Source organism: Amycolatopsis oliviviridis, from assembly GCF_014654365.1.
Taxonomy (GTDB): domain Bacteria; phylum Actinomycetota; class Actinomycetes; order Mycobacteriales; family Pseudonocardiaceae; genus Amycolatopsis; species Amycolatopsis oliviviridis.
Map to the genome: position 1 here is coordinate 1,711,282 of NZ_BNAY01000001.1, position 46,567 is coordinate 1,757,848.

At 68.6% G+C, this 46,567-nt stretch carries 14 protein-coding genes (1 of these 14 cut by a window edge); 2 read left to right on the forward strand and 12 right to left on the reverse strand.

Annotated elements, in window-relative coordinates; genetic code table 11:
- Positions 1–1,459 carry the 3' portion of an ATP-binding protein gene (locus IE302_RS07435; RefSeq protein ID WP_191252958.1) on the forward strand. Its footprint begins 635 nt before the window's first position, so only the last 1,459 of its 2,094 coding nucleotides appear in the window; the start codon falls outside the window, past its left edge; its stop codon occupies positions 1,457–1,459.
- 214 nt (positions 1,460–1,673) lie between these two features.
- On the opposite strand, the gene IE302_RS07440 is transcribed toward IE302_RS07435, so the two are convergent.
- The 10 genes from IE302_RS07440 to eccD form a co-directional block, all read right to left on the reverse strand.
- The gene (locus IE302_RS07440) at positions 1,674–2,441 is read right to left on the reverse strand and encodes a type VII secretion system-associated protein (protein ID WP_229907639.1); all 768 of its coding nucleotides are present in this window, start codon (positions 2,439–2,441) and stop codon (positions 1,674–1,676) included.
- Positions 2,442–2,675: 234 nt separating this feature from the next.
- Positions 2,676–3,014 carry a WXG100 family type VII secretion target gene (locus IE302_RS07445; protein WP_093935474.1) on the reverse strand — a complete coding sequence of 113 codons (339 nt, stop codon included), beginning with the start codon at positions 3,012–3,014 and terminating at the stop codon, positions 2,676–2,678.
- Between the two features lie 2 nt (positions 3,015–3,016).
- Complete coding sequence (locus tag IE302_RS07450) at positions 3,017–3,430, reverse strand: YbaB/EbfC family nucleoid-associated protein (RefSeq protein ID WP_191252960.1); 414 nt, start codon at positions 3,428–3,430, stop codon at positions 3,017–3,019.
- Between the two features lie 56 nt (positions 3,431–3,486).
- Positions 3,487–5,097 carry a WXG100 family type VII secretion target gene (locus IE302_RS07455; RefSeq protein WP_191252962.1) on the reverse strand — a complete coding sequence of 537 codons (1,611 nt, stop codon included), beginning with the start codon at positions 5,095–5,097 and terminating at the stop codon, positions 3,487–3,489.
- A 3-nt stretch (positions 5,098–5,100) separates the two neighbouring features.
- The gene (locus IE302_RS07460; protein ID WP_191252964.1) at positions 5,101–7,452 is read right to left on the reverse strand and encodes a hypothetical protein; all 2,352 of its coding nucleotides are present in this window, start codon (positions 7,450–7,452) and stop codon (positions 5,101–5,103) included.
- A 63-nt stretch (positions 7,453–7,515) separates the two neighbouring features.
- On the reverse strand, positions 7,516–7,947 hold the full coding sequence (locus IE302_RS07465) for a hypothetical protein (protein ID WP_191252965.1): 432 nt from the start codon (positions 7,945–7,947) through the stop codon (positions 7,516–7,518).
- 88 nt (positions 7,948–8,035) lie between these two features.
- Positions 8,036–8,314, reverse strand: a complete 279-nt coding sequence (locus IE302_RS07470) for a WXG100 family type VII secretion target (RefSeq protein WP_125695329.1) — start codon at positions 8,312–8,314, stop codon at positions 8,036–8,038.
- 43 nt (positions 8,315–8,357) lie between these two features.
- Complete coding sequence (locus IE302_RS07475; RefSeq protein ID WP_191252967.1) at positions 8,358–8,687, reverse strand: hypothetical protein; 330 nt, start codon at positions 8,685–8,687, stop codon at positions 8,358–8,360.
- Positions 8,688–8,846: 159 nt separating this feature from the next.
- The gene (gene eccB, locus IE302_RS07480) at positions 8,847–10,253 is read right to left on the reverse strand and encodes a type VII secretion protein EccB (protein ID WP_191252969.1); all 1,407 of its coding nucleotides are present in this window, start codon (positions 10,251–10,253) and stop codon (positions 8,847–8,849) included.
- Complete coding sequence (gene eccD / locus IE302_RS07485) at positions 10,253–11,650, reverse strand: type VII secretion integral membrane protein EccD (RefSeq protein ID WP_191252971.1); 1,398 nt, start codon at positions 11,648–11,650, stop codon at positions 10,253–10,255. The genes eccB and eccD overlap by 1 nt, the downstream gene beginning before the upstream one ends.
- A 367-nt stretch (positions 11,651–12,017) precedes the next feature.
- Between eccD and IE302_RS07490 the strand changes: the two genes are divergently transcribed.
- A complete protein-coding gene (locus IE302_RS07490; protein ID WP_191252972.1) occupies positions 12,018–17,201 on the forward strand; it encodes a WXG100-like domain-containing protein in 5,184 nt (1,727 codons plus the stop codon).
- A 439-nt stretch (positions 17,202–17,640) separates the two neighbouring features.
- Here the strand turns inward: IE302_RS07490 and IE302_RS07495 are convergent, their stop codons facing one another.
- Together IE302_RS07495 and IE302_RS07500 are read right to left on the reverse strand one after the other, a co-directional pair.
- Positions 17,641–45,435, reverse strand: coding sequence for a WXG100-like domain-containing protein (locus IE302_RS07495; protein ID WP_191252980.1), 27,795 nt, complete (start codon positions 45,433–45,435; stop codon positions 17,641–17,643).
- A gap of 367 nt (positions 45,436–45,802) precedes the next feature.
- A partial coding sequence (locus tag IE302_RS07500; protein ID WP_191252983.1) for an NCS2 family permease occupies positions 45,803–46,567 on the reverse strand: 765 nt, incomplete at its 5' end.

Genomic DNA, 46,567 nt, shown 5'->3' on the forward strand with positions numbered 1-46,567 from the left:
CGGTGGCCGCACCAGCGAAGCCCTGGAGACCTTCCACCAGGCCCGCCACACCCTCCGTACGGAGCTCGGCGTGCACCCTGGGGACGAGTTGATGTGGGCTTACCACCACATCCTCGACGGTGAACCCGTCCATCTGGCCCGCGAGCAGGAACGACAGGCCCCGTCCCTGGTACGCGTGTGGCCGGAACCCACTGCGAGGACGACCCGCCTGCACGGACGTCGTGCCGAGATCGCCTCCCTGCACCGTCTGGTCGGCGTTCTGCGGGACGGCCACGGGGCGGCCGCCTGGCTGGAAGGCGAGGCCGGGATCGGCAAGACGGAACTGCTGTCCACCGGCCTGGACGAACTCGACGGGCTTCCCTGTCACCTGGCCTGGGCGAGTTTGGGCGAAGCCGGCGCCCCGCGACCGCTCCAGGCCGTCGCACGCGCGCTGGGGACCACTACGGAGGACCTGCCGCCGGAAGCCGCGGTGGAGCGTCTCCTGGACCGCGTCGATGAGCTGTGCGCCGAAGCGCGGCTCGTGGTGGTCCTCGACGACTTCCACCAGGCCGACGAAGCCACGTTGCGACTGTGGCACCGGCTGGCCGCGGCCAGCCGACGGCTGCCCCTGCTGACCTTCGCCGTCACCCGGCCCGCCCCACAGCGGGACGCGGTCGCCCGGCTGCGAGAGACGGTGGCGCACCGTATCGACGACGTGATCCGGGTGTCTGCACTGCCGGAAACCGAGGTGAACGACCTCGTCGGCGAGCTCGTCGGCGCACCGGCGGGCGCCTCACTGCGACGGCTCGCCGCCGGAGCGGCGGGCAACCCGCGCAGGCTTCGTGAACTGGCCGAAGCCCTGCTGGCGGGTCCGGCGCTGACCGTCGTCGACGGGGTCGCCGAGGTAGCACCGGGGACGACGCTCCCCGAACCGGCCGAACCCGATTCCACGGCGGTCGTCCGCCTGGTCCAAGGGCTCGCCGTCGAGACGCGGGAGCTGCTGCGCCAGGCCGCGATCGCCGGCCAGGAATTCGACTTCGGCTCGGTGGCCGCGGCGATGGGAAAGGCGGCGTCACACATCGTCCCGGCGCTCGCCGAGGCGATGGAAGCCGGTCTGCTCATCGAAGCGGGCACCAAGCTCGCGTTCTCGCGGCCGTCGGTGCGCTCGGCCGTGCTCGACGCGCTCGGGACCGAGATCCCCGTCCGGCGGCTCACTGGAAAGACGGCGGCCGATCAGTCCCGGTCGCGCGCCGGGCGTCAGTCGGCGGCGAGCAGGCGGCGCAAGCCGTGCCCCACCGCACCTCCCGGCCTTACGGCGCCTTCGCGGCTTCTCGGATTCGGGATTCCGGACGCGGCCTCACTCCAGACGGACTCCATGGTGCCTCTGGCCCTCCGCGCCACCCGTACCGCGCTGCGTGGCGGGCGCCCGGCGGATCCGAACGGCGAATTCACCACCGGTCTGCGCGCCTGTCAAAGCTGACGCTTCCACGGGGCAGGCCGAGTCTTATTGAGGTGAGGCAAACGTGGCGTATCGGGTCGAGGCGGGCTTCGTGATCCGGTCGGCCGTGTCCGTGGGTGGCGGTCTCGCGTGACGGAATGGACGACACTCGTGATCAGACGGACGACACGCGTGATCAGACGGACGGGACAGGTGTCGTCCCTCTGATCACGTGTGTCGTCCGTTCCGGCCCGGTCTACGCCCCTCGGCCACCGGTTTCGGCCGCGGTCCCGGGTTCCGCCACCGGTTCGGCTTCGGCCACCGGGGTCTCCGGGCCCGCCGAAGTCACGGTCACCGGAACGTCCTCGGTCTCGGACTCCGCCGCCGGTTCGGTCTCGGCCGGGGTCTCGGCATCGCTCGACACCACCTGCACCTGGGCCCGGTCCCGGAAGGCCTGCTGGATCTCCTCCAGCTCCTCCTCCGACAGCTCACCGGTCATCCGCAGGAAATCCCCGGTCAGCCGCACCGAGGCCGGCCCGCCCGAGTTGAACAGCACGTCGTACTGATCCTCCAGCAGCTCGATGAGCCCCGCCAGATCCGTCCGCAACCAGCTCGGCGACACGACCAGGTCCCGGTACGAGCCCGCCGTCGCCACCACCACGCACCGGACGTCGTCCGGCGACTTCATCACCAGCGGACGGCCGTCGCCGTTCATCGCCACGTCCATCAGGGTCCCGCACAACATCGCCTGCAGCTGCTCGGTCTCCGCCGATCCTTCGATCATCAGCCGCAACACCGCGTCCAAGGGATCCGCGGGCGAGTTCTCGTCCGTCGGCCGGTACTCCGGATTGCCCCGGAACTTCCCCACCCGGTTCTCCTCCAGTACCGGCCACATGCCCACCACCGCCTCGACCGGCGGCTCCTGCCCCTCCTCCGACGGGCTCCACGCCGGATCCAGCAACAGCAGCCACTGCTCCGACTCGGGCTCCACGGTCATCGTCTCCTCGCCCACGACCACCCTCACCACTTCCTTTCACCGAGATACCGAGACCGATTCACTCTCAGAGGACCATGTGCCGCCCACCGCCACCCGACCGCAGGGCACGCACTAGCCCGAATGGGGACTTTCCCCCGTGAACGGTCTCGGTGCCTGGGGGCCGGGCGCTCCCCCTCGGACCGCCCGGCCTCCGCGCACCGAGACCTGGAAGGGCCGCTCCGCCAACGGATCGGCGGAGCGGCCCGTACTCGCTTCGACGCGCTATTTGTTCTGGGAGAACTGCTCGCCCATGCTCTTGTCGAGCGCGCGGGCGTTCTCCTCGTCGAGGCCCACGAACTGCTTCGACGCGTCGCGCAGGCTCCCGCAGGTGCTCTCCACACCGTCGGCGGTCTGGTGGGCGCCCGAATTGGTCTCCTGCGCGGTCTGGACGTAGTTCTTCGCGAACGCCTTGCCCGCCTCGTCCTCGCCCCAGCAGCCGTAGTGCTCGGCGAGTTTGCCGCCCAGCTCGCGCAGGGCCTCCTTGAATCGCGCGGTGGCCGCGGCGAGGTCGCCGTTCACCCGCTCCAGTGCCTCCGGGTCGAGCCGGAATTGGTCAGCCATCGTCACTCCTCACGCCGCGGCGTTTCCCGCCGTCCGGGCATTTCGACACCGAATTCGTCCATTTTCTCGTACATCGGTCCCATCAGGGATTCCATGATCTTCTCGGCATCGAGCTCTCCCGTGGCGAATGCCGCGAGGTCGATACCGTCCTGCGAACCGCCGACGCCCATGATCTCGTTCATGCGTTCCAGGCTTTTCGCGCGCCCGTTTCGCAAGGTCTCGAGAATGACGCTGGCCAGCTGAGCCGGCGGCATCGCGCGGTACTTCGATTCGTTGAAGACGAGTTCCACCAGGTCGCCTCGACCGTCGAAGGTCATCGACAGCGACTGGTCCTTCGCCTTGATGGTCGTACGCTCTTCTTTCCACACGCGGCTCAGCTCGGTGAGTTTTTCGCGTTCGGCGTTCAGATCGGCCATCGCTTTTTCCAGCGCGCGTTCCGAATCGCCCAGTGAAGCCCAATCGCTCATGTCGTTCAGCTCTTTCGTCCATCGATGCGGCCGGAGGAAAGCCAGCCCGGCGTGAATTCGTTCGTACCCGCACCGTCATCCAGGGCGGGTGGGACCTCTTCCTTGGGACGACGTCCCAGCACCGCCGCTCCCGCACCGGAGTCCCAGACCTCGGGCGCGGCACCGACCGGGATGTCCGGATCCCGGGCCTCGGCCCCGGATTCGGCGCCCATCCCGCGGCCCATCATCCCCATCGGCATCATCGGCGCGCCGTGTCCGGTGGCCGCCGGGGCGGGTGTACCGGCGGGCGGGGGCACGGGTGTCACCGGCAGGGTCGCGTCGAGCCTGCTGACCGGGGGCACGGCCGGAGTTCCGCCGCCCGCGGGGGCGGTCGGGACCGACGAGATCGTCGAACTTCCGGAAGAAAGCGACAGAGGCGCGGCGGTCCCGCCGCTACCGGACGACCCCGGAACGGATGCGACCGCCGACGGCTGGGACGGTCCTGGGACCGGTGTGCCCGTCGAAGCCGTGCTGCCCGCCGACGCGGTCGCGACAGCGGGCGCGCTCGCCGGTGCGGGCGAGGCGGCGGTGGCCACCGCCGGAATCACGATTCCGGATTCCGACGGCGCCGATGACTTCGCGTCGACACCGTCGGGAACCGACGAAGTCGTGCTGACGCCCGCCGCCCGCTGCCGCGCGTCTTCGACCGTTCCCGCTGTCGCCGTCGCGTCTTCCTGCTGCACGGCGAACGTCTGCCGCTCCCGCTCGCGTTTCTTGTCCGGGCGGCCACGGCCCAGCGCGCCGACCAGACCGCCGCCCATCGGGCCCCGGGCGGTGTCGGCCCTGCCGACGGGCTGGTGTGCGGCCTGGGCCGCCATCGGCGCGGACCGGCCCAGCACCGGAGGTCCATGGCCGGTGTACCCGCCGACTCCTCCCCCGACGGCGCCCATCGTGGTACTGCTGCCGCCTCCAGGGACCGCCGAGCCCATCATCGCTCCGGCGACGCCGAAAGCGTGGCCGGCTCCGGCGGCCGCCCAGTCGCTTTGTCCGTGCCCGGCGGCGTCCGCGCTCGCGGCGGGGTCGGCCGTCGCGAGAACGGGCGACGCGCCACCCGCCGCGGCGCCGCCGCCCCGGACACCTTGCGCGTCCGCCGTGGCCCCGGGCAGGCGCCGCACGAACTCCGGCGGTAGCGGCATGGCCCCGCCGGCCTCCTGGTACGCGGCCGAAAGGTCGTGGACGATCTGCAGGGCGGGCCGGTTGTCCGCCTCGTGCCCGGGTTGTGCCCGCAGCTCCCGGAAACGCTGCTGCGCCACGGTGAGCGCGTCACCGGCACGACGTAACAGCACACCGTGACCGGGACTCTCCATGGTCTGGACCATCTTGTCGACGCCACCGGTCAGCTCGGCGGCGAAGGAGTCGAAGGCTTCGGCGATCTGGCCGTCCCACAGCTCGCTCACCTGCCTGCTCTCTCGCACGATCTCCGCGAAGATGTCGTGATACCGCATGAGCGCGCTGTCGAAGGCGGCCGCCTGCTGGTACAGCGCGTCCGGATTCTGTCCTTCGACGAGCTGGGCGAGCTGCTCGAAGTTGAGACCGGCCAGGGCCGGGTCGTCGACAGGAGGCGCGGGCTGGGTCATGGCTCAGTCCCTGCCCAGCACCGGACGGTGTCGCGGTCCGTCCTTGTCGCCATCGCCCCACGAGCCTTCTTCGGCCTGCAGCCAGATCTGCGGCTCGCGTTCCTTCTGCTCGCCGTTGGCCCCGGCGCCCATCCCGCCGCCCATCGGCGCACCGCCCATGGGCATTCCGCCCATCGGCATCCCGCCCTGGGCGAGGTTGGGGTCGAGGGCGGGCATTCCCGAGACCGTCGGCACCGCCGCGGCGGGCACCGCCGCTCCTCGCGCGGGTTGCGTGTCGAACTGGCCCAGCGCGGCGGAGCCGGCCGCTGTGGGAAGCGCGGCGGAACCCCCGGCGCTGCCGCCGGAACCACCGACACCGCCACCCGAGCCGCCCGAACCGCCGACGTCGAGGGCTCCTGCGTCGATACCACTGCCCAGCGGAGCCGGCGCCGAGGCCGCCTGGGCCGCCGCCTGGTCGCCACCGAGGAAGTCCGCCAGCGGATCGGAGCCGGAGAGACCGTCGATCGCCTTGTCCACGGCGGCCTTCGCGTCGGCGAACGCCTGCTTCTCCTCGGGCGTGGAGTCGGGCTGTTCGAGCCCGTCGATCGCCTGGTGCACCGCGTTCTTGGCGCTGTCCAAGGCTTCTTGACGCGGGGTGTCCGCGGCGGAGTCACCGTTGATGGCGTCCAGCGCGGCCTGCTTGGCGTTGGCGAGGGCTTCCTGCGTCGCGGGGTCCTGCGTCTGCTGCGCCATCTTGTCGATGGCGTCGCTCGCGCCCTGGCCCAGCGCCGCGGGATCGGTGACCCCCTGGCCGGTGAGGTCGTCGATGGCCTGCTGTGCGGCCTGTTTGGCCTGGTCGAGAGCCTGCTGCTGATCAGGCGAGCTGCTCGCGAGATCGTCGATCGCCTGTCCGGCCGCGTCCTTCGCCGCACTGGCCGGATCACCACCGGATCCGGCACCGCCACCGGCGGGTCCACCGGATTCGGTCGCGGGTTGCCCGGTGAGACCTTCGATGGCGTCGTTCGCGGCCTTCTTCGCGTCGTCCAGCGCCTGCTTCCGCTTGGCGTCGGCGGCCGATTGCGCTTGCTGTTGCGCCGAAGGCACTCCGACGCCTCCCGCCGGCACAACACCGCTGCCTTCGGAGCCCGGGGTGGCACCGCCACCAGTCCCGGCGCTGCCGTCGGTTCCGGCGCCGGCGGTGTCTCCGCCCGGCGGGGAGGTGAGGCCGTTGATGGCGTCGTTGGCTGCCTGCTTCGCGTCCTGGAGTGCCTGATCGGCCGCGGGATCGGTCGCGGGCTGAGCGGTGCTCGCCTCGCTGGGTGCGGCCGCCCCCTCTCCGGCCGCCGCGCCTTCTGTCGCGCCTTCTGTCGCGGGCACAGCCGCGTCGGTGAGCGCGCCGGCGGCATCCGCCGCCTGCTGCTTGGCCTGTTCCAGCGCGGGATCCGTCGCCGAACCCGCTCCGCCGGTCCCTGCCCCGCCCGCGGCCTGTTCGGCCGCCGCCTGGGCCTCTTCCGCTTGGGCGGGATCCGTCGCGACGGCACCTTCGGTGGCCGGTTTCAGCTCCGACAACGGGTCTTGGGTGCGGTCGACCTCTCCCCCGGCCGCCAGCTGATCCGTGCCCTTGGCAGGGGACAACGCCTCTTGTTGTTGCCGGGCCACGTCGGCCGCCGCGCCGGGGTCGGCGAGGCCGTTGACGATCTGGATCGGGGCGAGGTCGTTCCCGCGGTTGTTGTACTGGTTCGCCAGCGCGCCGACGGCTTCCTGCAGGCGCTTGAGACGTTCTTCGGCTGCTTGGTCGTACATGCTGTCGAGCTCTTTTTTCAGCCACGGCTGCACCGAGTCGACCTGCTGCTGCGTGGTGGCTTCCTGGATGTACCGCGAGGCCTCGTTCTCCAGGATCTCCTTGGCGGAGTTCTGTTCCTTGTCCATTTGGGACTGGATCTGCCACCAGCCCGCGGCGAAGGCCTGGATGGCGTGCCCGACGTTCCCGATCGCCGCGCCGTACTGGCCACCGTTGAGGGCGCTGTAGAGGTCTTCGCTCTGCTTGAGGATCGCCGTGCCGTAGGACTGGAGCGCGTCGCCCGCCTCACCGACGAGACTGTCCCGCAAGGCCTTCAGTTCGGTGGCCATCGCCTCGTTGATCTCACCGATGCGCTGCACCGCCGTGTTCACCGAGGTTTCCAGCTCATAGAACTGCTCGGCCGCCGACGAGTGGGACAGGTCGGCGTGCGCGTCGTCGGCGTTGTGCGTGAGATCGTGAACGGCCTTGGTGATCTCGGTGAGGTTGCCGTACTGCTTCGGGTCGAAAGCGGGAGCCGACTGAGTGAATTTCGCTCCGTCGAGCGCAGACGCGGGTGCGGCGGGTGCATCGGACATGGCTGGAATTCCTTCAGGCGGTGGCAGCTGACCGGTCGGAAGCGAGGCGGGCTGCGGCGAGGGTCACACGGATTGGCTTTGCGCCGGATCGTTGTAGCCGTCCCCGTCGTCGGGCGTGGCTTGTCCGGCGGTGTTCTGCTGTGCGGCTTCGGTCTGCTGGTCGAACTGGGCGATCTCGCCGGAGATCTTCGCCTCGAGGCCCTGAATGCTCTGCAGGATCGACTTGGCGTTGTCGTCGTCGGTGTTCTTGAAGCCGTCGGCGATGGAGATCAAGGTCGCTCGGAGGTCGTGCAGAACGGTCTGGAGGTGCTCGCCGTGGGCGACGATGCCGTTGCGGCGGTCGTCGATGATGTGTTCCAGCCAGACGGCGGTCTCGAACTTGCCGGCGTTCGGCCACTGCGCCTTGAGCGCCTGGAAAGCGCTCATGTCGTCCATGATCTTGCCGATCTTCTCGGCCGAGACCTTGATCGCCTCGGTGTCGAAGTTGGTGCTCATGATCAGCTCCTTTCAGGGAGAGGATGAGATCGGGCCTTCCGGTGGTGCGTCCGCTGGAGGACGCACCACCGGAACGGCCGCGCCGGCATCAGAGACCGCGCGCGCCTCGCGCGTCCTGGTCCCGCATTCCCTCCGCACCCGCCTGCAGCGCGACGCGAAGGGAGTCCAGCTGCTCTCGGCTGGTGATGAGGTTTCCCCTCAGCCCCTGGCACTTGGCGTCGTACGCGTCGGCCGTGGTTCCCTGCCAGCCCACCATGATGCGCTTGACGTCGTTTTCGAGATCGGTCGTCTGCCCCTCGATCTCGGTGGCCTTGTTCTTCATCATCGTCAGGCACTGGTCGATGACTTCGTAGTCGTAGGTAATCAATTTATTGCCCTTTCAGAGAAATGGAGAGTCGGTCGAGTACGGGTCAGGCGCCGAGGAAGCTGCTGGTCTCCATCGGGAGCCGCGCGATCTCCTGGCCGGCGGCCTGGTCCTGCGCGTCCTGTCCCTGCGACTCCTTGCGGATGTAGCCCGCCATTTCGGTGAGGTTGGCCAGGATGGTGCGCTTCAGCCCCTCGATCCAGTTGTCGCAGGTCGTGGACAGGGCCTTGGTGGCCGCGCTGTTGCTTCCGGCCAGCGTCGCGTCCACCTGCGACTTCAGCTGGTTGAGCTGCTGGATGATGTTGTCGGAAGTGGCCTCGTGCCGGGTGGCCTGTGCGTCGATTTCCGCCGGGTCGAGCTGTGTCGTTTTCGGCATTTGAGATTCCTCCTGCGGTCAGGTCTTGTCTTGGTCCGGCCGCCGATCGCGATCCTCGGCGTCGGCCATATTCGAAGATTAGGTCGGGGATTCCGCGTTGTCGGGAGAATTCGCTCCACCTTGGCCAGTCGGAGGAGGTCCCCTTACGAGCGGCCCCGGTCAGGACGCCGCGGTCGCCGACGCGGCCGACGTACTCAGCAGCGGTCCGGCCGGGAAAAGGTCCAAAAGCTCCTGCGGAACCGCCACGGGCGCCACGTTCTGATAGCCCAGCGCCGCGATTTCGTCTTGACCTGCCAGCGGATACCGCATTCCCAGCGGTGTCACCAGTGAAGGCGGACCAGGTGCCGCGCCGGGCACCGCCTTGGGGGCGACCAGCACTCCCCGGCCCGCCGGGACACCGACCCGGCCGGCGGCCGCGCCCACCTCGTGCGTGGCGGAGGGCGCCGACGCGGCGCGGACGCTCGCCGAAGGCAGCGATTCCGCCACCGGCGGGTCCGCGCTTCCGGTGCCGTAACGCATGCAGCGCTGGGTCTCCGGTGAATCACCGACCAGTTCGGGCGGTGCTTCCGGCAGTCCGGTGCCCAAGACCGTTCCCGACGCCGGGACGCCGGCCATCTCACCGACCCCGATCCGGATCGGTTCGACGGGTCCGTCGGGGTAGCTCTTCGCCGTCGAGGGCGCGGCCAGTAGCAGCGCTGCCACCGTACGGTTCACCGCGGCGGCGCCGTCGTCACGGACGACATAGAGCTGCTCGGTCCCGAGCGCGGTGTTGCGCACTTCGTAGACCTGGCCGATGAGGCTCTGCCTGCCCGCGATGACCGGGCCCCGCCCGCCGAGGCCGGGTACCGCCGGTACGGACAGATCCGGTCCCTGCGGGATCGGGTTCAGCCAGGCGGCGGACACCGGCGAGGGTTCGGCGTTGCCGTACCCGAGGGAGACCAGCACCGCGGGGTCGGTGATCCGCAGCCGGGAGCCGTTCCAGACGAGATAGACCGATCCGTTCGGCCCGGTCACCAGGAACCCTTGCCGGTCGGTGAGCCCACCCTCGGGGGGCCGTCCGATGAGGACGGTGACGACGCCGGGGGCATCACTGTCCACATCGGAGCCCGTGCAGACGGTCCAAGCGCCGGTGTCGAGTTCCGCCGACGTGGGCAGGGCGTCGGGTGCGCCCGAGATGCCGACCGGCTGGCCGACCGGCGTCCCCTTCAGCGAAGCCGGGGAGACGGCGACCATCTTCCCTTCGGCCTTCGGTGCCAGCAGGCGCGCGGACGAGTAGTTGAGCACCGGGCGCAACTGGCCGTCCAGATAGAGGTAACGGGCACCGCTGTCCTCGTCGAGGACGATGGTCCCCGCCTGCCGCCAGGAGTTGTCAGTACTCGGCACGAAAAGCCCGTAGATACCGAAGATCGCCGCCAGCAGCACCGCGATCATGATCCCGAAGATGGTGCCGGTGATCATGCGCCGCCCCGGTGCCTGGATGGCATCGGCGTCGCCGTGGGCGACCGCCGCGGTCAGCCTGCCGACGACGAAGAAGTACGCCTGAACCTGGTCCTTGCGTGACTTCATCAGCTCACCATGGTCCGTACGGCGGCGTAGACGTGCAGCACCTGCAACAGGATCGGGAGGATCGCGATCGCGGTGATCGTTTCGAAGATCTCCGCGGCCCTGCCCCAGTAAGGACGAAGCCGAAGGCCCGGCAGCCTCTCCGCGGCCACCAGGAGCAGGCCGGTTCCGAGCAGGACGAGCGGGACCACGAGCAGCAGGCGCCCGGTCGGCGAGAGTCCGGCGGCGACGTGCGTGACATCGGCACCGACGGCCACCGCCGCCGGGACCAGCATCGACCACCGCGCGATCGTCCCGCTGGGGTGGCGCGAACGCAGGGCGAGCAGGACGGCCGCGACCAGGGCGAGCACCATCGACCAGGTGTCGGCCTCGGCCACGAGCAGCAGCATCAGCACCACCTGCGCCAGGCCGAGGCCGGCGTGCAGCGCGGTCGAATAGCCGACGACCGCGGCGCCGCGATCCACCACCGTCTCGAACGGCACGGGATCGATGTCCTCGCTCAGCTCGTCCGCGCCGGTCGGCAGCATCGGCAGGCTCAAGCCCGACAAGCGGAACGCCGTCGGTCCGACGAACACCCCCATGACGAGCGAGACGGCGAGGCCGACTCCGGCGGCCTGCGCGGCACTGACCGAGACGATGGATCCGAACAGGCCGGCGATCGCCAGGGTGAGGCAAAAGATGATCCCGCCGGCGAACAGGAGCGCCGCGTCGGCGACAGCCACCAGTCCGACGGTCAGGGCGATCAACCCACCCGCTCCGGCGGCCGTGATCTGGACCATCAGCGGTGCCGTCGGCGCCAATACGCCGACGATCAGCCAAGCCGAAAGTACGGCGTAACAGACGCCGCCGCCCACCAGGATTATCGCCGCGCGGGAGCTGCCGGAACCGCGCGCGACCAACGCGGACACCAGAAGCAGAAGGATGGCGGAGCCACCGACGAACTGCGCCTGGACCGCGGGCGCCCCCGCGCCGGGCAAGAGATACAAGCCGGACAGCAGCAGCACCAGCGCGCCCGCTTCGAACATCCGCCGCACGCCAGTGGGCGTCAGCTTGCCGGGATGCTCCCGCACCCGGTCGCCGACGCCGTCGACGAGATCGTCGTAGTCGATCGCGGCGAGCTGGTCGGCGCGGGGCGCCAGATAGACGCTTTCGCCGTCCAGCAGGTTCAGCTGCCCCGGCGAGCGGTCCTCGTCGAGCGGCTCCTCCCCCAGCCGTTGCAGGACCCAGCCTTCGTGCTCCGCTCCCTCTTCGATCGTCTCCGCACCGAACTGAAGGAGGATCGCGGGCAGCAGATCGGCCAGCGGAACTTCGGCCGGCAACGCCAGTTCGGCCGTCCGCTGGCCGAGCACGAACCGCAGCCGGACCGAGCTGGTGGTGCGCTGCTGTGTCTGTTCCTCCATGAGGCGCCGGGTCCTTCCTGCCAGAGCCAGACCTTGGTCCGGAAGCTACTTCTTGAGCTGTGGGGGTCCCCGAATTCCGGGCACGGCACCGCCGAATAGGGGGAGTTCACTCACCAGCATGGGCCCTGGCCGGGTCACCGTCTGCGGTGGCGGGCTCACAGAGCCGGAATGCCGCCTTTCCGGCTAGCAGGGCTGCCCGTTATCCGCCATGGCACGGCGTCGCGATTGCCACCCACCGCCGAGAAGACGCGAAGGAGGCTTCCGTCGCACCTGCGCTGGCTGGTGAGGTGATTCCCTCTGGTTACCCTGCCGGGTTCCCTCCACAGGTGACTCCCGGTCTGAACCGGTTACATGATGGCTCAGCCGAATGAAAGTGCTGATCAGCGTGTCCTCAAGACGGTGGGAGGTGCCGCCTGTGGGTGAGGGTGGTGTGCACATTCCCCCCGATGTGCGGAAGTTCCTGGAGTTCACCCTCGGCTTGTCGTGGCCGGAGAGTGACGATCAGGGTCTGGTCGCGTTGTGGAAAGCGTGGGAAGCGTTCGAAGACGCCGCAGGTGTGTTCGAAGCCGCTGCCCGAGCGGCCGGGGTGGCGGTCCCGCAGGTCCTGGAAGGCGAGACCGGGGAGTTCTTCGCCCACTTCCTGAACACCACCATCCCCGACGGTGTCGCCGGACTGGGTGAGGCCGCCGGTGAGCTGGCGAAAATGGCGCAGAACGCCGCCGCCGACGTCTACAAAACCAAAGTCATGTTCGTCGTCTTCGCCGCCTTCACCCTCGCCTCCATCATCCACCTGATGGCCACCCTCATCGGAGCCCTGTTCACCGGGGTCGTCATCGCCGCCGCCAGAGTCGCGCTCACCGCGATCTGGCGAGCCCTGATCACCCGGCTCGGTCAACTCTCCCTCAGTGGTGGTCTGTCGCAAGCCACCAAAACCGCGTTGCTGAAGTTCGCGAAAGACCTCGCCATCAAAACCGGCGGCTTCGCCGCCTTCGGCGCCGCACTCATGGGCGGCACCGACTTCGGCGTCCAAGCCCGCCAAATCGCCGACGGCGACCGCCAAGGCTGGGACACCAAATCCTTGACCTCCTCTTTCGTCGGTGGCGCGTTGGGCGGCGCGTTCGCCGGCGTCTTCCACTCCGCCGCCGGAGGAATCCGCTCCACCGCCTTCAGCCTCCGCGACCGCCTCGCCATCGACCCCGCCCACCTCGACACACTCGTCAAACAGACCGCCGGGGTCACCGCCCAAGACATCATCACCACCATCAACAAACCCCTCGCCGCCCTCGGCGACGCCGCCTACGCCACCGGCCAAATGATCACCGTCATCGCCACCGCACCCCTGATCAACCTCGCCCTCGGCGCCCCCACCGGCAACCCCGCCCTCGGCGCCCTCGGCGCCCTCTCCCGCTACGGCGGCAGCCACACCAACGGAACCACCCCCAACGTCAACCTCGACACCATCCACCCACCCCACATCCCCGACCTCACCATCCCCACTGCGAAACCCGCCACCGGCAACAGCGAAGCCATTCTCGACACCCCCGAAACACTCGCCGCACCACCGCCCTACTCGGCGATCGCCGCCCAACCGGAACTCCGCGCCGAGAAAACACCCGCCCACACCACCAGTTCCCACGCCGTCGGCACCCTCTACACCCCTCCAGCCCCCGCCACCGCGACCACAGCACCGGCGAAAGCCACAGCTGCTGGAGATGTCGCCGCGTCACCTCTGACGACGGGCAACGACAAACCTTCCGGCGCGATCAGCACCGGTCCAAAGACCGGTATCGCGGCGACGACCCGCGACACAGCGAAGCCGGCATCCAACGCCGCGTCTCAGGCACCCGGCTCGGTGTCCTCTGCCGAGCGTTCGTCGGGGAGTTCGAAGGAACCGGCGACGGATCCGGTGTCACGCGTCAGCCACACAGGTTCTTCGACCACAGCCAGCCAGGCCGTGGCTCGCGGGGCAGACGCCGGGTTCGCTCGCTCGGCCGCCGCACCGTCCACCATGCCTGCCGTCCTGTCTCCGCCACAGGCGCAGGTCATCGCGGGGACGCCGTTCCCTGCTCCGGCAGCTCCCTCCGAGACAACGAGCAACCCCACCGTCGGCGGCGCTGTGTCACAGGAAGCTCAGGTCACCCTGGCGGCGACCTTCACCACTTCCGCGATGGATCAGGTTGTTCCCCGCCCTACCCATGACGGACTCACGGCCTCGACGACCACGCCGGGCAGTACCGTCTACTCGCCGGTCGAGCCGGTCCGAGCGGTCCCGCTCGCCGACGGTGGCGGAGTCGCTTTCGTCACCGAGGCTTACACCGGTAACGTCCTCAACGCTTTCCCCGAGCCCCGGCCGGGTGTCTTCCGCGTCGTCGCCCACCACGACAACGGGACAATCGGGCTCGCCGACGAGCCAGGCCGGCGCCTCGTCCCCCACACCCTCGCCCAGTTCCTCGACGTCCTCACCCACCTCCCGCCGCATGTCGCCGCCTGGAACACCTACACCGACGTCGAACTCTGGGCTTGCGACCTCACCGCCACCCAGCACTCCCAGCTCGCCGTCGCCGCTCGCGCCGCGTTCGGTACCGGCCTGACCTTGCCCCACCCCGGGCGGCTCGTCCACATCGCGCCCGACGGCGACATCCGCACCACCACCACAGTGCCCGGCGACCTGCCCGCGGGCACCCTCACCCTCGGTCCCAAACGCAAGGCCGCGGCTCCCTCCGGCGAAAGCAGCAGAAAGCGCACGGAGCACGCCATCGACGCCGACGATCCCGACCAACTCGCCGCGGTCGCGCTCAAGGTGCTTCAGGAGCACGGCGACATGGACATCAGGTCGTTGTTGGTCTACATGACCGGCGAAGGCGTGCCGAGCAGCAAGAAGGGATCTCTCAGAACCATACTGAACAACGCCCGCGAAACCCTTCGAGAGACCGATGGCCTGTGGCGTCCTACCTATCGGGGGAAGGAGATCGGCAACGGGACCTTCGACGCGGCGAACCCCGATGATCTCACCGTATGGCTATGGCGACGAGCGGTTGCCCGGCCGAACGAGGACGCCACGGCGATCGCCCGCGCCGCTGAAGAAGCAGGCTTCAGCGGCAAGATGGACCAGCTGATCGCCAACGCGCGACTGGCGATCAGCACCGCCGAACTCGACGACCGTCGAGATCCGGTACTGCAGGTGCGCGAGCCGGAACACCGCCCCAGGATCGAATCTTTGATCGAGATCCTCATCGCCTCGCACGACAAACCCACGGCGAACTCCATTTTCGGCGAACTCCGGAAACGGAACGTGCAGGGTAGTCAGGCGGAACTTCTCAACCTGCTCAATGAAGCCTTCGCCACTCCACGAACGACCCGAAGCGCGCTTCAGGCCATCGGCGGCCACTTGTCCGGCCCGCAGGGCAAGACCTTTCTGGGTCGCGAACTGAACGCGGACAATCCTCACGATCACGACCTGATCGGCAAACTCGCCTACGCCGCGGCCTGGTCCGACAAAACCATCGGACCAGACCACATCGCCACCCGAATGGCCCACGAAGGCATCACCGGATCACAACACACCCTCACCGAACTGGTCACCCAAGCGACCCACGAAGCCACCCTCAACGGCGACCGGCTGGTGCGGCTGTCCGCCGACAACCCCGACCATCACGACGCCATCCAGGCCCGGCTCGGCGGAATCGTGATCTTCAAAGGCGAGCTCAGGGATGCCGACCGCCTGCCCGAACTGGTAAAAGCGATGCGAACCCGGCACATCACCGGCCCTCAGGAGGAGTTGCGGCAGCGCGCCCTCGACTTCCTGCACGCAAGTACAGCAAGACTACTCGTCGATCCCGACTTCGCCATCGACACGTCATTCGTCAACCTCGACCTCTCAGCTGAATCCACCACCGCTCCCGAAGAGACGACAACGACCCCGGCGCGCAAACTCAACCCCGAGGACCCCCGACATCAGACAGCGATCGCCGAACTCGCCCGGCAAGTCGTCGACGAACACGGAAACATCGGAAAAGAAGCCCTTCGATTCCACCTTTCCCAAAAGGGCGTTGATTCGACCAAAAAGGGAATACACCCGGCAATCACCAGAGCACGACAACAAGCTTCCGCCGACGGTTCGACCTGGCACCCTGTCTACCGCGCCAGCAAACGCGAGGAGGTGCTCGACCTCGACACACCCAACGACCTCACCGTCGCACTATGGCAACTCGCGATCGATCACCCCACCGAGAACGCGGCGACAATAGCCCGCCTCGCCGAACAGTCCGGCTTCGCCAGCAAGGGAAGCACGATGGTAAAAGCGGCCGAAGCAGCCATCGAAGTCGCGGAGAAACACCGGCGCCGCCATCCCGCCATGTCCATAAAAGACGCCGAAAACCTCGACCCGATCAACTCGCTCATCAACGCCATCCTCACCATCGAACCTCACCTCAAGACACCCGAGATAATCCGTCGCCTGCATCGATTCAACGTACGCGGGGACACCGGGAAACTCGAAAAGACGGTGAACGCCAGGCGACGCGAGCACCACCACGACCCCGGCGCGGAACCCGCCGCACGAGAACTCCTCACACTGCGACCCGAACCTCTTTTCCTAGGCCGGCACCTGAACGCCGACAACCCCCGCGATCACGACCTGATCGGCAAACTCGCCTACGCCGCGGCCTGGTCCGACAAAACCATCGGACCAGACCACATCGCCACCCGAATGGCCCACGAAGGCATCACCGGATCACAACACACCCTCACCGAACTGGTCACCCAAGCGACCCACGAAGCCACCCTCAACGGCGACCGGCTGGCCGACTTGCCGGCAGGCCTGCCGGAGAATCGGGACGCCGTCTCACACCGCGTCGGCGAGATCGTACGATTCAATCCCTGGCTTCGCGAATTGCCGCCTTCCGAGAGGATCACCGCACTGGTGACCCAGATGCGGATCCGCCACATCACCGGCTCCGGCGACGCGCTGCGGGAACACGCGGAAGCCGTTTACGACGACGGAGCCGGCCTCCCTCCGGATACCACCACGTTCACGGTTGCCGCGTCCGGCGGACCAGTACAGGTCATACCCTTTTCCCGCGGCGCTGCCTTCGTCAAGGCGACCTACGCACCTCACGTTCTCAATGCCTTTCCGCATGCTTCGCCCGGCACGTTACGTATCGTCGTCCCACGGGAGCATCACCTCGACGGGGCTTTCCTGCTACCCGGTGCCGATGGGAACCACGTTCCTCACGACGCCCGGCAGTTGTTCGACGTGATCGCCGCCTTCCCCCTCGATTGGGACCAGTTCGGCCATCTCGAACTCTGGACCGGCGTCCTCACCCGAGATCACGAAACGCACCTGAACGACCTCATCCGCGGTCATGGCCACCTCGGCCATCTCGAGCTTGTCCTCGCAGCCCGCGGCAGGACCGTCTACATCACCCGTGACGGCAGGAATCATTTCGCCCAGCCACCCGAGGGATTCACTGGCGACGTACTCGCTCTCAGCGTCGTCAGGGCTCAGGACGATCTCGAGGTTTTCCTCACCGGCGCCGAGCCGCCGGAGTGAGAGGAGTTCACCTTGGTGGCGCCCAGCCTCGGAGCTCGGGCTGACCGAAGGCTGGATTGGGACGCCGTTTCGCGCACTGTGCGCAGTCTGGCAAGGGGGCCGCGAGCGGCTGGGACGGTTCTAGTGAACGGTAAGGCAAAGGTGTCGTGGTCGCGGGCGGGTCGGTGGTGGGGTGAAGGCTCCCATCGCCGTGTCTAATGCGGTGGAGGGAGCCTTCACCCCGGTCACTCAGCCGCGTCGACCACCTCGCAGGCGGCGTCCCGTGTCGCGAAAGCCACTTTCGCGACGCCTGATGTCCCGAAAGTGGCTTTCGCGACATGCCACGGCTGCCGCCTAACGGCGAGAAGGGGCGAGAGCGGTGTACGCCACACTCGCACAGATCGGCGTTCCGCCGGATGTGCGGAAGTTCCTCCAGTTCACGCGCTTGGTGACGGCGCGCTCAGGGTTCTTCGGTCTTGACCTCTGGATCGGAAAACTCGTACATGTCCCCGTAGTCGGTCAGCAGGACCCCGAACGGGTTCGTCTCCGGGTCGAACGCGTTCTCCAGCGCCACGAACACGTTCGCCGTCATCACGATCGTCCGCCGCGGCCGATCTTTGTCGGGTAACACGATCTTCGTCGCGAGCATCGACACATTGACCCGGGACGAATCGGTCCGGCCGTCCGAAGTGGTCGCGGCGTTGATGAAGGCGGACGAGTTCGCGGCGGCCTCAGCACTGACCAGGTCGCCCCGCTGCCGATCTCCCGTCTGCATGAGATACGCCGGGTAAGCCGGGTATCGCCTCTCCCAGTCAGCTTCCACGGCTGCCTCGGCTTCGGTTCTCATTTCGGCGACCCTGCCCAGATATCCACCGAGGTAGATCGCGATGATCTCGCCATTGAGCAGCGAGGGCTGAGCCGCGGCCGGGACCGCGCCCGGCGGATCGGCCAGGTTCAGCCCGAGCTGCCCGACCAAGACCTGCTCGTGCGGAGCGGTGTGCAACGGCTTGACCCGCCCGACGTAGACCTTGCGGCCCGGTTGCGGACGCAAAAGTACCTCTGGGCCTCCTTCTCGAGGCGGGACATAGCCGAGTTCGACCACCCTGCGCACCTCCTCCGCGACGGTGTTCTCGATCCGCGGCCAGATCCGCTCCAGGTCGCGCACCGCCGTCACGGGGAGCCGAGGATCAGCCCGGTTCCGGGCGATCTTCATGAGGTGGCTCTTGCCGCCGCCGATGATCTTGACCTCGATCTCATCGGCTCGGCTCCGCACCTCCGGATGCACGCGGCCCTCGGCGTCGGCCAGGAAGCCGGCCACCCGGTACAGCGGGTCGGCCGGATCACGCCAGTAAACGAGATCGTCCATGCGTTCGATCGGATACAACCCGGTCCGGCTCGCGGCGGAGAGGATGAAGTCCGGCGCCGACCCCGAGGAGATCGGCCAGGTCGTGCGGGAATTGGCTTGATCCTGCCAGACCGTCGTCCCGCCCGCGGTCGCCTCCCGCGTTCCGCTCTCCGTCGTCGTGTTGTACACACTGGCCAGCCGAGGGGCGGTGAGCAGCCCACCGGATTTGGCCGCGACCAGCGCCGGGACACGGTCTTCGGCCAGCCGCGCCAACCCCCACTGATCCACCACCGCTCGTATCCGCGGCGACACCACTACGCCTTGGTCGTCCAGGGTCAGGTCGAAATCGGAGAACCAGGACGAGCGGCTCTCCAACAAGGCCCTCAGCGAGGGCAGGCTCTGGTCGTTCTCCGGATCGAAGGACCGCACGGCTCGTTCGACCGCTCGCTCCGCGGGCAGCAATCCGCCCGACGTCTCCTCGACCCACCGAGGCGAACGCCCCTCTGCCAGGCTCGTCATCCCCCATCGCTCCACCATCTCGCGCAACCGGGGCAAGATCAGGCCGTCACCGTCGACGGCGAGCTCGTTCCACGAAATCAATCTTCCGGACTTCTCCGCGACCCACGCCGGCGCGCGTCCTTCCGCCAGCCGTGCCAACACCCAGCGATCGACCACTTCCTTGACTCTCGGCGAAACCAGCACACCATCCCGCTGCTCGGGGGCGAGCGCCGGAACCGACCGCGACACGGCTTCGAGCATCGCCTTCAACGTCGGCTGTTTTCCACGCACATCCGGGTCATAGGAGAGCAGTGTGTCCACGGCCCGCTCGTACCCGGCTTCCGCCTCGGGAGTAAGGCCCGGCGCGGGCTCCGGACTCTCCCATCGTGGCGTGAACAACTCGGCGCGCGACGCGGTTCCCGGCTCTCGCACTTCGTTCATCGACGACGCCACCGCTGCGGCGAGCTGTGCGTCGTCGGCCTTCGGCAGCGTTTGTTTCACAGCCGCCACCAGAGCGGCATGGGACAGTCCGGGGTCCTGGCCGAGCTGGACCCGAACCTCGGCCGCGACGGAGACGCGCAGATGGACAGGCTGGACTCGGTGCCAGCCGATGCTGATTCCTTCCGCTTCCAGCCGTCTCTGGACATCGGTCGCGGTGAGGCGCGCACCCTCGTTCACCAGCTCGGTCACCCGATGCTCGAGCTCCTGGTCATCGATTCGCGACAGCGGGGCCATTCCTGCGTCGCGCCTCGCTTGGCGATACAACGCGTGAACGGTTTGCCGGATGACGATGTAACCGTCCGCGCGAACCTTCTGTACCACCTCGTCGAAGGTGTGCTCCCGCGCGATCAGCTCACTGACCAGCCTCGGCAGATTTTCGTCCGCGATCCTTCCGCCGCTCTTCGTCATACGCTCCGGATCGACAGCCCGTACCGCATCGTCGATCCAGCCTCTCGGGGCGTACATTCCCGCATCGGTCACCGCAGCGGCCACACCCAGCATCGAGAGGTTGGGATTTTTCGCAAGAGCACTCTCCACCACACCGGAGAGCTCCTCCCTGTCGATACTCCGCAATCCCCCGACTTCGCCCCGCCTGGCGGGCAAGCGAGAAGGCATTTCGCGCTGGGACGTTTGCGCGACCCGGCTGATCGAGGCGAACAGGGTATTCCGGTCGGCGACATTTCTAGCAGAAAGGAGTTCGACTATCTCACCGACGCTCGAACCCGCGTTCTCGGCGATCGCGGCACGGACGATCGAGTCCACTTGCTCGTCAACAGAGGCTCTTGCCGCAGATTGCTCCCCGACCACCTCTTGCCAAAGGGCGCGAGCCCGATTCTTTCCGATATCCGCATACCCTTCCCGGGAGAAGCGCTCGTTCAAGGACCGCACGGTGTCGGCGTAAACGAGGGGATTGTCCCGCCCGGCGGCCTCGGCCTTCTCGGCCAAGGCCGCGCGCCAGGCCTCAGTGGGCACGTACCCGGGCGGGTCCGTGGTTCCCTCGCCGGGAGCCCGCGAGTGAGCCGTGTCGCCCATTCCGGCGATCTCCGGCCTCTCGGTCACCGTGGCGGCTCGCTTCGTACGTCCGGCGACCGGCTCCTGGGCAGGTCGTTTGCCCAGCCGGACGGGGAGCTCGTCCGAGAGACCGGAGGCGGTCACCTCGTCAGCGGACGAAGAAGGGCGCTCGGCTGCCGCCGCGTCGATCTCTTCCCGGGTCGCCGCGGGCTTCAAGAGGGCCATCGCCGCGCGAAGCTGCGCCGGGGTGACGCCGGGGTGGCCATCGAGCAGACCGTGCACGACGGCGCCGACGGATAGTGATTCCGCACCCCTTGCCAATTCCTCACGCGCGGTCTTGATCATGCGGTTCAAGGTCTCGTTTCGGAAGGTTTCCTTCTCCGCGCGAAGGATTTCAATGATCCTCCGGCGGACGAGCCAGGGCTCTTTGCGCAGCATTTCAAGAATGCGCTGGGTTTGTCTTTCGATTTTATATTCGATGGGGAGACGATTTTCTGTCCAGATCCGTTTCAAGCTGCTCTGGATGCGGTAATCACCGACAGAGAACTCTTTTTCGCGGAGGCTGCGCGCGGCGTCGGCAATCGTTGGCTGCGAGTCCGCACCAAACTCCTCACGGAGATGGGAGTCCAGCTCGGCATCGTCGATCCGGTGCTGCGTCGACTCGTAGTACTTCGGTTTCGCCTGCCGAGGAGCGTCGGTTTCCTGCGGATTGTCCGCGACCACCTCCGTGTCACGATCATGGGTCGTCCAGATTTCGGCGAACCGGATCTCCGTGGTCACTTCTCCACGCGGAACGGGTTGCGTTCCCCGCACTGCATGCAAAGCTCTCCGCAACCGGTCAGTGCCGGGAGCCTTGCCGGTGTCAGGGTCTTTGATGTGCTCTTGGAGTTGAGTTCGACTGACCTTCTTCCCCGGGTTCATCTCCTCGAGTCGCCGAACCACCTCCCGCACGCGATTCTCCAGTTCGTCGTCGGTCATCCCCGGCCGCCTGCCCAGCCGTGTGCCCGTCCCCTCCGGCCGAGGCGATGTCGCGTCCGGGTGGAGGCTCCACACGGGTGGACTCGACCACGGGCCCGTGCCGGCCGCGAGGGTGCCGTCTTCGAAGACGTTCACTTTGTCGTGCAGGTGGTAGGCGGAGACCTTGAGGCTCCCACCGGACAGGACGTCGGCCCGCTGCTGAAGCCTTGTGACGACGGGGTCCGTGAGATCGCACGCCACGACGATCACCTGCTTGGCCGAAGACCACGGCACCAGGCTTCCGGCGATCGCGTCGAAGGCTTCGGACACGGCCAGATCCGCGAAACCTTCACCATCGCGCGGCGCTCTGAATCGCCCGTCTCGATGTTCTCCGAACAACACGAAGGCGTCCGGGTCGGTCTCCCGTAATCGGGCGGCGGCGGCACGCACTCCCCGCACGGCGGCGGCGTCCGCGCTCCGAAGGAAGGCCGCACCGGCCAACCCCCCGCCGTTGTCCGGCAACGCCACCACGGTGATCTCACCGGCGGAGGTCGGCAGCGCCCTTTCGGTCGTCCGCGAGTCGGCCAGTGAGGCGACCCGCTCCGCCGAGAGCAGACCGCCGGATTTCTCCACCACCCACGACTGTCCACGGGCGCTGTCCAGCCGCGCTAGCGCCCACCGGTCGACCAGTTCGCGCATCTCCGGAGAAACCGCGCGGCGTTCCACGGGATCCGGCACGCTGAGCTGCGGCCGCCACACCGAGACCGCGGCCAGCATCTCCCGGAGCGTGCCCTGAGTCCGGTTGTGCTCCGGATCGAACTTGAGCACGAAATCGATCGTCTCCGGATCCACTGGCACGCTGGGAATCGTGGCGGCCCGTTTCGGCGCTCTGACGCCCAGCCCCGCCTCTTCGGCACTCCGTTTGTTCGTCGCCCCCGCTGCCGACGCCCGGGCAGGAACGATCTGCGGATCGTGCACCATCGCCGCGGTCGCCTCGACCAGCCCCGTTTCGGCGTCCGGCTGAATCTCGCGCACCCTCGCCACGAGAGCGGGTCCGGCGAGATCGGGTTGCTCGTCGAGAACGGCTTTCACCGTGGGGCTGAGCTCGGCCAGCTTCTCCCGTGCTCGCGCGAGCGAGGCACGCGCCGCCTCAGGACCGACACGAATCGGTGGGTCCATTTCGCGCAGGACTCTGCGGATCTCGGTATGTGTCGTACTGGGGCGGGTGATCAGCAGTTCGATCACCGCGTCGTCGAGACGGGCGTCCACCCTCCCCCGCACCGGGAAACCGGCCGCGAGCTTGGCCGCGGTGAGAGCTTCACCGGCGAGCTGCTTGCGGATCAGGATGTTCTGCTCGCGCAGAGCCGACACGAACTGGTTGTTGGTCAAGGCGGGATTGACGGCGAGCATCGCGCTCGCCCGCACCCTTAGCTCACCGAACTGAGGTTCCTGCTCCGTGGCGCGGGTTTCGCCGAAAGGATCGCCAGGCCGCCCGCCGACGGGAACGACACGGCCCACGGATGCCAGCAGGCTCCTCTCGTCCGCCACGTTCTCGCTCAGGAGACGATCGACCACCTCTTTGACGGTCGCGTCGGGCCTGTCGGTGAACGAGTCGCGCACGACCGAGTCCAAGTCGATGTCGTCGCCACGCCTGACCCGATCGACCGATCCGGCCTCGCGCCAAAGAGCGGCGAACCTCTTGTCGCCCACCTCGAACAGGTCTTTCCTTCCCGAGATCTGCTCGGTCAGCAGGTCCTTCGCGGTGTCTCGCCCGATGCCAGGATTCTCATCGACGATCTTCCGCAAAACCTCGCCTGCTACGTGGGGAGCCGGCTGTGTTCCCCTCGCCTCGTGCCAGGCGCGCTGGAGCAGGTCATTGCCCGGGCCCCGTCCGGTGACCGGATCCTTCAGCCGGTCTTTCGCGTGCCGCTTGGCGGTGGCCTGAGTCGTGCTGCTTCCGTCCTTCTCCAGGTCCGCGATCACCGCCCGCATGGCATCGGTCGTCTGGTCAAGGGTGAATTTGGGCCGCCGTGGCGGAACGGCTCCGCTCGGGGCACCGTCCGGGTGGAAGCTCACCGCCGGGACACGACCCGGCGGGATCAGGCCGCCGACGATGTCGCCGTCGTCGAACACGTGCAACTTCGTGTTCAACTGCCACGCCACGACCTGCACGCTCTTCATCGGCAACAGGTTGCTCACGTGCCACTGAAGCGCGGAAAGCACGGGGCCCGTGAGGTCGCACGCCACGACGATCACCCGGGAGACCGTGGCCCACGGGATCACCTGGCGGGAAACCGCGTCGAGTCCCGCGACCGCGGGGATGCCTTTCATGGCTCCGCCCTCGCCCGGCGCCAGAAACTGTCCGTTCGCGTGCCGGCCGAACAGGACGAAGGAGTTCGGCTCGGCGGCCTGGAGCCTGGCCGCGGCCGTGACGACCGCTCGCACCGCCTCCCGGTTCGCGCGAGGGAGGAACGCCGCGCCGGCGGGGGTTCCCACCCTGCCGGGCAGTTCCAGGGCGACGACGTTCCCCATCGGGGTCATGAGCACTCGTTCGTTCACCGGCACCTCGGCCCGCAGCGAAGCCACCCGGCTCGGCGTCAGCAACGCGTCCGAAGCCGCTACGACCCACGCGGGCGTATAACCCTCCGCTAACCGGTCCAGCGCCCACTGATCGACCACCGCGCGCAACTGCAGTGACTCCAGCAGGCCGTCCACACGCGGCATGAGGTCGATCTCCGGGTACCACTGCGCCAAACTTTCGAGTTTCGCTCTCGGTGACATCCGTCCCGCGGGAGTGTTCGGGTCGAACCGCAGGACGAATTCGACACCTCGCTGGTCCAGCACCGCGTCCATGCGCCGGGCGCTTCTGGGCGGAGGGACCAGGTGAGCGGCCTGCGCCAGAGGGCTCCTCGGGGCGACCTCGGTCCTCAACACCCTCATCCGCTCGCGCCTCACGGCCTTCTGCTCGGCCGTGGCTCGCACACGCCGCCTGGGCGCGGTCTGTGCCTCCCCCGTCGTCGTTCGACGGACGTCGGCGATGGGTGCCGGCTCCTGCCTGGCCGAGGAAGCGACCGCGGTCAGCCGGGCCACGGCCGCGCGAATCCGCGCGTCACCGGCCGTCGGCATCGTCTCCCTCACCTTCGCCGAAAGCTGCTCGGCGGTCAGGCCCGGTTCCTCGGCGCGGAGCGCGCTCACCGCGGCTTCCACCGGCAGCGAGGCGGCGACTTCGCGCATCGCCGCGCGGACGTCCGTGGTCAGCTGCACCAGCTTCGTCCGTGCGCCGGCCTTGCGCTCCAGCCGCAGCTCCTTGCCGATCGCCAGATCGGTGCGTGCGGGATCGGCCCGCAGAGCCCGGACGACGTGCGGGACGACCTTCTCGATGTCCACGGCACGGGTTCCCCGCTCCGCCAGGATTTCGGCCAACCGGGCGTGCACGTCCTCGACGGACATCGACTCCAGAGTCACTGTCCTCGACTCGCGAATCCTGGCGAAGGACTCGACGATCTTGCCGCGGCCGGCTACGTAGTTGAAGGCGGCGAGGGTGTCGACGGTCTTGGCGATGGACGGAACCTGTCCCTCGCCGTACAGCTCGCCGAGCAACCGATCCAGGTCAGCGGACGAAATCCGTTGCGGCCGACGCTGCGACCATGCCGGGTGCACCGTCTTCAGCGAGGCGAGAACCCGGTCGTGCGAAACGCGAACTCCACGGCTGCGGAGTTCGTCGGCGATGGTCAGAAACGACAGCGCCCCGGACGTCGCGACGACGTTCTCGACGAGCCGATTCACTTCGCCGTCGTCGACCGGCCGGAGCAGATCGTCCAGGGCGACACCGGTCACCCGGACCACCGAGGAATGGAGCCGTTTCGCGTCCACTGCCTCGCGCGCCAGGAGGTCGTCGAGGATCGGCCTGATCTCCGCCGCGTCCGTGCGATCACCGAGGCTTTCCCGCACCATGGAATCCAGAGCGAGGTCGGGGTCGGGCCGGGAAACCGCAGGCTCGGACGGCCGTCCACCGGCCGCCTTCCAGGCCCGGTCGAAATGCCGCTCGATGAGCCGCGGAACCCTTTCCTTGGCCGCGGCGAAGCCCTCGTCCCAGGGCATGGCGGGGTTGTCCGCGACCAGTTCTCGCGTGAAATCGCGGACGGCTTCGGTGTACCCGCGCGGCACCGGCCGCGTTCCCGTCAACCGGCGAAACACTTCCGTGATACGCCTGGTACCGGGGCGGCCGCCGGTTTCAGGATTCGTGAGCCGCTGTTTGACCTCCGTCAGGGTCGCCTTCTCGCCGTTCCTCGGGGTGGCGAGGATCTGCCGGATGGCATGCTCCAGTTGCGCGTCGGTATAGGTCAACCGCCTGCCCGCGTTGCCACGGACCTGCGTGGACGTTTCCGTATCGGGGTCGAGCCTGACCGCCGGAGCGTCGCCACCGATGTCGTCGCCGACGGTGATCCTGCCGTCCCGATGGACGTTGAGCCGGTCACCGAGGTGGTAGGGAATCAGCTCGACATGCCGGGCCTGCGGTGTGCCCGCGAGATGGGCCCGGAGCTCACCTATCTGCGGATCGGTGAGGTAGCAGGCGACCACGACCGCGCGCTGGATCGCGGCGGACCACGGCCGCAGCTGCGCCGACAACGCCGTGAAAGCACTTACCGCGTCCAGCGTCGAGGTCCCGCCGCCCACGCGAGGTACCGCGAAGAACCCTTCACGGTGCTTGCCGAACACCGCGAACGTGCCCGGCTCGTTTTGCAAGCGCATCGCCGCCGCGTGCACCGCGCGCACCGCAGTGCTGTCCTCGTGCGGTACGAACGCCATCCCGATCGACGCGCCACGACGACCGTGCAGCTCCAGGCCGACCACGCGACCCGCAGCCGTGTCCAGCACCCTCGTCATCGCCGGTGTTCCCCATAACGCGTCCGCGCGCTCCGCCGAGATCAATCCACCGGACTTCTCCGCTACCCACGGCGCGTCACGCCCCTCCGCCAACCGCGCCAATCCCCACCGGTCGGCCAACTCCCACACCGGAGCCGACGCCCGCACACCTCCTTCCGTGCGCTCGAGAACGATCCCCTGGTCCCAGGTCTTCAACGCCTCCAGCATCGCCGCCAGCGACGGCTGAAGGGCGTTGGCCTCCGGATCGAACTCCAGCACGTGCGTCACGACACTTTCGTCCAAAGCGTCACGCATACCCGACACCGTCCCCGGCGCCGGAGCGACATCCACCACCTCACCGGCCGGCGACGTCTCCGCCTCGGCGGCAGGGCGCTTGGCGGCTCCCGACCCGCTTCCCGGGACCTGAGGCGCGTTCACTCGCGCCGCCGCTGAGAGGATCTCCTCAGCGGTGACCCCGCGCACCCTGTGCTTGGTCTTCCGCACCAACTCCGTACCGGTGCGACCGGGGTCCTCCTCGATCAGCGCCCGGACAACGGCATCGAGCTCGACGGCTCCGTCTGCGCGGTCCTTTGACGCCCCTCGTACCGACTCCGCACTCTCGACACCAGGGTTCTCACCGACCACGGCTCGGACGACATCGTCCACCTCCGCGGGACCCTCGACTCGGTCCCTCGCCCGAGGCGCGTTCACTCGCGCCGCCGCCGAGAAGATCTCCTCAGCGGTGACCCCCCGCACCCTGTCCTTGGTCTTCCGCACCAGCTCCGCACTCGCAACACCAGGGTTCTCACCGATCACGGCTCGGACGACATCGTCCAGCTCCACGGTTCCCTCGACTCGATCTATCGAGGCCTTCACCTGCTCAAAACTCAAGGCGGGCACTCCCGAGGCCAGCAGCCGTTGCTGAACCTGGCTGACCGAAGGGGCACGGTTGCCTGAGCCGGTTTCCCCTTCCAGTATCCCGGCGACCCGCTGATCCAGCTCCGCGCCGCGCGGCAGCGCGGGAACCGGCCCCGCACTCTCCTGGGCCTCGGCCAGAGCCTTGCGAACTCGGCTCTGACCGGCCTCGATCTTCCTCTTTTCGAGTTCGTGGCGTAAGCCCGATCCAGTCAGCTTCGGATCGGCCAAATCCTTGGCGAACGCGAGGAGAAGTTCGTCCGATATCTTCTGGGTCGCCGCGAAGCTTCGCTGCGGCGCCAGCCTGGCCAGTGTCCCGGCGACGCTGTCGTAGCCTGCCAGGATTCCGCCTGACCTCACGTCACCCCAGATCTCGACCGTCGTAGGGTTCTCGCTTTCGGCGAGAACGCGAGTGACGGCGGCGTCCAGCCGCAGGGCGGCCTCCACACGTTCCGCCGCGGCGGCTACCGAGGCTCTGTCGGCACCGTTCTGCCCGGCCACGAGGTCGACGACCTGTTCGACGGTCAGCTCGGGATCCCGCTGGATCGTTTCGCGCACAACCCCCTCGAACTCCTGTCCAGGCAGGACGGCCGTCCCGGAATCACGCGCTCCCGCGGAGACCCCTTTCACGACCTCTTTCCAGAGCGCGGTGAAGCGATCCCTGCCCAGTTTCGGGTACAGCTTCTTCAGTTCGTTCTTGGCACCCTCGCGGGTGATACCCGGATCGCTCTCGCGGACCCCGGCCAGTGCCGCTCGCTGGGCTTCCCAGAGCTCGATGCCGTGAAGATTGTTCTCCGTCCCTTCGACTATTCGCCATGCTTCGAGGATGTCGCTGTTCGTAGCACCTTTCTTGTTCGACCTGAGCCAAGTCCCCACCTCTTTCAACCCGATCTTGGCTGCCCCGGCCTGAAGAAGTTCCGCTTTCGCCTCTCGCACGGCGGCCACCAGCTCTTCCTGGGAGCCGTAGTTGCGTTGCGGTCCTCCGGTCGACGAGGACGGCTCCCCGGCGGGCCGGGTCTCCTGCGACGCCACTGGCTCCGAGTCGGGGTGCAAGCTCAGCACCGGGCGATGCGGGCCAGGATGCGTCCCGGTGGTGATCGTGCCATCGAGATCGACAGTGATCACCTCGCCGAGGTGATAAGGCATCACCTCGACGTGTCCCGCCCCCGGAATGCTCCGGACACCGGCCGACACCGAATTCAGCACCGGATCCGACAGGTAGCACGCCAGCACGATCACCCGGGAGAACGGCGCCCAGGACTCCACCCCCGCCGCCAGCCCGCGGAACGCCTCCACCGCGCCCATGCGCACCGCGTTCGCGCCCGGCGCCTCCACCACTCCGTCCCGATGGCGGCCCACCATGACGAACGCGTCCGGATAGTCCGCCCTCAACCGCTCCACCGCGGCCCGTGCCCCCACCACGGCACCCACGTCGCCACGGTCCACGAACCCGGCGCCCACCACGCGGCCTTGCCCGTCCCTGAACTCCGAGACCACCACCCGCCCCGCCGAAGTCTCCAGATCCCTTGCCGCGCTCACCGAATCGAGCAGAGCCCCGACCCGGTCCACCGAAAGCAACCCACCCGATGCCTCCGCCACCCACGACACGGGACGACCCTCCGTCAACCGCGCCATCCCCCACTGGTCCACCACTTCACGCAGTCGCGGCGAAACCAGCACCCCATCGCCGTCCACCGTGGGCCGCAACGGCGGAACCCACTCGCTCACCTGCTCGAGCAGACTCCGCAACGAAGACTGGGAACGATTCGCCATGGGATCGAAACCCACCACGAAAGCGACATCGCTCTCCAGCAACGCCCCGGCGTCACCTGTCGCAGGCCGCTCGTCCGCCGCCGGGTCAAGCGCTTCGGGGGAAGTCTCCCGCGCATCGGCCACAGCCGGCCTCTTCGACGGGGCGGCTACCGGGTCCTCGGCCGGCCGCTTACCCGCGGTCACCGAGCGCGGACGCCCGGCCGCGGAGCCGGTGTCGAGCTCTGACGCGGGAATCTTCCCACGCAGGCCGTCCACAAGGTCCGGATGCGTCGACCGCAAGCGGGCCAAGGAATCCTGAATGCGCCGATACCCGATATCTCGCCCTTGATCATGCACGGCCCTGACAAGTTGCGTGACCGATCCGATCTTCCGCTCGGTCCGGTCTTCGCCCAGAAGTCCGAGCAGGTGTCGATCCAGGGCTGCGTCGTTCAGCGCGGGAAGGGGAATTCCCAGCACTGCCTTGGCCAGCCGTAAATGGTACGTGGCACGATAGCCGGCGATACTGATTCCCCGTGCACGAAGTTCGGCCTCGAAGTCGGCAATCAGCAGTCGCTCGTTCGCCTTGACCAGTATCTTGGCCACCTCGCCGACCAACATGTCCGATATCGTCCGCAGACCACGCTGCTCGCGCCCGGGCACCACCCTGGCCACGGCCTCGCCGATCCGCTCGTAGGTCGCTTCGACTCCGCCGGCCCGGACCTCGCCCCAGACCTCCGCGATCGTCAGTTCACCGTTCTCGGCGAGGACACTCCGGACCGTCGCGTCCAGCCGTGCGTCGTCGACCGCTTCAAGTGCGGCGGGAGCAGGCAGCCGCCCCATCCCGTCCGCCGCGGCGGTCAGCCTCGCCTCGTCGGCGACATCCCAGCTCGCGAGGTGCCCGACAGCCTGCTCCAGCGTCCAATCCGGCCGGTTCTCGAGGGTTTCCCGCACGACTGAGGCCAACCCGTGAGCGGCGCTTTCCGGATCGGCGACGGAACGGGCGCCTACGCCGGCATCCAGCCAGACGCGGCTGAACACCTCCTTGATGTTCTGGGAAAACTGCGGCTTCAACAGTTGAAAGGCATCACGCCGACTGATATTGGCGTTCTCCGCCAGAAGGACGGAGAGCGCGGCGCGGACCAGCTTCTCAGTGTCTCCGCGACGGACAGCGGGCGTCGTCTCCTTCGCCTCGTGCCACGCCTGCCACAGCCTATTCCCCGCCGCCTTCACTCCCGTGTCCGACAGGTACTTCCTGACCTGGCTTTGCGTGATCTCCTTCGTCGAACCCTCCGGCCTCGTCTTCTCGAGAGCGCTGATCGCCTGCTTCGTGATGTTTTTCAGTTCCTCCGACGTGTGCTCCACATTCTTGCCGCGCTGGATTCCGTCTCCCGCGAGAGCTGACTCCGGAATCGGCCCACCCCAGTGCTGGACCACCGTCGCCATGTCGACCTGAGGCAGATCCGGCCTCTGTTCGACGAGAGTCCGCAGCTCGCGGAGAGCTTCACTCGGGTCGATCTCAGGGTTGCTGTCACGAATACCCTGGAGGGCGCGAGCAGCGGGTTCTCCACGCAACTTGACACCTTGCCCGCGCACCCGGTTCCAGGACTGCTGCAAGAACTCGTTGCCCGGGCTCTTACCCGTGCCCGGATCCTTGAGCAGATTCTTGGCCAGATCGAAAATAGCCTTCGCCGTCACCTTTTTCTCGCCATAGCCCAGCCGCGACATGGCATCCCGCATGGCCGCGTCGAGTTTCTCCGGATCATGCTTCGACTTCGGCGCGGACGGTGGCATGCCGGGCCGGCTCGGTCCCGATGATGAAGGGTTCGTATCCCGCCAGAGGGCATCGAACCGGGTTTTACCCAGCGGAGCGTAGCCTTCTTTGGCGAATTTCTCTTTCAGCGCACCATAGGCTGCCTCACGGTCGATCCCCGCCGAGCTTCCGAGCAACTCGGCCAGCGCCGAACCGAGTTGGTCCCTCGGCACCGGAAGTGCCGCCGGCACCGTTCCGTGGACTCGATGCCAGGCCGCCACGACCGACTCGGCAGGAAAGTTCCGAAGCCGCGCGATGACTTCGCCTTGCGTTACGTCCGCGCCTTCTTCCTCGATGACGCGTTTGACGGCCTCCATGGCGGAAGCCACTTCCCTTTCCCCGTGCTCGGTCCATTCGACGGTCCGGCGCGTTGGAAGCCCGGCCGCGCCGGGCGCGGAATCCGGGTGGAGGCTGACGGCGGGAACGATCGGCCAGAGAGCCTCGCCGGACATGATGGTGCCGTCGTGGTGAACATGGACCTGGTCGTGCAGGATCCGGGCCTCGACCTCCACTCCGGGAGGGGCGAACCGGCGCAGCTCGCCCACGATGGGGTCGGTGAGGTAGCAGGCCAAGACGACCACGCGCCGGACTTCCGACCAGGGCACAAGATAATCCGACACCGCGGCGAACGTCTCCGCGGTGGGCACTCGTGTCGTATCGCCGTATCCCGTCGGTACCGCGAATGCCCCGTTCCGCTGCCTGCCGGCGATCACGAAGGTCCCGGGCCGCTCCTCCTCCAGCTTCGCGGCGGCGGCGCGGATCGCGCGGACCTCAGGCACCTTCGCGCGATCGAGGAACGCGACGCCCGCCGGCGTATCTCCCTTGCCCGGCAGCAGCAACGCGACCATTTCCCCCGCGGGCGTCGCGAGCACCCTTTCGATCACCGGCGCCTCGGTCACGTGGCCCATCTCAGGCGTGCGTGCCACGGATGGCTGAAATGGCGGAATGACCGGTATCTCGGTCAGCTCCATGCTGTCCCGGCGCTCGGGAGTCGCGACACCGTCGGCCTCATCGGCTTCGTCGACGCGATGAGCCGGGTCTGCGTCTGGCTGTGTCTCCCGAGCCGGTCCGGCCGACTCGCCCGGGTCCAAGAAGGACTCCAGCTCCGTCGCGGGTTCCGAAGCGCGCGTGACCGGCTCCCGAGGCACGGGGATCTCCGCGGGTAACGGCGGCTCCGGTCGCGGCGAGGACGGTTCCGCACCGGCCTCCATTTCTTTGGCGCCCGCGCTGGAGCGCTCGTCACCGGCGACCACCTCGACCCAGATGTCGGCCCGCGTGTCACCGCGGCCGCCGACGAAGACAGGCGTCGTGTCCATGCCCAGCTCGGCCACACCGAAACGTTCATGAGGCTGCAGACCGAACTGGGCGAGACCGAGCTGATGACCAAGTTCACGTTCGAGGAGCGTCCGGTGCGCCTGGAGATCCGCACCGCCCTCGAACCGGTAACGGAGGACGGTCTGCTTGCCTTCCCGTCGCGCCTGCAACACTTGCTCGACGACTTTGGCCAGCTCGGCCCGTCGAACGTTGCTGCCGTCACCGTGTTTCTGGAATTCGACGCGCGCGGCCGGAGCGGTCGCGGTCAGCCACGGCTCCCGCACGTCGGCGATCGCCTGCCGATAGCGCTCTTCGGCCAGTCGCCACGCGGCCTCTGCCGTGTTCTCCGCGAGACGGTTCGCCTCGGTGGGTTCGGTACGGAGTTTCGCCCGTGCGGCCTCCCAGACCGCGTCCGCGCGGGCCATCTCCTCGGCCGCGTTCGTCACCGAAGGGGGCAGTCGGTCCGCGCGGTCGGCGTAGCGGGTCACGTAGCCACGGTCGAATTCGACGTCGACCACGGTGCGGCGGCCCGAGAACCGGGAGTCCGGCTCGATGACGATCCGGAAGTCCCAGGGCTCCGACCAGACACTGGTGATCTTCTCGGGTTCGGCACCCTTGTTCACCGAGGGCAGCTCGGGGCCGCCGGAACTGCTTCCCGTACCTTGCTCGCTGCCGTCGCCCCGGCCGCCGAGCGGGTCGAGCCCGATGACCCAGTCGCTGGCCCCGCCGAGGGTCTGGCGGCCCTGTTCGTAGGTCTCCGAACCCTTGGGCTGGGGCACACCGGCGGCGACATACGGATTCGCCAGAAGCACGTGTTCGCTTTCCGTGCCCACTTCGGTGTGCTTGTTGCCGGACCAGCTCGACGATCCGGTCAGCCCGACCCTGGCGCTGGCCCCGAGCAGTTCGCCATCGCCCCGGGGCCGCGCGTACACGGTGGCCTTGACTCCGAGCGCGGGCGGCAGTTCGAGTTCCACGCCCTCGGCGTACCGGGTCTGCAGCGCCTCCAGCCTGCTCGGCGAGAACGCGGCGCGCGCCAGCCGCACGGTCTCCGACTCGACCGCGCGGCCCGCCGTCCGCAAGCCGAGGTCCAGAGCCCGCACGAGATCGGCGGTATCACCGTGGAAGTCCAGCGCGCGGGAACGCCCAGGGTCCGGGAACCGTGCGCCCAGCGTGTCCTGCGCCCACTGCCCCAGCGCGTCCGGGGCACCTTCCGACGGGTGGCGAACGGTCACCTGTCCCGCCGAGAGTTCGCCGTCGGCCGGCTTCGGGCTGTCCTCCGGAAGCGAACGGGAGCTCACCGTCCGGTCCACGGAGGTCTCGGCCAGCCGCTCCCCCTTGCGTTCGATCCGGAGATCGAAGCGGAAGTCGGCCTGGGAAACGGACAGCGCGCCTCGCGCGATCTCCGACTGAATCCGGGTCTCGACGTGCTGCCGCTGTTCGGCGCGGAACTGTTTGAGCCATTCCGACATGCCACCGAAGCCGTATCCGAAGTTGAAGTACGGCGCCCCGTGCTTACCGGGCTTGGCTTCCGACTCCGCCACGGCCTTCTCGGATCGCAGGGAAACAGCCGGAGAGAACAGGCTGGTCAGTTCGGCGAGGATCCGCGTCGAGGTTTTCGACTCGGTCTTGGCCCTCGCGACGGTGCTGCCCCTGGTCAGGGTTCCGTGTTCGATGGCCGCATCCTTCGGGCCGGTCAAGGGCTCGGCGCTGACGACGAGGTCGAAGGTCTCGCCGCTGACCCGGTCTTCGATCCGCAGCGGCGTGCTCGTCCCGCCGTTGGTGACGTCGGCCAAGGCGCTTTGGAAACCGGCGAGGTAGCGCTGGGCATCCCCCAGGTTGTCGTGCTGCCCTTCCAGCCTCGACAGCGGTAGCAGCCGCTCGGCGCGCTCGCGGCCCAGCTTCTCCACCAGGCTTTCCCGCAGAGCGCCGATCTGATCACTCAGATCGAGCGGATCCAGGACTCCGTGCGTCCAGCCCGCGGGCAGTCCGGGACGAGCCGATCCGCTCACGGAGGTCGCCGATCGCTCCGGCGTCGGAGTGCCCACAGATTCGGCCGCGAGCTCGCGCTCCGCCGCGGTGATCCGGGCGTCTTCGGCGAGGATCACCTGCAGCTGCTTCTTCGTGACCAGCACCGTAGCGGCTTCGGGCAGCCGGTACCGCACACCGAAGGACTTCGGCGCCGGGGCCTTCGTGACGTCGTAACGATCGAGATTCCCGCGGTGCCGCGAGCCGGCGATCTCCGTGACCCCCAGGGTCGCCTCGACGAGGTGGTAGGTCTCCGGCTCGCCCCGGAACCCTGTCGAGGTCCCGGTCTCCGTCCGCGTCATCGAGCCCGTGTTCCGGCCGCCCTTCCAGATGGCCAGTTCCTGCAACAGCAGCCCCATCGCGCGGCTCAGCACGCCGACGGCCTCGCGGACTGTCTCGCTCATCGGCACCCAGGCGTACTCGACGGAGTTCGCCTGCGTCCAGCCCTTCGCCTTGCCCTGTCCGGTCGTCTTGGTCCCGGAGACCGTCCGGTCGGGTTGCCGGGTGTAGGTCGCGAGCACCTTCGGCTCGTGCAGGGTGTAGGAGACTTCGAGCTGGGCGGCGGCGTCGGCGCGCCGCCGTGCCCACCGCTGGTCACCGATCACCGTCGGACGGCTGAAGAGCCGGGGGTTCAGCCGCGCGGACCGTTCGGAGAGCTGTTCGTCCCGGAGCCGGGAGTTCTCGCCGTCGGCGAAGGCGAGGGCCGGATCGCCGCTCGCCCGCTCCTGCGCCTCGGCACCGTGCTTGCGCACGTGGTCCAGCCCCTTGATCGAGACCACGCGAATGTTGTCGAGTTCGCGCGACTGCCCTCGGTGCGGCTGCCCACCCGGGGCGAGTTCGTGCTCGGGCACGATCTCCCAGCCGACCGGCTCCACACGACGGGTCAGCTCGACCGCACGGGACGGGGGCAGTTCCAGGACGACGTCGACCTCGACCGAGCCCCGGTCGGCGTTTCCGTCGGTGTCGACGATCTCCAGTTTGTGCGTCTCCGGGCGGTGCAGCCCGGACGCGCCGAACGAAGCACCACGGACGAGCGCGTTGTGCCGGTTCCAGTAGCTCCCCTCGACGTCCAGCCGGACGCGCGCCCGGTACCGCCGCAGCGGTTCGGGCCGGACGTTCCCGGAGGTGTCCAGCTCCGTCCCGATCGCGCTCCGGTCGGTGACGCCGGTCTGCTGCTCGAGATCCGTCGTCCTGCTCGATGTCCGGGTGCCTTTGGAGTACGCCGTGAGCAGCGCCATCGAATTCACCACGGAGGAGTAGACCCGCGCCACCGCGCCACCCAGGTACGACTTCGTCACCGACGCCGTGGCCGCGGTTCGCTCGGTTTCGCTCAGCGTGGTCGCGACCGGCCTCCCCGCCGGGGTGTCCAGCGGTTCCAGCTCGCCCAGGAGTTTGGCCGAGACCTGGAACGACGCGTGGTACTCGTGCCCCCGCCCGTGCTCGGGGGTGAGGTCCACCGTCAGCGGACCGTCGGAGAGCATGTCGGCCGCGCGCTGGGCCAGGTTCTCGCCGGAGATGGCACCGGCGATCGCGCGTCCCCGCGCGACCCGACGCGCCTCCGCGGCCGACCGCCCGCCCGAGGGCGGAGCCGCGTCGGGATCGACGACGAAATCCGTGTTCCGCCATGCCCAGCGGTGGTGCCCGGGGATGGTGCGGGCCGAGGCACGCATCATCGCGCTGAGCCGTTCCGCCGCTTCCGGAAGCTGGAGCGCGGCCTTCGCCACGACGCCCTCGGCCTCGGCCGCCGGCACCGTGCGCACCGGCTCGCCCCGGTCGCCGGTGATCCCCGCCTGCCGCGCGTTCTCGACGTCGGTCCAGTGATAGGCGTCGAGAGCGCCGGGGAAGGCCACGACCGGTTTGCCCGGCGTGCGGGCTTCGACCCGGTAGACGGTCTTGTAGCGCACCACCGGTTCGGTCCGCTCGGTGGCGTGATCGGTGGCCGTCGTCCGCGTGGTGGCCCGGCCGCGCGTCACGTTCCGGCCGCCGCCGACCATCAAGCCGCCCGCCGCGGACACGGCCCCGACGTCGAATCCGGGTCCGGCGGCGAAGCTCCCGCTCCAGTCGCGGGTGGCGGTGGCGCCGCTGTCGCCGGTGGCCGATTCGGAGGTCGTCCGCCGGTGGACGCCTCCTTCGATCGTTTCGAGGTAGGCCACCCGCTCGGCGATGACCCGCATTTCCAGTTCTCGCTGTTTGGTGGGCAGCAGTTTGCGCAGCGGACTCCCCTCGGGCAGGAGCGCCGCCGCGCTCACCCAGCCGTGTCCGTCGTCGGCTTGCTTCCGGCTGACGGCCACCGACGGAAGCCTTTGTTCCAATGCCACCGGGCTCAACGCGTTCCGGATGGCGCCGCGTTCGGCCGCGCCGCCGACCTTCCAGATCCGGATGAGCTGGCCCGCCATCGACCGGTCTTCACCGGCACGCGGCGGCCGCGCCTTGCCCTTGTGCACGGCGACGGTCTCCTGCCGGACGCTCACCGCTTCGAGAGCCGCAGCGGGCAGGAACGCGGGAGTCGGCACGGACCTCTCCGCCGCGGTGAGCCCTTCCGGCATGGCCATCCGGACGGTCACCGGGGCCAGCGTCTTGTCCGGATGCGCGGGCGAACCGACGATCGTGGTGGGCCCGTCCGGCTTGCCTGCCGCGTCGAGCGGGGTCACCCGGACTTCGAGTGGGACGTCCAGCACCCGGGTCCGGCCCTCCGGCAGCGAGATCGAGCCGGTCTCGCTGGTCGACTCGGTATGCCCGGCACGCCGGCTGGACGCGACGTTGGTCGGCGCGAACACGAGACCGAGTCCGAACATGCCGGGCACCATCGGCAGGAAGAACGCGATCCGAGCCATCGGCGTGCGGCCGGCCGAGACGGCGGCAGTGGTGCTGTGGCTCCGCGACGCGCTCTCCGACGTCGTGGTGGCGGACGACTCGACCGGCTGGGCACGGTTCCAGTCAGGCTCGGCGGAAACCCGGTAGCGCTTGCCGTCGACGGTGATTTCGCGCCCTCCGTAGAACGAGCGGACGTCGTTCTCCAGCGCGTGCCTCAGTTCCGCGGTGGCGGTGCCCACCGCGTCGATGACCAGATCCGCGTTCTCGGTCTTCGCGACCTGTCGTGCGGGTCCGAAACTCCGGTCGCCGCGCCAGTAGCGAGCCGTTGCGGGTTTGGCGGCCTCAGGACCGGAGCCATCTTCGGACTCCCTCGCGACCGACGGCGCTACCGAGTCCTCCGGGATCGTGGAGAGGACGTGCTCCGGCCGGTTGCCCGGTGCCCGTGGGGCCGCGGGCCGGCGGTTGAATCGGTCGATCGCCTCCTGCTGCTCCTTTTTCGCCTCCCACCACGCCGCCAGGGCTTCGTCCGCCGACTGCCGGGCGGCCCTGGCGTCTCGCGTCAGAGCCTTGCTCGCCTTGTCGTACTCGGCTCGCGCGGTCTCCCATTCCCGGTAGGTCGCATCAAAGTCCTGGACGGCGTCCGTCAGTTCGACGGCGCGCGCCCGTTGGGTTTCGGCGTACGCGTGGATCTGTGCCCTGTCGGCTTTCACCCGGTCCACCGCGGCGTGGCTCATCAACGGCTGGGCCGCGTCCAGCGCCGGCCCGGACTGTTCTTCCCCGGCTCGAGGCCGCTGTTCGAGCCGCCGGATTTCTTCCGCCAGTGCGGGGAGCACGGCCCTCGCCCTGGTGGACTCTTCGGAAGCCGTCGCCGCGGCTTCTTTGGCCGCCTCGTAAACCTCGTCGAGGCGTCCGGCGGGGTGATCGATCAGTTCTGCCAGCTCGCGCGTCGGCCTTTCGAACCGGCGCTCGGCCGCGACCTGCTCGAGATATTTGTCGTCGAGCGCCCGCTGCGTGGCTTCGGCCTTCTTTTCGGCTTCGCGCCACGCGTCCGCCGCGTCGGAGACCTTGGTCTGGGCGGAGAGGAGAGCGGGCGTCAGCTTCAGGCCTCGCGACGCCAGTTCCTTCGTCTGCATCCGGGTCTTCGCGTACACGTTCGGCGCCTCGGCCACGCCACGGTGCCCATCTTCGGTCTCCGCGACGACCCGGATCTCCAAGTGCTGGCTGAGCAGCGACTTGGACTGGAAGGCGCGCTCTTCGTGCGCCCTCCTCAGCAGGTTCCCGGTGACCGGGGTGTGGTAGTCACCGGGGCTGTTCGCCGAGATCGGCCCCGGCGCGATCCAGTTGTCGTTCGGGTCCACGACGAAGGCTTCGAGCGGATTCACTGCCGTGGCCCCGCCGATCGTCTGATCGGTGCTCGCGTTCGCCTGCTCGCGGATGCGGGCGGTCCGGTCGATCCGCGCCTTGCCGCTCATCCCGGCGAGGCTTTCCTCGACGATGCGCGCGTACAGCCGCACCTTGACCTTCTGGCCGCCGACGACCCGCTCGTCGATGAGGGCCGGGAGCTCGGCACCGGTGGCGGTGAACGTCTTGCCCGCTCCGGTGTAGTCGAGCCCGGCGCGCAGGTGGGACTTGAGCTGGTTGCTCGACGTCGCGGCGGCGATCACGGCGTCGGAGGCCATACCCGCCGTCGGGGCGGCATCACCGCGGCCGGCCGATTCGAGAGCGAGCCTCACCGCTTCGCCCGCCGCGTCGCGGATGGCTTCCGCGTTCGCCAGGTGCGCGATCGCCGCCATCCGGGGCAGCGGCTTTCCGCTGCCGCCGGTCATCCACTCCCGGATCCCGGCCGCGTCCATCTCGGCCGGGTCGACCCGGACCACCACGGGATCTTCGCGCCGGGCGGGCGGTTTCGCCGGTTCCGTGGCGATGCGCTGGTCGTCGGCGAGCGTTCGCCTCGTCACCGACGTGTCGTGCGAGGCCAGGCGGAGCGGCTCACCGTCCGCGCGGACGAGTTCCAGGTCCAGCCGCAGATGCTGGAGGTAGCGCGCGAAGGGACCGTTCGAAGAGGTGTTGTAGTTGACCGCGTTGATCTTGTAGTTCTCGCGGCGGGCCGTGGTGGTCTTGCTCGCGCTCCCGCCCGCCGTGGCGCCGGTGGAACCGCTGGTGTCCCCGTCGCTGTAGACACCCCGCGCGCCTGCCCGCGCGGTCGCTCCGTAGGTCTTGCCGTTGTCCTGGCCGTCGATCGTGACTCGTGATCCGTAGGTCCACACGTCGTTGTCCACGTTGTCGTGGACGACGTCCTTGAATTCGGTCCTCGTCGGCACCGCGCGCAGGCGCACCTGGTGGGTCTCGGTCGTCAGGAGACCGCGCTGATGCAGCGGGATTCCCACTCCACCGGAGATGAGGTCGTCGATAAGGGTCAGCACCGACTGAGGGGATTCGAGATCGCGCAGCCGGCGAAGGTTGTGCATCGCGTCGTCCAAAAGGGACGCCGGCAGCAGGCCCGGCCGAAGCTTCCTGAGCTCTTCGATCCCCTTGCCGAAGAAGTTTCCGAGGTAGGGCACGTCTTCGAACGATTCCGTACCGAAGCCGTCGGAGCTGCGCTCGGGAGCCTCGAATTCGCCAGGCGGGTTCGCCCGCTCTTCGGCCTCCGGCAACAGATTCAGTGCGCGGGCTTCCTCTTCGGTCATGCGCACATAGGTGTGCAGCCGCTCGCCCGACGGCTCCGCGAGGACGGACTCGACTCCGCCGCGTTTCACCTCGGAGTCGATGAGCCCTTCGTTACGCGTCTCGACCACCATCCGGACGCGGTTGTCGTAGCGCACGAGGATGTTGCGGCCATCGCCGTCCGCGCCGCCGCGCCGCATGCGCTCGTACTCCGCCGCCACTTCGAGCGACTCGTCGTGACCGCGGCTGTAGGGAACGAAATTCGCCCCGAGGTAGACCTGCCCGCGGCCCTTGCCGTCGGGCGGCCGCAGATAGCTGGAGATGGAGGCGAGCGCGCCGAACGCCTTGCGGCCACCCGACTCGCCGACGGCGTGGCTTCCCCCGACGAAGGACCGTTCCGCGTCCCAGTGGCTCCCGACTGAGACCACGACGGGATTCTCGAGATCCATCCGGACCCCGACGTCGGCGACCCGGTCCTGGACCCGGCGCTTGTACCGCAGTCCCGTGGACAGCTCACCGTGGGTGGTGAGAGCCCGCAGTTCGGTGCGGAGCCGTTCCGGGGTGAACATCCGGTCGAGACGTTCCGCGGACGGCCCCGGCAAGGTCAGCACCGCGTCGCCGTCGGTCACCTTGCCGAGCAGTTCTTCGAGCAAGGCTTGCAGCCGTGAAGACCCGGTCACCGCCTCGGCCCGCATGAACTGCGGGGGCTTGGCGGGCGCCTGCGTGAACTCCGCGAGTGTCGGCGTTTCCTCTTGGCTCAGCCAGCGCACCTCCGGCGGGGTGTCTTCGCGTGTGCCGGCCTTGGCGAAGTCGGCCGGGTCCTGTTTCCACACCACGCCTTCGTCGAGCCAGAGCTCGATTTTGCCCTCGATGGGCCTGCCGATCGCGTCCTGCCGGTAGACGGTGGGCTCCGGCACGGTCCGGAAGGGAGAGCCCGGCGTGAGGCGCCGCACCCAGGCGCGCGGCCGGCTGAAGGTACGCACCTCGATCTCGAAGTCGACGTCGTGCGCGAAGACGTGGGTGTTCTGGCTGCCGAGGTTCCAGTCGAGGCGTTCGGCTTCGAGGTCGACCCCGTTCCGCCGCGACTCGCTGCCGGCGAAACGCAGCGGCGCGACGGTGAAATCCGCCATCCCGCTCGCCGCCGACGTATCCGGCACCAGGACGGCGCGAGCCTCCGCACCCACGGTCACGCCGCGTTCGGTGGCCGTCGCGCTGGAGTTGACCGGGCTGTGCGCGGCGGTGGCGAGGATCGTCCGGTCGTAGGCCTTCCCGAGGTGCTCGCCTTCCGAGAGCTTGGCCTTGACCCGCACTTCGACGTACTCGCTGGTGAACAGGCCGCGTCGCTTCAGCTGGACCTTCAGGCCAGGGCCGATCAGGCTGTCCAGCCGGGACCGCATCGCGGTGGCCGAGAAGGCGGTCTCGATCTTGCGCAGGTTCGCCAGCTGCTCGCGGAGTGCGAACCCATCCACCTTCACCGGGCTGGGAAGAAAATCGCCGCGAGCGGGGAGGAACTTCGCGAAGCCGGGAAGAGACCGTACGAAGCTCTCGACAGCCGGGGACACCTTCGTGGCGCCTGTGAAAAGGCCGGCCGCGACCTGGCCACCGGCCGCCGAAGTCGGCAGGTAAGGCGGCTCGAAGAACTTGTCTTCGGTCGGGATGACCTTGTCCGAGGTACCGGGCGGCACCGGCAGCCCCTGTGCCTTGGCCTCCGGCAATCCCATGCGCACGTACGCGGTGATCTGATGCGGTTCCATCGTCTTGCCGCCGACGGGCGTGACCTTGAGGTTCGTGGTCACCTTGTACACGCCGATGCCGCCGGTGGCGTACAGCGCGGCCCCCGAGCTCGTGTGGGCGCCGGTCGCGACCCTGCGGACGCGGCGGAAACCCACCCCGGCGGTGATACCGCCCGCCGCCCGGAACAGTTTCGACACCGGCGCCAGCCCACCGAACCCGACCTCGACCTGGCCTCCGGAGGTCGCGGTGGAAATGGCGGTGTCGGTCATGTCCGTGACGTTGGTGAAGCCGAGCATCGAATCGTCCGGCAGCACGCCGACGAGCTCGACATCGTTCTTACGGGGGCTGTCCACCTCGAATTTGAGGGCGTGCCGGACGGAGCCGTCGAAGCTGGTGAGGTCGGTGGAGAGCACCGGTGTGCCGGACAGCATCGTCGACAGGGACGGCCGGAGGCCGGTGCCCGTCAGCAGCTCACGCAACTCGTTCCAGCCGGGCGCTCCCAGCGCCGTGGCCGACGGACGTCCCTTCTGGCTCAGCGCCGCGGCCACGCTGTCGAACAGGGCCGCTTCGTCTTTGACTTTCAGGACCTCGGTCGCCGTGAACTCGATGCGCTTCGCCCAGTCCGGCTGGAACTCGCCCACGCGCGTGGTCTTCGCCGGCCTGCCGAGCCCTCGCAGGTGCTCCGGGATGATCAGCTTGACCGTCTGCCCGGTGACGGGCCCCGTCTTCTCCCGGCCGCGGCTGTCGGTGACGGTGACCTCGTAGACGACGCCGACGTCCGCCGCCCAGGCGGGCCCGGCCGCCCGGATCGAACCGAGGTTGGTGGTGGTCGTGGTGGCGATGTGCCGCCGGGCCGGGCGTCCGACGAAGGCCGTCACCGACGCCCAGGCGTGCACCATCGCCGTGGCCAGCATCGTGGACGCGCCGCCACCGACGACCCACGGCCGGGTGTCGTTGCGGCCTTCGGTATGCGTGACCTGTTCGAAGTCCTTGATGTGCCCGACACCGACGTCGAACGGTTCTTTCCCCCTGAGGACGGCGTTGTCGAGGTCCATCTTCGCGCGGATCTTGACCGAGTACCACTCGCCGTCCGCCCACACGCCGAAGGTCCGGCCGGAGCGCAGCAGGGTTTCGAACCTCGTGCGGGTGAGCCGCGTGGCGATCTGGCCGAATCCCGTCTCGTGCTTGATCTCCTTGCCGCTGAGTTCCTTGACGAAATCGCGGACCAGCGCGGTGAGTTCCTTGTCGCCGGTGGCCTTGCCGGTGACGGTGACTCCACCGAGCGCCTCTCCGTCCCGCGCGTACATGGGCAAGGCGGAACGGAGGTCGGTCGGCCGGGCGGGCTTGCCGTCCGCGAAGCCGTCGTAGTGCGAGCCGGCCATCGTCGAGCCGGCCAACGTCGAGCCGCCGTCATCGCTGTCGGCGAACGAGGCCAGAGTGCTGGTGGACGACTGCCTGCTCGGTCCGGCCTCGGCGAACCCCGCGCCCTTGCCGAGCAGGACCGCGCCCGGGGTCGGGTTCTGCCCTGCCTCGAGCGGCCGGAGGTCGGTCGTGGTGACCTCGACCCGACGTCCGGGGGCGAAGGGCACCACTTCGCGGGCGATACCGGCGTCCCGGGCGAGCTGCGCGAACCGCGCGGTCTCGGGGTCGGTGATCGCACAGGTGACCACCATGAGTTTGTTCCACGGCTTCGGCTGGCCGGTGGCCGACAGGCTCCGGTTCACGTCGGCCAGCGCGTCGACGACCTGCTCGATCCGTCCGGTCCGCGCTCCCCCACCGGTTTCGGTGGACGAATGCCACACCACGGTGAAGTCGGCGTCGGAACCCCTGCTCGCGCCGGCGGCGAACGCGTCGGCCACCGCGGTCGCCTCGGCGTCCGGCAGGAACGAAGCGCCGATCACCGACTGCTCGGGCGAAATCAGCGGCCGTGCCGAAGGCATCGCGTCCTCGGCCTCGGGCCGGGACCGGTCGGTGGTGGCGCCGCCGTCGGCTGCCCGGTCGTGGCCGGGGAGCGCCGGATCGTGCTCCGCGCGCGCCGGACCCGTGGTCGTGGCGTCGGCGGTGGCCCTGCCCGCGGCCTGCGCCGTGTCGGCGCCGCCGCTGTCCCGTGCGGCCGTCTGTTCCGGACCGACCTGCCGTTCGAGCGCGGGAGTCACCGCGTGCGGCCGCCCGGGGGCGACGTTCGCGACCGTCTCGGGCCTGGCTGGGCCGGTTCCGTCGGTGCGCGCGACGGTGGTGGCCGGCGTGGCACCACGTGGCTCCGCTGCCGTGACGGGGCGGGCGGCCTCCAGCGGCCCTGCCGCACTCGCCTGCTGCCGCGCCGTCGCGGACTCCGGGGTCGCCGTCCTTCCCGCACCGGTGTCTCCCGGTGTCGAAACGGCCGCCGGATTCGCTCCGGCCACGGGAGCGACCGGGGTAACGGCGACGGGAACCACGCCGGGGGTCTCGCCCAGCGCCGGTGCCGTGGTGTGGCCTGACTCGACTGTCGCCGTCTCGGTGCCTGTGTGCGCCGAGGCAACGTGGGCCTCGGCGGCGCTTGCCGGAGTGAACACCGCGCCCAGCGCGTGACCGGCCGTCGTGGTGACGCCCGGGTCGGCCGCTCGGCTGTCTGCGGCGATCGTGTCCGCGTAGGACGGTGGCGCCTCGGGGAAAAGCATTTCCCCGGTGGTGAGATGATCGCCGGTCTTGGCGCCGGTCTTGACATCGGCGGCGGAGACCGACGCCTCGCTGCCGGTCTTGACGTCGGCGCTGGTCTTGATGTCGGCACCGGTCTTGACGTCCGTACCGGGTTTCGTGTCCGCGGCGACCGCGCCCGGTTCGGGGATCGTCAGCTGCGGCGCGCCCGGCAGATGACCCAACGCCGACATCAGCGCGTCCAGCGAACCCGCACCCGAACCCGTGGACGACGAACCACTACGGCCGCCGCCGAACCCGGACAATGCCCCCAGCATCCCCAGCCACGGACTCGCGTGCGGTGACCCCGTGGCGGCGTTGATCACCGGAGCGGTGATGAACACCACCCCCACCTGACCAAAACCGTACGACAGGTGCCCCAACGCCTCCACGGACCCCGGAACCACCCGCTTCGGCGCCTCGACCGCCTTACCCGCATCCGCCGCGGCCTCCGGCGACTTCTCCCCGCCGACAGCGGCCTCCGGTGCCTTCTCACCACCGGCTTTCCCCGTCACGCCACCTGGCACCGCGCCATCCACAGCATCAGCGGCTTCTTTCGCGGCCAGCTTCGCCGCCAGATCATCCGCCGCTTCGGCGGCGACCTTGCCCGCCGCCTGACCCGCCCCCTCCAACGCCGCACCCCGCACCCACACCGCACCCGCATGAAAGATCCCCGCGAAGGCACCACCCAGCGCGCCACCCACGAACGACCCCAGCAACGACTTACCGTCGAACCCGTCACGCTTCCCCGCCGCGACCTGCCCGGCCTGGATCGACAAATCCAAACCGCCCATGATCCCCGCGCCCGCGGCCCCGAACTTCCCCGCCTGCCACGCCGTCGCGCCCAGCCCCGCCAGTGCTTTAGCACCCAGCTGCTTCGCCGACATCGCCGCCAACGCCTGCATCTTCGCCACCAGCGCACGCCACATCGCCATCAACGCCGCCCGCGCCGTCAGAATCGCCGCACCAGCCATGAACGCGAAAATCAACGTCGCCAGCAAATGCACGATGGTGGCCAGCGCCATCGCCGCCATCGCGACCATCATGACCTTGGCCTTCACCACATCGGCCGCGGCCGTCTTCGTCATCGACGCCAGACTGCCCGACGCCTCCCCCAACGCCTCCACACCCGACACCATGTCCTTGCCCAGAAAAGACGAAAAGAACTCCCCGGTCTCACCCTCCAGCGCCGCGTCCACCCCGGCACCGCTCGCCCGCAACGCGTCCTGATACTCCTGCGCGGCCACCTCGAACTCACGCCACGCCCGCTCCAACGCAGACAACGCCACGTCATTGCCCTCAGGCCACGACATCCCCAACGTCACCAAAAAGAACTTCTGCAACTCCGGGGGCAGCTTCACCGAACCACCGGCCATTTCCTCTCACCTCCTCCCACGAACTCGAACAGGTGATCGACCCAGGTCGTCAGTGCTCCGGATCAACGTTCTTTCCAGCGTTTTCCTTACTTTCTCCAACCGCGCGCCGAACTCGCGGTGTGCCTCGTTTCGAGGGAACTTCCCTCACGAGAAAGCCGATTCAGGGCCGGACGATCGGGCAATACACCTCGCCGAAAGCACGGCCCGGCACAAAGCCTCCGTTAAGAAATTCAGGGGAACTGGCCATCGCCCAAGACCGTGGCCCCGTGTCGTCCGTCTGATCACAGGTGTCGTCCGTCTGATCACAAGTGTCGTCCCTCCAGACACACAGGACGGCCACCGCACGGCCCCATTGCCCGCACGCCATCTAGCCGAACACGGCCTGAATGGGGCCCAGCGCGAAGTAGACCGCGAACATGGCCGCGATGGCCCACATCAGCGGGTGGATGCCCTTCGCCTTGCCGGAGACCGCGCGAAGCACGACGTAGCTGACGAAACCGGCGCCGATGCCGTTCGCGATCGAGTAGGTGAACGGCATGACCACGATGGTCAGGAACGCGGGCAGCGCGATGGTGAAGTCGGAGAAGTCGATCTCCTTGACCTGGCTCATCATCAGCGCGCCGACGACGACCAGCGCCGGGGCGGCGGCCTCGACCGGGACGACCTGGTAGAGCGGGGTCAGGAACATCGCGGCGATGAACAGCACGCCGGTGACGACGTTCGCGAGCCCGGTCCTGGCGCCCTCGGCGATCCCGGACGCGGACTCGACGAACACGGTGTTCGAACTCGACGACGCGAACCCACCCGCCACCGCCGCCGTGCCGTCCACGAACAGGGCCTTCCCGACATTCGGCAGCTTGCCGTCCTCCGGGAGGAGGCCGCCCTCCTTGGCCAGTCCGGTCATCGAGCCCATGGTGTCGAAGAAGTCCGCCAGCACCAGCGTGAACACCAGCAGCACGACGGTGATGATCGGCAACCGCGTCCAGGCGCCGAAGGAGACCTCACCGACCAGCGACAGGTCCGGCAGGCCGACGACCTGATCCGGCAGCGCCGGGTAGCCGAGGTTCCAGCCCAGCGGGTTGACCCCCTTCGACGGTCCGACCTTGGTGATCGCCTCGACGACGATCGCCAG

Coding starts and splice junctions, on each gene's coding strand:
- IE302_RS07445 (WP_093935474.1), bottom strand. CDS start 3,014: ATGGCTGACCAATTCCGGCTCGACCCGGAGGCACTGGAGCGGGTGAAC.
- IE302_RS07450 (WP_191252960.1), bottom strand. CDS start 3,430: ATGGCCGATCTGAACGCCGAACGCGAAAAACTCACCGAGCTGAGCCGC.
- IE302_RS07455 (WP_191252962.1), bottom strand. CDS start 5,097: ATGACCCAGCCCGCGCCTCCTGTCGACGACCCGGCCCTGGCCGGTCTC.
- IE302_RS07460 (WP_191252964.1), bottom strand. CDS start 7,452: ATGTCCGATGCACCCGCCGCACCCGCGTCTGCGCTCGACGGAGCGAAA.
- IE302_RS07465 (WP_191252965.1), bottom strand. CDS start 7,947: ATGAGCACCAACTTCGACACCGAGGCGATCAAGGTCTCGGCCGAGAAG.
- IE302_RS07475 (WP_191252967.1), bottom strand. CDS start 8,687: ATGCCGAAAACGACACAGCTCGACCCGGCGGAAATCGACGCACAGGCC.
- eccB (WP_191252969.1), bottom strand. CDS start 10,253: ATGAAGTCACGCAAGGACCAGGTTCAGGCGTACTTCTTCGTCGTCGGC.
- eccD (WP_191252971.1), bottom strand. CDS start 11,650: ATGGAGGAACAGACACAGCAGCGCACCACCAGCTCGGTCCGGCTGCGG.
- IE302_RS07490 (WP_191252972.1), top strand. CDS start 12,018: ATGAAAGTGCTGATCAGCGTGTCCTCAAGACGGTGGGAGGTGCCGCCT.
- IE302_RS07495 (WP_191252980.1), bottom strand. CDS start 45,435: ATGGCCGGTGGTTCGGTGAAGCTGCCCCCGGAGTTGCAGAAGTTCTTT.